At 39.5% G+C, this 57,671-nt stretch carries 40 protein-coding genes, 9 tRNA genes and 1 pseudogene (1 of these 50 running past the window's edge); 39 read left to right on the top strand and 11 right to left on the bottom strand.

The window, feature by feature from the left end:
• The 14 genes from tolA to H5089_RS17920 form a co-directional block, all read left to right on the top strand.
• Positions 1-494: cell envelope integrity protein TolA (gene tolA / locus H5089_RS17855; protein WP_182682631.1), on the top strand; the 494-nt coding region annotated here is incomplete at its 5' end.
• Positions 495-503: 9 nt separating this feature from the next.
• A complete protein-coding gene (tolB, locus tag H5089_RS17860) occupies positions 504-1,862 on the top strand; it encodes a Tol-Pal system beta propeller repeat protein TolB (protein WP_138488837.1) in 1,359 nt (452 codons plus the stop codon).
• A gap of 34 nt (positions 1,863-1,896) precedes the next feature.
• Positions 1,897-2,439, top strand: a complete 543-nt coding sequence (pal, locus tag H5089_RS17865; protein WP_002960636.1) for a peptidoglycan-associated lipoprotein Pal — start codon at positions 1,897-1,899, stop codon at positions 2,437-2,439.
• 13 nt (positions 2,440-2,452) lie between these two features.
• Entirely contained in the window at positions 2,453-3,202 is a 750-nt protein-coding gene (ybgF, locus tag H5089_RS17870) for a tol-pal system protein YbgF (RefSeq protein WP_182712781.1), read from the top strand.
• Positions 3,203-3,428: 226 nt separating this feature from the next.
• Positions 3,429-3,504 (top strand) — tRNA-Lys (locus tag H5089_RS17875).
• A gap of 70 nt (positions 3,505-3,574) precedes the next feature.
• Positions 3,575-3,650, top strand: a tRNA-Lys gene (locus tag H5089_RS17880).
• 84 nt (positions 3,651-3,734) lie between these two features.
• Positions 3,735-3,810: transfer RNA gene (locus tag H5089_RS17885), tRNA-Lys, on the top strand.
• A gap of 85 nt (positions 3,811-3,895) precedes the next feature.
• Positions 3,896-3,971: transfer RNA gene (locus tag H5089_RS17890), tRNA-Lys, on the top strand.
• An 83-nt stretch (positions 3,972-4,054) separates the two neighbouring features.
• Positions 4,055-4,130: transfer RNA gene (locus H5089_RS17895), tRNA-Lys, on the top strand.
• Positions 4,131-4,154: 24 nt separating this feature from the next.
• Positions 4,155-4,230 (top strand) — tRNA-Lys (locus H5089_RS17900).
• A gap of 83 nt (positions 4,231-4,313) precedes the next feature.
• Positions 4,314-4,389: transfer RNA gene (locus tag H5089_RS17905), tRNA-Lys, on the top strand.
• Positions 4,390-4,452: 63 nt separating this feature from the next.
• Positions 4,453-4,528: transfer RNA gene (locus tag H5089_RS17910), tRNA-Lys, on the top strand.
• A 141-nt stretch (positions 4,529-4,669) separates the two neighbouring features.
• Entirely contained in the window at positions 4,670-5,710 is a 1,041-nt protein-coding gene (gene nadA / locus H5089_RS17915) for a quinolinate synthase NadA (protein ID WP_002962419.1), read from the top strand.
• A gap of 176 nt (positions 5,711-5,886) precedes the next feature.
• Positions 5,887-5,976 (top strand) — tRNA-Ser (locus H5089_RS17920).
• A 70-nt stretch (positions 5,977-6,046) separates the two neighbouring features.
• On the opposite strand, the gene H5089_RS17925 is transcribed toward H5089_RS17920, so the two are convergent.
• On the bottom strand, positions 6,047-8,725 hold the full coding sequence (locus H5089_RS17925) for a CHASE domain-containing protein (protein ID WP_182712782.1): 2,679 nt from the start codon (positions 8,723-8,725) through the stop codon (positions 6,047-6,049).
• Positions 8,726-9,349: 624 nt separating this feature from the next.
• On the opposite strand from H5089_RS17925, the gene H5089_RS17930 reads away from it, so the two are divergent.
• Both H5089_RS17930 and H5089_RS17935 read left to right on the top strand, forming a co-directional pair.
• A complete protein-coding gene (locus H5089_RS17930) occupies positions 9,350-10,675 on the top strand; it encodes an OprD family outer membrane porin (RefSeq protein WP_182712783.1) in 1,326 nt (441 codons plus the stop codon).
• A gap of 106 nt (positions 10,676-10,781) precedes the next feature.
• A complete protein-coding gene (locus H5089_RS17935) occupies positions 10,782-11,651 on the top strand; it encodes an alpha/beta fold hydrolase (RefSeq protein WP_182712784.1) in 870 nt (289 codons plus the stop codon).
• A 66-nt stretch (positions 11,652-11,717) separates the two neighbouring features.
• Here the strand turns inward: H5089_RS17935 and H5089_RS17940 are convergent, their stop codons facing one another.
• On the bottom strand, positions 11,718-12,107 hold the full coding sequence (locus H5089_RS17940) for a DUF2750 domain-containing protein (RefSeq protein ID WP_165723926.1): 390 nt from the start codon (positions 12,105-12,107) through the stop codon (positions 11,718-11,720).
• A gap of 224 nt (positions 12,108-12,331) precedes the next feature.
• On the opposite strand from H5089_RS17940, the gene H5089_RS17945 reads away from it, so the two are divergent.
• From H5089_RS17945 to H5089_RS17990, 10 genes are all read left to right on the top strand, one after another.
• Positions 12,332-13,375 (top strand): alkene reductase, encoded by a 1,044-nt coding sequence (locus tag H5089_RS17945; protein ID WP_182712785.1) that lies wholly within the window; start codon positions 12,332-12,334, stop codon positions 13,373-13,375.
• Positions 13,376-13,569: 194 nt separating this feature from the next.
• Positions 13,570-15,855: a TonB-dependent receptor domain-containing protein gene (locus tag H5089_RS17950; protein ID WP_182712786.1), complete on the top strand. Its 2,286-nt coding sequence runs from the start codon at positions 13,570-13,572 to the stop codon at positions 15,853-15,855.
• Between the two features lie 124 nt (positions 15,856-15,979).
• A complete protein-coding gene (locus tag H5089_RS17955; protein ID WP_182712787.1) occupies positions 15,980-17,107 on the top strand; it encodes an alkaline phosphatase family protein in 1,128 nt (375 codons plus the stop codon).
• A complete protein-coding gene (locus H5089_RS17960) occupies positions 17,104-18,165 on the top strand; it encodes an alkaline phosphatase D family protein (RefSeq protein ID WP_182712788.1) in 1,062 nt (353 codons plus the stop codon). The genes H5089_RS17955 and H5089_RS17960 overlap by 4 nt, the downstream gene beginning before the upstream one ends.
• A gap of 151 nt (positions 18,166-18,316) precedes the next feature.
• Entirely contained in the window at positions 18,317-21,616 is a 3,300-nt protein-coding gene (recC, locus tag H5089_RS17965; RefSeq protein ID WP_182712789.1) for an exodeoxyribonuclease V subunit gamma, read from the top strand.
• Entirely contained in the window at positions 21,603-25,181 is a 3,579-nt protein-coding gene (gene recB / locus H5089_RS17970; protein WP_182712790.1) for an exodeoxyribonuclease V subunit beta, read from the top strand. Before recC ends, recB begins: the two co-directional genes overlap by 14 nt.
• The gene (recD, locus tag H5089_RS17975; protein ID WP_182712791.1) at positions 25,178-27,226 is read left to right on the top strand and encodes an exodeoxyribonuclease V subunit alpha; all 2,049 of its coding nucleotides are present in this window, start codon (positions 25,178-25,180) and stop codon (positions 27,224-27,226) included. The genes recB and recD overlap by 4 nt, the downstream gene beginning before the upstream one ends.
• A gap of 479 nt (positions 27,227-27,705) precedes the next feature.
• Positions 27,706-29,031: a PAS domain-containing methyl-accepting chemotaxis protein gene (locus H5089_RS20450; protein WP_182694117.1), complete on the top strand. Its 1,326-nt coding sequence runs from the start codon at positions 27,706-27,708 to the stop codon at positions 29,029-29,031.
• Positions 29,032-29,315: 284 nt separating this feature from the next.
• On the top strand, positions 29,316-30,386 hold the full coding sequence (locus H5089_RS17985) for a hypothetical protein (protein WP_182712792.1): 1,071 nt from the start codon (positions 29,316-29,318) through the stop codon (positions 30,384-30,386).
• 264 nt (positions 30,387-30,650) lie between these two features.
• Positions 30,651-31,712, top strand: coding sequence for a hypothetical protein (locus tag H5089_RS17990; protein ID WP_182712793.1), 1,062 nt, complete (start codon positions 30,651-30,653; stop codon positions 31,710-31,712).
• An 82-nt stretch (positions 31,713-31,794) separates the two neighbouring features.
• Here the strand turns inward: H5089_RS17990 and ttcA (H5089_RS17995) are convergent.
• A pseudogene (ttcA, locus tag H5089_RS17995) lies at positions 31,795-32,571 on the bottom strand (tRNA 2-thiocytidine(32) synthetase TtcA); the annotation flags it as partial.
• A 180-nt stretch (positions 32,572-32,751) separates the two neighbouring features.
• The gene (locus H5089_RS18000) at positions 32,752-33,069 is read right to left on the bottom strand and encodes a helix-turn-helix domain-containing protein (RefSeq protein ID WP_138739893.1); all 318 of its coding nucleotides are present in this window, start codon (positions 33,067-33,069) and stop codon (positions 32,752-32,754) included.
• Between the two features lie 89 nt (positions 33,070-33,158).
• Between H5089_RS18000 and H5089_RS18005 the strand changes: the two genes are divergently transcribed.
• The 4 genes from H5089_RS18005 (at position 33,159) to ttcA (H5089_RS18020) (ending at position 37,671) form a co-directional block, all read left to right on the top strand.
• Positions 33,159-33,422 (top strand): transposase, encoded by a 264-nt coding sequence (locus H5089_RS18005; RefSeq protein WP_182712794.1) that lies wholly within the window; start codon positions 33,159-33,161, stop codon positions 33,420-33,422.
• 75 nt (positions 33,423-33,497) lie between these two features.
• On the top strand, positions 33,498-35,459 hold the full coding sequence (locus H5089_RS18010) for an AAA family ATPase (RefSeq protein ID WP_182712795.1): 1,962 nt from the start codon (positions 33,498-33,500) through the stop codon (positions 35,457-35,459).
• Positions 35,452-36,630, top strand: a complete 1,179-nt coding sequence (locus tag H5089_RS18015) for an HNH endonuclease (protein WP_182712796.1) — start codon at positions 35,452-35,454, stop codon at positions 36,628-36,630. The genes H5089_RS18010 and H5089_RS18015 overlap by 8 nt, the downstream gene beginning before the upstream one ends.
• Before the next feature lie 147 nt (positions 36,631-36,777).
• Positions 36,778-37,671 carry a tRNA 2-thiocytidine(32) synthetase TtcA gene (gene ttcA / locus H5089_RS18020; protein WP_182712797.1) on the top strand — a complete coding sequence of 298 codons (894 nt, stop codon included), beginning with the start codon at positions 36,778-36,780 and terminating at the stop codon, positions 37,669-37,671.
• A gap of 160 nt (positions 37,672-37,831) precedes the next feature.
• Here the strand turns inward: ttcA (H5089_RS18020) and H5089_RS18025 are convergent, their stop codons facing one another.
• The 5 genes from H5089_RS18025 to H5089_RS18045 all read right to left on the bottom strand — a co-directional run bounded on the left by H5089_RS18025 (position 37,832) and on the right by H5089_RS18045 (position 41,504).
• Positions 37,832-38,152, bottom strand: coding sequence for an HNH endonuclease family protein (locus H5089_RS18025; RefSeq protein ID WP_182712819.1), 321 nt, complete (start codon positions 38,150-38,152; stop codon positions 37,832-37,834).
• A gap of 61 nt (positions 38,153-38,213) precedes the next feature.
• The gene (locus tag H5089_RS20500) at positions 38,214-38,402 is read right to left on the bottom strand and encodes a YHYH domain-containing protein (protein WP_182712798.1); all 189 of its coding nucleotides are present in this window, start codon (positions 38,400-38,402) and stop codon (positions 38,214-38,216) included.
• A 78-nt stretch (positions 38,403-38,480) separates the two neighbouring features.
• Positions 38,481-39,737 carry a Y-family DNA polymerase gene (locus tag H5089_RS18035; protein ID WP_182712799.1) on the bottom strand — a complete coding sequence of 419 codons (1,257 nt, stop codon included), beginning with the start codon at positions 39,735-39,737 and terminating at the stop codon, positions 38,481-38,483.
• On the bottom strand, positions 39,722-40,138 hold the full coding sequence (locus tag H5089_RS18040; RefSeq protein WP_182712800.1) for a LexA family transcriptional regulator: 417 nt from the start codon (positions 40,136-40,138) through the stop codon (positions 39,722-39,724). The genes H5089_RS18035 and H5089_RS18040 overlap by 16 nt, the downstream gene beginning before the upstream one ends.
• A gap of 472 nt (positions 40,139-40,610) precedes the next feature.
• Complete coding sequence (locus tag H5089_RS18045; RefSeq protein WP_182712801.1) at positions 40,611-41,504, bottom strand: LysR family transcriptional regulator; 894 nt, start codon at positions 41,502-41,504, stop codon at positions 40,611-40,613.
• A 125-nt stretch (positions 41,505-41,629) separates the two neighbouring features.
• On the opposite strand from H5089_RS18045, the gene H5089_RS18050 reads away from it, so the two are divergent.
• The 3 genes from H5089_RS18050 (at position 41,630) to H5089_RS18060 (ending at position 45,170) form a co-directional block, all read left to right on the top strand.
• Positions 41,630-42,832 (top strand): NADH:flavin oxidoreductase/NADH oxidase family protein, encoded by a 1,203-nt coding sequence (locus tag H5089_RS18050; RefSeq protein ID WP_182712802.1) that lies wholly within the window; start codon positions 41,630-41,632, stop codon positions 42,830-42,832.
• Positions 42,833-43,601: 769 nt separating this feature from the next.
• Positions 43,602-43,988 (top strand): antitoxin Xre/MbcA/ParS toxin-binding domain-containing protein, encoded by a 387-nt coding sequence (locus H5089_RS18055; RefSeq protein ID WP_182712803.1) that lies wholly within the window; start codon positions 43,602-43,604, stop codon positions 43,986-43,988.
• 390 nt (positions 43,989-44,378) lie between these two features.
• Complete coding sequence (locus tag H5089_RS18060; protein ID WP_182712804.1) at positions 44,379-45,170, top strand: Cthe_2314 family HEPN domain-containing protein; 792 nt, start codon at positions 44,379-44,381, stop codon at positions 45,168-45,170.
• A gap of 32 nt (positions 45,171-45,202) precedes the next feature.
• On the opposite strand, the gene H5089_RS18065 is transcribed toward H5089_RS18060, so the two are convergent.
• Complete coding sequence (locus H5089_RS18065) at positions 45,203-46,465, bottom strand: IS110 family transposase (RefSeq protein ID WP_182712805.1); 1,263 nt, start codon at positions 46,463-46,465, stop codon at positions 45,203-45,205.
• Between the two features lie 452 nt (positions 46,466-46,917).
• Here H5089_RS18065 and H5089_RS18070 point away from each other — a divergent pair, with 452 nt between their 5' ends.
• The 5 genes from H5089_RS18070 (at position 46,918) to H5089_RS18090 (ending at position 54,618) form a co-directional block, all read left to right on the top strand.
• A complete protein-coding gene (locus H5089_RS18070; RefSeq protein WP_182712806.1) occupies positions 46,918-48,456 on the top strand; it encodes a transposase in 1,539 nt (512 codons plus the stop codon).
• A 226-nt stretch (positions 48,457-48,682) separates the two neighbouring features.
• Positions 48,683-49,219 (top strand): hypothetical protein, encoded by a 537-nt coding sequence (locus H5089_RS18075; RefSeq protein WP_182712807.1) that lies wholly within the window; start codon positions 48,683-48,685, stop codon positions 49,217-49,219.
• Positions 49,220-49,746: 527 nt separating this feature from the next.
• Positions 49,747-50,241 (top strand): RHS repeat domain-containing protein, encoded by a 495-nt coding sequence (locus tag H5089_RS18080; RefSeq protein ID WP_182712808.1) that lies wholly within the window; start codon positions 49,747-49,749, stop codon positions 50,239-50,241.
• Positions 50,242-50,257: 16 nt separating this feature from the next.
• The gene (locus H5089_RS18085) at positions 50,258-54,340 is read left to right on the top strand and encodes an RHS repeat-associated core domain-containing protein (protein ID WP_220486997.1); all 4,083 of its coding nucleotides are present in this window, start codon (positions 50,258-50,260) and stop codon (positions 54,338-54,340) included.
• 2 nt (positions 54,341-54,342) lie between these two features.
• Positions 54,343-54,618, top strand: coding sequence for a hypothetical protein (locus H5089_RS18090; RefSeq protein WP_182712810.1), 276 nt, complete (start codon positions 54,343-54,345; stop codon positions 54,616-54,618).
• Positions 54,619-54,685: 67 nt separating this feature from the next.
• Here H5089_RS18090 and H5089_RS18095 read toward each other — a convergent pair whose 3' ends face one another.
• On the bottom strand, positions 54,686-55,066 hold the full coding sequence (locus H5089_RS18095; RefSeq protein WP_220486998.1) for a helix-turn-helix domain-containing protein: 381 nt from the start codon (positions 55,064-55,066) through the stop codon (positions 54,686-54,688).
• 99 nt (positions 55,067-55,165) lie between these two features.
• On the opposite strand from H5089_RS18095, the gene H5089_RS18100 reads away from it, so the two are divergent.
• Positions 55,166-57,671, top strand: the 5' portion of a protein-coding gene (locus H5089_RS18100) for a DNA primase (RefSeq protein ID WP_220486999.1). The gene runs 248 nt beyond the window's last position; 2,506 of the gene's 2,754 nt are visible here — the first part of the coding sequence; the start codon lies at positions 55,166-55,168; its stop codon lies beyond the right edge, outside the window.

Consider the following 57,671-nt stretch of genomic DNA (forward strand, 5'->3'; position numbering starts at 1 on the left):
AAGCTGAAAACGCAGCAAAAGCAGCAGCTGACAAACGCAAAGCTGAAGAAGAAGCGCTTAAAAAAGCAGAAGCTGAGCGCAAAAAGCGTGAAGAGGAAGCAAAAGAGCGTGCTGCTGAGGCCGAACGTAAACGCCAGCAAGCAATGCAAGAGCAAATGTTACAAGAGCAACTTGCCAAAGAGCAGGCTGCCCGTAGTAAAATACGTCAGCAACAAGTGGTGAGCGAAGTTGATAAGTACCGTGCATTAATTATGGCGCGTATTCAGCAAAACTTACTGATTGATGAAAAAATGAAAAACCAACAGTGCCGAGTTAATATTCGTTTGGGCTTTAATGGTTTAGTAACGCAAGTTAAATCATTAGGTGGCGACAAGTTAGTATGTGAAGCTGCATTAAGAGCAGTGCGCATGGCTGACACATTACCGGTATCTAAAGATAAAGACGTATTCGAAAAACTTAAGAATATTAATTTAACAATCAAGCCAGAATTTTAAAGGAATGATATGTTCAACAAAATAAAAATAGCCTGTTTAGTTTTACTGTTTGGGTTTACGGGTGTTGCTAATGCAGCGCTTGAAATTGTAATAACAGAAGGTGTAGACGGTGCAAGGCCTATTGCCATTGTACCTTTTAAATACCAAGGTGTTGGTCCAATTCCTGAAAAGCTAAGTGGTGTTATTGCTGCCGATTTAATGCGCAGTGGTAAGTTTAAACCTGTTGATGTGGCGCAAATGCCGCAACAGCCAAGTAAAGATGGCGAAATTGATTATGCGTCTTGGGTTAATAAAGGTGTTGAAGCTGTTCTTGTTGGTGAGGTTGAACAACAAACTGATGGGCGTTATTTAGTTCGTTATGAGTTAGTTGATGTGATTCGCGGCCAAATTACCGGTGGCAATACGCAAATGATGAGTAACGGTAAGTTAGTTAAAAGCCAAGATCATATTTTAGAAGCGCGTGAAAGTGTTATTGGCGAGAGTGGTTTTCGTCGTTATTCACACCGCATTAGTGATGTTATTTATGAAAAGCTAACGGGTGAAAAGGGCGCGTTTTTAACTAAAATTGCATATGTAATAGTACGTGATAACGAGCCTAAACCTTATCAGCTAGTCGTTGCTGATTACGATGGTTTTAACGAACAGGTATTACTTCGTTCAAAAGAACCATTAATGTCGCCAGCATGGTCACCAAATGGTACTAAACTAGCGTATGTAACGTTTGAAAACCGTCAAAGCCAAATTTACATTCAAGATATATACACAGGTAAGCGTGAAATAATAGCAAGCTACCGTGGTATTAATGGTGCACCGCAGTTTTCGCCAGATGGTAAAAAGCTATTATTAGTGCTTTCTAAGGATAAGACGGGTGCGACAGAAGTTTACATGCTTGACCTTGCTACACGTAAGGAAACACGCTTAACAAATCATCGTAGCATAGATACTGAGCCATCTTGGTACCCTAATGGCCAAGATATTGTGTTTACATCTGAAAGGGGTGGTAATGCTCAGATTTATAAGTTAAATTTAAAAACAGGTAGGTCACAACGACTCACCTTTGATGGTGATATGAACCTTGCTGGTTCTATAACACCAGATGGAAAAGAATTAGTGATGGTTAACCGTACCAATGGGCAGTACCATCTTGCTAAGAAAGAGCTGGCTACAGGTGCGTTTCAAGTATTAACGAGAACACGCCTAGATGAATCACCGAGCATAGCGCCAAATGGTTCGATGATTATATATAGCACGCTTCATAATAATAAACAGGTACTTGCGCTAGTATCGATGGACGGCCGCTTTAAAGCACGGTTACCTGTGCTAGACGGACAAGTAAAGGCACCAGCTTGGTCGCCATACTTACAGTAATATTACTGGTTTACTCAAAATAGGAATCTACTCAATGCAACTTAACAAAATACTTAAAGGCCTGCTAATTGCTGTGCCAGTAATGACATTAGCAGCTTGTAGCTCATCTTCTGATATTGATGAAGGTGCTGCAAACCAATCAAATCAAGGCGTTGTTGAGCAATCAACTAACACTGATACAGTTGAAGTAGCTACAATCTCTCCTGAGCAACAAGCAGAAGAGCAACTTCGTCAAAAGTACGAAGCACTTCGTCAAGAGCAAGTAATTTACTTTGACTTTGATAAAGCGACTGTTGAAGGTAAGTACGCAGATTTACTTCGTGCACATGCTGAGTTTTTAGTTCAAAACCCATCAGTTAAAGTTCTAATTGAAGGCCACGCAGATGAGCGCGGTACTCCAGAGTACAATATTGCACTAGGTGAGCACCGTGGCCAAGCAGTTGAAAAATACCTATTAAGCTTAGGTGTTTCAGCTAGCCAAATGTCAGTGGTAAGCTACGGTGAAGAGAAGCCAATGGTTAAATCTCGCACTGAATCAGCTTTCGCTAAAAACCGCCGTGCGGTACTAGTTTACTAAGATAAGAGATATTATGAAGCCGAAAATTATTTTGGCAGCCATGATATTGAGCGGGAGCACCCAGTTAATGGCTGCTCCCGCTCCTGTTTCAGAAGCTGCAAGTTCACAATCAAGTATTGAGAAGCGATTAGCGTCGCTTGAGGATATGATGCAGTCGCGTAACTTTTTACAAGTAGAGTTACAGCAACAACTTAACTTGTTACAAGACGAAGTAAGTCAAATTCGCGGTGTAACTGAAGAGCAAAGCTACAAACTTGAAAAAGTACTGCAGCGTCAGCGTGAGTTGTATCAAGAGATTGAAAACCGCGTGAGCCAGGCTTATACACAGCCAACAGCAGCTCCAGTAGTCGATCAGGCGCAGCCAAACGATGCACAGAGCTACAGCAGTGACTTATCTGAAAATGAAGCGTACGAGCGTGCTGTTGCGTTAATAATGAAAGATAAACGTTATGATCAAGCGATTCCTGAATTTCAAACGTTTTTAACTACCTATCCAAACTCTGTATATGCGTCTAACGCGCATTATTGGTTAGGGCAGTTGCTTACTATTAAAAATGATGGCGTAAAAGCGGTGGAGCATTTTAAAGTGGTTGTTAACGAATTTCCAAATTCTAATAAACGCCCTGATGCAATGCTAAAGTTAGGCACACTTTTACAAGATCAAGGTTCAGCGGCGCAAGCACAAAAAATATTGAGCGATCTTATCAATCAATACCCAAGTACTACCGCTGCAAAACTAGCAACTGATCGTTTGGGAAACTAAAGTTCACCAGCGATTAAATTTCTAGTTAAGGCGAGCAAACTACATGGAAACTCTCGAAGAATCTTGGATTTGCATGTAGTTTGAGCACAAACGGTTTAATTTTGTGCATCTAGACATAAAAACTTAAAAAAAGAGACAATTTCGGTTGCACTCATTTTATAAATAAGTATTATAAGCGCCCGCAGCAAACGAATGGTTACCCCACTCGAAATGCGACAAAAAGAGCGGGTTATTAGCTCAGTTGGTAGAGCAGTTGACTTTTAATCAATTGGTCGATGGTTCAAATCCATCATAACCCACCATTCTTTGAATGGTCTTTTATCGGCGGATTTACGTACAATACTAAGTTGTTATAAAACGCAACGTCAGAGCGGGTCATTAGCTCAGTTGGTAGAGCAGTTGACTTTTAATCAATTGGTCGATGGTTCAAATCCATCATGACCCACCATTCTTTATTCCTTGTGAATACGGTTTGGCATCAATCGGCGGATTTACGTAAGCTTTAACTTAGTAATAAGTTAGCAACTGGAATGGGTTATTAGCTCAGTTGGTAGAGCAGTTGACTTTTAATCAATTGGTCGATGGTTCAAATCCATCATAACCCACCATTCTTTATTCCTTGTGAATAATGACTGGTTCCAATCGGCGGATTTACGCAAAGTAGTAAGTTGCATTTAAACGTAACAATAGAGCGGGTCATTAGCTCAGTTGGTAGAGCAGTTGACTTTTAATCAATTGGTCGATGGTTCAAATCCATCATGACCCACCATTCTTTATTCCTTGTGAATACGGTTTGGAATCAATCGGCGGATTTACGTAAGCTTCATTCATAATTGAATAAGTGCATAGAGCGGGTTATTAGCTCAGTTGGTAGAGCAGTTGACTTTTAATCAATTGGTCGATGGTTCAAATCCATCATAACCCACCATTCTATGAAAAGTTATATAAGAGCGGGTCATTAGCTCAGTTGGTAGAGCAGTTGACTTTTAATCAATTGGTCGATGGTTCAAATCCATCATGACCCACCATTCTTTATTCCTTGTGAATAGGGTTTGGCATTAGTCGGCGGATATACGTAAGCTTCATTCTTAATTGAATAATTGCATAGAGCGGGTTATTAGCTCAGTTGGTAGAGCAGTTGACTTTTAATCAATTGGTCGATGGTTCAAATCCATCATAACCCACCATTCTATGACAGTTTAATCGGCGGATTTACGCAAGCTTTTTACAAAGCAGATTTATATTAGAGCGGGTCATTAGCTCAGTTGGTAGAGCAGTTGACTTTTAATCAATTGGTCGATGGTTCAAATCCATCATGACCCACCACTCTCTAATACTTTCCTTTATATTCTTTTTTAATTTCCCACTTTATTTTTTATAAACAGCCTTACTAGTTCGCTGTTATTTGCTTTCATATTCTCGTATAATTCGCCCTAATTAATGCACTGTAGATAAGTGGTCGAGAACATGAGTCTAGCTCAAACTATTATGCCTGAAGGTTATATTTTTCCCCCTAAGCCAGCACCGTTAACACAAGACGAGCAAGGCGAATATAAAGCGCGTATAAAACAATTACTAAAAGATAAAAATGCAGTACTTGTTGCCCATTATTATACCGATCCTGAAATTCAAGCACTTGCTGAAGAAACCGGCGGCTGCGTTGCCGACTCGCTAGAAATGGCGCGTTTTGGCGCACGTCACGATGCAGATATGATTATTGTTGCGGGCGTAAAATTTATGGGCGAAACAGCCAAAATTTTAACGCCAAATAAAACGGTTGTTATGCCAACGCTTGAAGCAACATGTTCGTTAGATATTGGCTGCCCGATAGACGAGTTCTCTGCGTTTTGCGATCAGCACCCTGATCGTAAAGTAGTTGTATATGCAAACACCTCTACGGCTGTTAAAGCACGTGCAGATTGGATTGTAACTTCATCCTGTGCACTTGAAATAGTAGAGCACCTCGATGAGCAAGGCGAAAAAATCATTTGGGGCCCAGATAAGCACCTTGGTAGTTATATTCAAAAAAATACCGGTGCTGATATGCTTATGTGGAATGGCGCATGTATTGTACATGACGAGTTTAAAACAAAAGCACTTAAAGACATGAAAGCGCTACACCCAGATGCAGGCGTATTAGTTCATCCTGAGTCACCAGCAGAAATAGTTGCTCTTGCCGATTCGGTTGGATCTACGAGCCAATTAATCAAAGCAGCGCAAACAATGGACAACAAAAAGTTTATTGTAGCAACCGATCGCGGCATCTTTTATAAAATGCAGCAACTATGTCCAGATAAAGAGTTTTTTGCGGCTCCTACGGCAGGTGAGGGCGCTTCATGTAAAAGTTGCGCACACTGCCCTTGGATGGCAATGAATGGCTTAAAAGCGATTGAGGAAGCCCTCATAAGCCCTAAAGGTAAAGAAGTATTCGTTGATATGGATTTACGCGAAGGCGCACTTAAATCCTTAAATCGCATGCTTGAGTTTACTGCGAGCATGGCTAAGTAACTTTTAAAGTATAAATTAAAAACGGTTAAGTCTTAGATTTAGCCGTTTTTTTGTGCCTATAGGTAAGTGTTGCTTGATTAGTAAGCATTTGAAGGCCCAAATTTAAAAATGCCTTGCACCTTAAGGGTCTATTTCATACTATAGCGCGCTGTTGCATTACACAATTGCAGCACCGTGGAGGGATGGCTGAGTGGCTGAAGGCGCACGCCTGGAAAGTGTGTTTAGGTTTATCCCTAACGAGGGTTCGAATCCCTCTCCCTCCACCATTATTCTTAGAGCCCAGTTATTAATATCGAAAGGTAACAATAACTGGGTTTTTTAATGCCTTCAGAATGACTAATTATTTACTAAGCAAAGTGTCGATAACATGCCGACAAGTTCATGTTTCTCGATTGGTTTTGAAACGTAACCATCAAATAACCGCCTGTATATTTCTTTTTGTTCTGTAAAAACATTAGCAGTTAATGCAATAACAATTTGTTCGCTATTAAGCGTCTTAATTATTTTACATGCCTGAAGACCATCCATTTTTGGCATTTGAATGTCCATAAAAATAATGTCTGGTTTGTGTAACTCGTATAATGAAATCGCTTCTAAACCATTGTTGGCAATAATAATGGTGGCTTTAGTTGGTTCAAGCATCGCAGCTGCAACAAGCTGATTTATTTTATTATCTTCAGCTAATAAAATAATTTTTCCAGATAGGTCAGGAAGCTCAATATTTTTAGTTATTAATGTGCTGTCATCCACCTGCGCTTGTTTTAATGGTAAGTACACATAAAACTGACTCCCTGAACCTAACTGGCTTGTTACTTTAATTTCGCCATTCATCAGGCCTATTAATGATTTAGTGATGGGTAAGCCAAGGCCCGTACCACCATATTCACGCGTGGTTGATTGCTCCGCTTGTTCAAAGCGCTCAAACAATCGATCAATTGCTTGCTCAGAGATTCCAATTCCGGTGTCTGATATACAACAACATATTTTTTTTTCGTCGGTTAGCCTAAACGTTACTGTAACGCCACCTTGAGATGTAAACTTAATCGCGTTAGATATTAAGTTTAAAAATACCTGTCTGAGTCTAACTGGGTCGCCCACCCAATGCTTGTGCTCAATATCAATCACAAATTTAAGGTAAATGTTTTTATCTGTTGCTTGCACACCTAAGTCTGACTCTAAGTGATGAATAAGTTCAAAAAAGTCAAAAGGCTTATTCTCTAATGAGAGCTTGCCGGCCTCTATTTTAGAAAAATCAAGAATATCGTTAATAATGGTGGTGAGTGCTCGAGTTGAATATAGTGATTTTTTTAAATACTCTTTTGATTTTTCATTAAGCGGTTGTTCTTGTAATAGTTGTAATGTGCCAAGTATACCGTTCATTGGGGTTCGTATTTCGTGGCTCATATTTGCTAAAAATTCAGACTTTGCTTGCGATGCTTGCTCAGCAAGTTCTTTTGAGTGACCAAGGGCTTGCTCGTGGTCAATTTGTTCTGTTAAATCGTAAGCAATACCTAAGTAGCCAACGGTGTCTCCTTCGTTATTTAACAACGAAGTGACACTTAAATTAACTTGTATTTGCTCGCCTGTAGAAGAAATGTATGTCCATTGATTAATATCTGGCTCTGTTGCTGTTGCTTTTAAGATAAATACTTCAAAACCAGGGGCGACAGGTTTATTTAATTCAGCACTAAGTAGTTTAGCCTTTTTTATAATTTCTTCTTTTAAATGAAATATGCCAGGGTTTTTAATGCCAATAACATCTTGCGCTTTGTAGCCTAATAACTTTTCTGAGGCGGGATTAAATAGAGTGATTAAGCCGTTTGTGTCGGTCGCAATAATTGAATAACTAGCACTGTTTAAAATACTTTGTTGGAGCATGCTCATATCGGCTATTTCTTGCGTACGTTGTTTAACTTCGCTTTCTAGTTTTAAATTTGCTTGCTGCAATGCGAGTTTATTTTTTTTAGCCTGAAGTGTTTTTCTCTTAATTCTTTGGTTTCTTCTAAAAATAAACAATTGCATTAAAAAAACTACAAACATACAGCCAATAGTGGCGAAAGAGCCATTAACAATGGCTTGATACCGACTAGGGAGATGAAGGTTATAAATAAAGGCGTCTGAGGCATCAATGGTAATTTTCCACGTTCTACCCATTAATTTTATAATTTTAGTTAATTGATAATCGTTAGTTTTGCTTTTTATGCCATAACTAAAAAAATCAGTCTCAGTATTGTTATTTATATCACTTATCGTTAGTTGATTTTCATCAAGGTGTGAAAGTGAGTCTAAAATTTTATCAATTAACAACGGCGAATATGCCCAACCTAAAAGCTCATTAAGGCGCTGTTTTTTATTATCAGAAATAGTAATGGTTTTATATATTGGCACTAATATTAAAAAGCCTTGTTGCGAGAGTTTATTCGCTTGTACTAAAGTCAGTGGCGCCGTTAATTGGGTTGTATTATTTATGGCAGCATTTAGTGCTGCCTGTTTACGCATGCTCTCAGATCCAATATCTAATCCAATTGCTTGTAAGTTTTTTTGCTCAGGAAAAATATATTGAATTATAAAATGCTCATCACTAGTCGCTACGAGTGTATTCAAATTAAATGTCTGATCGGGTCTATCGTTTTTTGCATCATTCAAAAATTTATTTAATTGCTCAACGCTAACTTTTTTTATATAACCAATACCATTAGCTCCAGGGAATTCTTTAGCGTAGTTACGGCTCCCAGAGTAGTTAGTTATGGCTTGATAGTTTAAGTTATTTGCACCTATCCCATGTACAAAGCCCTTTAAACCAAATAGCCCATATTGATACAAATCGAGCCTACTGTTAATACCTGTAGAAAGCGATGATAGGCGGTTATCAAGCGCATTGTTTATTTTATTTTTTATGGCTTCTTGGTGTTTAATATGAGCAAAGTAGGTAAGTATAATGCCCGCAACTAATAAAATGACGTGAGGAAGCAGTGAGATTAATAACCCTTTATTAACCGGTCGTGCTTGAATCATTAATTAATCCTTTTTCATGAGTCGCAGTAAGTGTGTTTCTATTTTAATAACGTGATAAATATAGCACCTATTATTCAAGACACAACTTTGTTATTAATTGGAATGTATATATTTTATAGAGGTTTAGAGTAGGGGGAGTCTAAAAAGTTGATTTTAAGCCTCAAGATAAAACTAAAGTGCATATAAATATAATAATTTATAAATTCTGCATCACTTTATAGATACCAACAAAAGTAGTAGCAAAAGGCGCTGGTGTTTGTGCTTATTGATTTTTATAAGAAATTAGCTGCTCATAACTTTACTTAGGTAAGTTTAAATCAAGTAAAATTCAATTAATATTATGAGGCTTTTTTAAATAAAATTAGCGACTTAGATACGAGTGAGCAAGAGGTAATCTTTACCAATTTTTACAATTCATCCGAAATAAAACAAACTCTTACTATTTTATAATATGAAAATTAAAACATTATAAATTTATATTGTTCTATATTTACTAGCATGAAAGAAATGTAATAACTTGAAATGTAATTACCTTATGACGTGTTTGCCGTGTAGGTCAAAAAGCATACACATCCCTATGTGCTGCACAGTAAAAACTTAAAAAACAAGATAACGGAGATAACTATGGCTCACCGAGTATCTAAATTACTTGCGGCAACAGGCGCAGTATTAACATGCATTTCTATTCCTTCGTATGCCGCTGTTAATGGGCTGACAGAACAAGATGAATTTAATTTAAAACTTAGATCAATTTATTTCGACCGTGACTACGATAACGACGCAAGTGACGATTCAACTTTTGCTCAAGGTATAGAGCTCAATTACACATCGGGTTATATAAACGATTTATTGAGTGTGGGTGTATCGACTTACACAGTAATGAATATTAACTCTACAGGTTCAGCCGCAGGTAATATTTTACCAGCAGGTAATGAGAGTGGTGGAGTAGGCGATAGCTTTTCTAAATTTGGTCAATATTTTTTAGATTTTAAATTGGGCAAAAACGGTCACGTTAAAGTAGGTGGGCAAAAAACCAAAAGCATGCTTTTAAAAAGCTCAGGCAGCCGTGCTATTCCTAATACTTTTAGAGGCGTTTTTGGCGATTACAAAATTGGCAACACTAAATTATATGGTTACGTATACGATAAATGGAGCCGTCGACATGATGAAAGATGGGAAGACTTTTCTACCGACCAATCGGCACCTGGCGCCATTAGCGTAATTTGGGGCGTAGGTGCTACGCATAAAAAAGACGACATAACATTAGAGGCTGAATATTTAAATTCCCACAATTATCTAAATAAAATGGGATTAAAAATCAGTTACGACATTAAACTTGAGCAAAGTAAGTTAACCCTTTCAACTGGCATATTTACCTCACAAGATGATGGCGATTTATTTGTGACAGGCGCAGAGGGCGGTGATTTAGATGATGAGGATGCACCTGATGCTTTAACAGGTTTAACTAAAAGTGAAAACGATGGATTTGCCTATTACTTGGATGCTGATTGGAAAAAAGATATTTGGAGTGTAGGTGCGGCATTTACTAAGGTAAGTGATGCTTGGATTGAAGATAACTTTAGTGGCGATCATGGTACAAACCCATTTCCAACTCGCTCATTGATTGGTGCCGATTTAACAAATCAAAACGAGGCAACGTGGCAGGCACGTTTTGGCATTGATTTAAAAGCAGTATCGCCAGGTTTAACAACAAAGTTTTACTACACAAGCGGTAGCGATGCTGAAAACTCTGCGCTGGGTAAGTTAGCTGGCACAGCTGACGAAAAATATTGGGCTGTAGATACGCGCTATAAAGTTGAGAAAATAAAAGGCTTAAGTTTGCGCTGGTTATTTGTAGATTATACAACCGAAAAATCAGGCAGCGTTGATGGTGTTAAAGGCGACAGAGCCGACCACCGAGTTTATGTAGATTACACTATTAAATTTTGACATGACTTTTAATAAGCCAATGCAAATTTATACATTGGTTTTATTTCCTTTATTAATTATCACTATGATAAAACTAACAAATAGATAATAAAAATAAAGCTAATATATGTTTTCTCTTCAACAGTGGCAATCGCAGGGCCAATTCACTCATATTTCTGGCCATCAAATATTTACAAAAATAGCTGGTGATATAACTAAGCCTGCGCTGCTTTTAATACATGGCTTTCCAAGTGCTAGCTGGGATTGGGAAGGTATGTGGCAAACCCTTAGTGAACATTATTTTGTAATTACGCTCGATATGCTAGGTTTTGGTTTGTCAGATAAACCAATAAACGCTACTTATAAAATTACCGAACAAGCCGACTTATATACCCAATTTTTAAAAACGTTAAATATTAATGATGTACATATTTTAGCTCATGACTATGGCGATACAGTGGCTCAAGAGTTATTAGCAAGGCAAGTGGTTAGCCAAAGTGACTTTAAAATAAACAGCGTGTGTTTTTTAAATGGTGGGTTATTTCCTGAGGTGCATAAACCATTATTTATACAAAAGCTTTTACTTTCAAAGCTAGGTTGGATAGTGCCAAAATTAATGAATAAACAAAAATTTGCCAATAATTTAGTTACTATTTTTAGTAAAAGTACACCGCCCTCAAAACAAGTGGTAGACACACTTTGGGAGTTGCTAATTTATAAAGATGGTTTAGCCGTTATGCCTAAACTCATTAGCTATATAAAGCAGAGGCAGCAAAACCGAGAACGCTGGGTTGGTGCCATCATAAATAGCAATATACCACTTACGTTTATAGCAGGCGCAGAAGATCCTATCTCTGGTAAGCACATGATTGAACATTATAAAAAGCTTATTCCCAATGCGCGCTTACAAGAGTTTGTAGAGCTTGGGCATTATCCGCAAGTAGAAAATCCAGATGCTATTACGCAGGCTTATTTGGATTTTAGAAATTGCCAATAAAAACGCGGCACTAAATTAAGTGCCGCGTTTATAAATTAATAACTCTGAGTATTTAGGCTTTGAACCTTAATATTTTTTCTTCGGTGCTTTTAATTGTTTTTCAAACTCGTCTGAAAACAATATCGTGCCGTCGTCTTCCTCTGTAGGGAAGGCTGCAATAAGTAGGTCATCTTCTTCAAGGCCTGGTGTCCAGCGACTAAACCAGTCAGCAAGTGGAATTGCTTTAGCGCTGCAGCCAGCCCATTCGCCAGTTGCCCATGCCTCTGCAAATTCGCGAGTTGGCCAAACTGGTACGCAGTCGTCATCTTCGTTGGCAAGCATAACGCAGCCATCATTGTCGTTTAAAATCCATACTTGTTTAAATTGTTGTACGGTTTCGAACATATAGGCTAGGCGTTTTTTTGCCCCAAGCCCTAAAATTACAGCTTGTTCTTCGCTTAAATTTGGCGTTGTCATAATTAGCTCACTCTTAATTACTATATCTAAATTATATGCACACAAGTATATCGAGTTATATGACAGAGTGTTGAAAAGTTGCTATTTAATTTCAGCAATGCAGATCTAATTTGTATATTGAACAGTATAAGTCACAACTAATTTGAGCGATCATTCAAAATAAGCTTGAATGTTTGTAAAAAGGCCACATTGTAGTAAGCATATACTTAATGAAGGATTGAAAAATGACTACTGATCTACTTGCTCCGTTTAAACTAAATAATACGATTGAGCTTAAAAACCGCGTACTTATGGCACCATTAACGCGTTGTATGGCTGACGATAACTTAGTGCCAACACAAGATATGGTTGAATATTATGCTCGCCGTGCCGAAACCGGTTTAATTATTAGCGAAGCAACTATTATTCGTCCAGATGCGCAAGGTTACCCAAATACACCGGGTTTATTTACCAGTGAGCAAATTCAAGGTTGGAAAAAAGTAACAGACGCAGTGCACGCTAATGGCGGCAAAATGTTTGCACAGCTTTGGCATGTTGGCCGTGTTGCACATCCTCACTTTTTTGATGGCGATGTACTGGCACCATCGGCAATTGGCGTTGAAGGCTCTGTGCCTCGTATGCGTGAGCTTACATATATCACACCAAAAGCAGCGACTATAGATGACATTAAGGGCCTAGTAGCTGATTACGCAAAAGCGGCAGAAAATGCGATTGAAGCGGGTTTTGACGGGGTAGAAATTCACGGTGCTAACGGGTATTTGATTGACCAGTTTTTACATTACGCTGCAAATACACGCAGCGACGAATACGGTCAAACGCCTGAAAATATGTCGCGTTTTGCACTAGAAGTAACCGATGCAGTTATCGCCGCTGTAGGTAATGAGCGTACTGCTTTACGTGTTACACCGGGTGCTTATTTTAATATGAGCGAAGATAGCCGTGATAAAGCGGTATTTGATTACTTATTACCAGAGCTTGAGAAGAGAGATTTAGCATACTTACACGGCGGTATTTTTGACGACAGTACAGCGTTTGAGTCGCTTGAAGGTAAAACGACGTCTGAATTTTTACGTGCAGGCTACAAAGGTACATTAGTAGGCGTAGGCAGCTATACTTTTGAGTCAGCAAAAGAGGCAATTAACGATGCTAAGTTTGATTTAATCGCTATTGGTCGCCCACTTATCGCAAACCCAGATTACATTAGCAAAATTGCAAACGGTGAAGAGTTAGTACCTTACAGCGATGAAATGCTAGCTGAATTGAAGTAACAGCTAAATATTATATTTAGTTATTAAGGCACCCAAAGTTAAACCTTTGAGTGTCTTTTTTTGTACATATTCTCGCCATAAATCTTCCATATTTGTTTAACCTTTATGTAAATAAAGTTCATCCTCGTTGTCATATTTAAAATTCATACTGTGCTCGTTTTCATATTTCATAATTAAAATCAAACGGGACAACAATGTACGCTTTAAAAAACAAATCACTTTTGAGCATTGCTATTGCCATGGCTGTATCAACATCCGCTTACGCAAACGATAACGATAACGATAACGAAATTGAAGAAATTACAGTAACGGCAAAACCAACAAGTTACGCAAACAATGTTATTGAGCCTGCAATGCTTGAGCAACAAAGTTCGGTATCGAGCATATTATCGGTTATTGATAACTTACCGGGTATTAGTATTAACGAAGGTGATGCATTTGGTGGCGATGATTGGTCAACGACTATTACAATGCGTGGTTTTAGTATTGACTCAAACCAACAACAATTAGGTATGACTGTTGATGGTATTCCCAATGGTGGTTCTAATTATGGTGGCGGTGCTAAAGCTAATCGTTACTTGGAGAGCGAAAATTTAGCAACGGTAGAGGTTGGTCAAGGGACGTCTGACATTAAATCGGCTTCACTTGAAGCGCTTGGCGGTACATTTAATTTTGTAAGTAAAGCACCAAGTTTAGATAAAAGCACCACTTTTGCTTATACCTCAGGCAGTCACGATGCCACACGCTATTACGTTAAGCACGAAACAGGTACGATTTTTGATAATACACAAGCGTATGTAAGTTACTCGCAAACCGATACAAGCCGTTGGATTGGTTCAGGTAGTAATGGCGGGAAAGATAACCAACACGCTGAGCTTAAATTTGTAACTACGCTTACGGATTTAACCATTATTGGTCGTTTATCTTATGATGATGTAAGCGAGACAAACTACAATAGTGTAAGTATTGAGCAGTTTGAGCAAACACCAGATTGGGATCAGCTGACATGGAATTGGACTGGTGTCCCACATTTTGACCAAATGTTCGCAGAAGGCTGGGGTACGCTTCGCGAAAACACTCTAGCGTATTTAAAATTGGAATATGCACTTTCTCCAACATCACTTATTACCGTTAGCCCGTATTATCATAAAAATTCAGGGCGTGGGGATTGGATCCCACCGTATTTAACGACCCCTGTTGATGAAAATGGTAATCCAACAACTGAGGGCGGAACAAATGCTGGCTCTTACGGATTTGCTGATAGTGAAGGGAATCCGCTTGCACCAAACGAAGAATGTACGGCAAGTTTAAGCTGGCCATGGGAATCGGGTCCTGGTTTAAACCCAGCGTGTTACGACGATACAGCAACACATGTTATGTCGTATCGCCATACGCATTACAAAAAAGACCGCCTCGGTTTAACGGCAAACTACCAAGCCTCTTTTGGTATGCATGATATAGAAGCAGGTTTATGGTATGAACAAAGTGACCGTGAAGAATCTCGTGATTGGCACAAGGTAATTGATGCGCGTATTTATCATCACTTTGATAGCACTCCATACTGGACACAATACAAAAACACTTTTGAAACTGACACTCTAAAATGGTATGCGCAAGATTCAATGGCGCTTGGTGATTTTACACTTAACTTAGGTGTTAAAAAGTACCTTGTTGATATTGAAAAGTATGATCATTATCAAAATGCAACCACAGCAAAAATAAATAGTGATTCAGACATATTGTTCAGTGGCGGTATTTTGTATCAGTTAAATGACTCTACAGAGTTATTTACCAGTTACAGCGAAAATTTTGCGGCTATTAAAGACGGTGTACTAGAACGTGATAGCTCGGATTTATCAGCCATCGAGCCTGAAACCGCTGAAAATATTGACCTTGGTGTGCGCTATCAAAATAATGCATTAAAACTAACAGCAACAGCGTATTCAATAGAGTTTGATAACCGTATTACCTTTATTGCACCTGGTAGCGATACAGGCGGTATTGATTACACAATAGGCACTAATGGCTCTTACTTAAATGTAGGTGGTATTGAGTCTAAAGGTTTAGAGCTTTCTGCAAGTTATATGCTTAATTCAGAGTGGAATATATATAGCTCGTATACAAATAACGACTCGGAGTACAAGGGCGACGCGCCAGGCTTTGAAGCAGGTGACAAAGTAATTGACTCAGTCGATGACTTATTCGTGCTATCGACAGACTACTACAGTGGGGATTTTCGTTTTGGGTTGTCGGCTAAATACACCGGCGAACGTGGTGAGGTTGACGGCTACACTGTGCTGGATTTAAATGCAGGTTACTCAGCAGAAGTAAATGCAAGCCCATTTAAAGCACTAGATATTGCATTTGTAGTTTATAACGTGACAGATAAAAGCTATCTAGCTGGCGGTACAGGCAATGGTACCACTTACTTTATAGGTGCTCCGCGTACAGCGGCAGTCACTTTAAGTGCTACTTTTTAGTACTCAAAATACGCAACTTATTATTCAATTATGTTAGTAAACCTCTTAACCAGAGTTCAGGTTAAATAGTAAATATTTTAAAGCCCATCACTGATGGGCTTTTTTTAAAAGGTACACACATATTATGAACTCAGTAATAAAAGTAGTGGTATTTAGCTTAACTGTATTATTAAGCAATGCGGTTAATGCGGCGCAAAATGTAGTGCTGATAACGCTTGATGGAGTACGCTGGCAAGAAATATTTAATGGGGCTGATAATAGCTTAATTAATAATACTGACTTTGTTAAAAAGCCTGAGCAATTAAAGACTCAATTTTGGGCAAAAACAGCGAATGAGCGCCAGCAATTATTAATGCCTTTTTTAACTCAAGTAGTGGCTAAAAAAGGGATTATAATTGGCGATAGAGCTAACGGCTCTACTATGTCGGTAAGTAACCCGTGGTATTTTTCATATCCTGGTTATAACGAAATACTCACCGGTGAAGTAGATGAAAACATAAATAGTAACAACAAATTGCTCAACCCAAATAAAACTATTTTAGAGCGTTTAGATAAGTTACCTGAGTTTAAAGGTAGCACAGCCTTATTTGGTAGTTGGGATGTATTTCCATACATTGTAAATACTAAGCGCAGTAACGTGTATGTAAATGCAGGTTTTATGTCAATTGAAGAGAATTTATTCACTGATGCGCCACTGTTAAATGCGCTACAGAATGAAATCCCCAGTCCTTGGTATAACGTACGACTAGACAGTTTTACATATCGCTTTGCTAAAGCGTATATGTTGGCTAAAAAGCCTAAGTTGTTAGTGATAAGTTTAGGCGAAACCGATGACTTTGCGCATGATGGTCATTACGACCAATACCTTAAATCGGCAAGGCAAAGTGACGCGTTTATAAAAGACTTATGGGCAACCATTCAAACTACAGTGGGTTATAAAAATAACACCACACTAATTATTACCACTGATCACGGGCGTGGCAATAATGCCAACGATTGGCAACATCACAGCTCTAAACGTGCACTTGCTGAGCTAGAGTTAGGTGCAAACACTTACCCAGAAGGAATTGTCGGCTCCGAACATATTTGGCTTGCTGCCATTGGTCCTGCAATAAAAGGCAGTGGCTTAATTAAAACTAAAAATGAGCTTAAACAAGCGCAAATAGCAGCGACCGTTTTAAAGGCTCTTGGGCAGAACCCAAATGAAATAAATTCAAATATGGCACCTGCTATTAGCGAGATTTTAAAATGAAGAACCTATTTAAACCATTGACCCTATCAGCCTTGGCGTTGAGTTTGGTTATTAGCGCGAATGTTACTGCCGCGCCATCTAAAATCCTGTTTGGTTCGTGTGGGCATCAAGATAAAAACATTCCCATATTTAATGCAATTAATAAAGAGCAGGGCGATTTATTTATATTTTTAGGTGACAATATTTACGGTGATACTAACGATATGGATGTACTTGCCAATAAGTATCAACGTTTAGGGGCAAAGTCTGGTTTTAAAACGTTAAAAGCGCAAACGCCTATTATTGCTATGTGGGATGACCACGATTTTGGTCAAAACGATGCAGGTAAAGAGTATCCGCATAAAGAGCAATCACGCCAAATTATGCTTAATTTTTGGGATGAACCTGCAAACTCAGCCCGTCGCACTCGCCCTGATGGAATTTATACCTCATACATGTATGGTGAAAATGAGCAAACCATACAAGTAATAATGCCTGATTTACGTTGGAACCGTGATGCGCTAAACCATGTAGGTGAGCTTGAATACTACACTAAGCGTAAGTTAAATAACCAAGGCCCGTATAGTCCTAGTGAAGTGAAGGGCGCATCAATGATAGGTGAAGCCCAGTGGCAATGGCTTGAACAAGAGCTTAAAAAGCCCGCTGCAATAAAATTGATTGCCTCAAGCTTACAGCTTTTACCCGATTTTACAGGTTGGGAGTCATGGGCAAACTTTCCTGAAGATAGAAACCGTTTATTTGCATTGATTAAAAAGCACAAGGTAAATGGGGTAGTGATTATAAGCGGTGACACACACTGGGGCGAAATATCAAAGTTTCAGCAAAACCTTGATTACCCATTAATTGAGATGACTAGCTCTGGCTTAACTGAAAAGTGGAAAGACGTAAGCCCTAACAAACACCGAGTAGGGGACTTTACTCATAACGTAAATTATGGTGATTTAAGCGTAGACTGGCAACAAACAGATCCCGCTATTTCACTTAAATTAAAAGGCATTGATGGCGAAGTAATAATGCAAAGTGACTTTAGTTTATCAAGTATTAGCCCTTATAAATAAACTCACTACTACGCACAGTATATAAAATAGATGCTGTGCGTTTAAATTACTTGCTAACTCTCTGATTTATTAATACCAATTACCTGTTTGCGCTACCCCTAATATTGAAAATATCTTACACTGGTTTTATCTCAAGCAAGGCCAGTGTTATATGCTAAATATTATTCAATCAAACCGGATGGAAGCCCTGCAAGCGCAGTTCCACCAGCTGTTAAAAATAAACCCATTGCAAAGCCCGTTCGACAAAGAAGTGGTGCTAGTGCAATCGCCGGGTATGTCGCAGTGGTTAAAAATAGGTTTGAGCGAAAACTTAGGGGTTGCAGCGCAGGTAGATTTTCCGCTGCCGTCGAGCTTTATTTGGCAGTTGTATCAGCAATTACTGCCAAATGTCCCTAAAGAGTCGGCATTTAATAAGCCCAACCTTGCTTGGAAACTGTTTGCAATTTTACCAACCTGCATTGATGAACCGCTTTATTTGCCGCTAAAAACCTATTTAGAGGGCGATATTGACGGGCAAAAAACCTTTGCGCTATGCGAAAAAATAGCCGATGTGTACGACCAATATTTAATGTACCGACCGCACTGGATAGCCACATGGGATAGCGGCAAAGATGAGCTTGATGACGTAGATGTAGCCATTGCCCCATGGCAACCTGATTTATGGCGACGCATTGTAAAGCTAAGCCAAGAACTTGGGCAAAGCCAATTTCATCGCGCTAATATGCAAGGGCAGTTACTTAAAGCACTTGAGACTATGGATAATAGCTTACTGCCACAACGCATTAGTTTATTTGGTATATCGGCGATTGCCAGCTCCCAGCTTGAGGTGTTTGAAGCACTGAGTAAAAAAACAGAGGTTATATTATTCTTTTTTAACCCAAGTGAGCACTACTGGGGCGATATCATAGATGAAAAAACAGCAGCTAAAATAAGCGCTAAATACGCCAAAATGCCGCTGGTGGAAGCGCAACAAAAAAAACAAACCAATCCAGATGAAGAATACTACTTTATTGGTAATCCGTTGTTATCGTCGTGGGGTAAATTAGGCCGCGACTATTTTGAACAACTTGTACAGTTAGATGCCCGTTGGATTGATGGTTTTATTGATGTGTTTGACGACACCTTACTAGGGCAAGTACAAAGCGAGATTTATCAGCTTGCGTTTAAAGGCGAATCGCTGAGTGATAACAAAGAGTGGTTTATAAACAACGAAGGTAAGTTACCAATCAGCGCAACCGACACCAGTATTACGCTCAGCGATTGCCATACACCGCTCAGAGAAGTTGAGCGCTTGCACGACTACTTACTTAACTTATTTAATCAAAACCCAACGCTTACCCCCAAAGACATAATTGTCATGATGCCCGATGTAGGCACTTACAGCCCTTATATTGAAGCTGTATTTGGCGGGGCGCAAGGCAGCCGTTTTATTCCGTACGCATTGGCCGATTTAGCCATAGAGCAAGAAAAGCCCGTCCTTAGTTCATTTGCGAGTTTAGCTAACTTACCGTTTTCGCGCTTTGGTGTGTCGGATATTCTCGATTTATTACAAGTGACGCAAATAGCCGAAAAGTTTGGGCTTGAAGCGCACGAATACGAGCAAATTCAATATTGGCTTGAACGTGTAGGGGTAAAATGGGGTATAAACGCAGCGCATAAAAGCAGCTTTGATTTACCCGCTATCGATTTAAATACCTGGCAACATGGGCTCAACCGTTTACTGCTTGGTATAGCCATGCGCGACGAACAATGCCCGTTTAACGGTATTTACAGCGCTGATGAAGTAGAAGGCATGGCGCTTGATACGCTCAACAAGCTCGTGCATTTTATTGATGTACTGCAAAGCTTTAAAGAGCAGCTAACGCCCGATGATACGCTCACTAATAAAGCGCATATTTTAAGCGAGCTATTAAACGCCATATACGAAAGTGAAAGCGACGACAGCTGGGATTTATTAGTACTTCAAAACGTGCTCGAAGAGTTACAAAAACACCACGACAACGGCGATTACAGTAAAGCAGTTTCGCAGCGTATTGTTAGTTACTTAGTTAAACAAGGCATTCAAGAAAAAGGCGTAGGGCAGCGGTTTTTGGTTGGGCAAGTAAACTTTTGTACGCTTATGCCCATGCGCGCCGTACCATTTAAAGTGGTATGCATGCTGGGCTTAAACGATGCTGACTACCCGCGTAACGTACAGCCTATTGGTTTTGACTTAGTGCCTTATTCTAAAAAGCAAAAAGGTGACCGATCACGTAAATTAGATGACCGCTACTTATTTTTAGAAGCGCTACTGAGTGCCCGCGACAACTTATACATGAGTTACATTGGTCGCTCGTGTTTTGATAACCAACCGCGCATGCCATCAACCCTTGTAAGCGAGCTGTTGGAATATATTGGGCGTAGTTTTGTATTAAGCGAAAAGAGTGAAAAAACGCTGCCCGCATGTCTAATTAATCAGCAGCATTTACAGCCCTTTAATAGCCATTACTATTTAGCCGATGAGCAAGCAAATACTGTGCTGAGCAACCACAGTTACAATCCAATTTGGCTGCCAAGTGAGTCAATTAAACCAGAGCCAGTTATTGCGCTTGATGTGACTGTGCCAGATCAGCTAGATCTTGATGTGTTTATTAGAAGTGTGTGCAGCGCACAAGAGAGCTTTTATCAACAAACATTGGGCTTACGCCTGCTACAATTTAACGAAGTAGCAAAAGACGAAGAACCCTTTAGCCTAGATGCGCTGCGCCGTTATTTTTACCTTGATGAAATACTCGAAGCAAACATAAACGAGCAACCCCTAAGTACCGAGCAAATACTGCAGCGGGGTGAGTTACCTCAAGCCAATGTAGGCAGTCTCATATTTGAGAGTATGGAGCACCGAGTTGACGCGCTTGCAGGGCAAGTAAAAGAGCACATTAAAGGCGGGAAAAGTGAGCCAATAGAAGTTTTGCTTACCATTGAAGGCACTAAAGTAGAGGGCTGGCTCAATCATGTGTATTTGCAAAAACAAGTGTTTTACCGCAGTGCGAGTATTAAAGCGAAAGATTTAATTAAAGGCTTTATTTATCACCTCGCAGCGCAAAGTATGGATCAACAAGTAGAAACATTGTTACTTGGGCTTGATAAGCAAATTACCTTTGCGCCAATTAATAAAGCTGATGCCGATGCATTGTTACTTGATTGGTTTGAGTTATACAAAGCGCTGCGCGCGGAGCCTGTGCCGTTCTTTCCGGTAAGTGGTTATGAATACGTTAAAAGCGGCGGCGATATAACAAAAGCAATGAGCAAATTTAGCCCGCAATACATAGGGCGAGGCGAGGGCGAAAATCCGTATATTCGCTTAACGGTGCAATCGCTAAATGACTGCCAAGAAGAATTTATAAAATGGAGTGATAAATTGCTCACGCCTTTATTTGAACACGCAAAGGAGAGTGACCATGCAAGCACTTAATCCTCTTACTATGCCGCTCATTGGTCAAAGTTTAATAGAAGCCAGTGCGGGTACCGGCAAAACCTATACGATTACGGGGCTGTATTTACGTTACTTACTAGGTATGCAAATAGAAGGTGAGTTAAGTACGCCGCTCAGTGTTGAGCAAATTTTGGTTGTAACCTTTACCGACGCCGCCACCCAAGAAATTAAAGACCGCGTACGCAGCCGAATTATTGCTGCGCGCGACGCATTGCTTGGGCAAGACCCAAACGACGAACTCATTGAAGGCGTAATTGCCAAAATTGATGATAAGCACCGCGCGTTTGATTTGCTCGATGCAGCTGCTAAATCAATGGACGAAGCCGCTATTTTTACTATTCATGGCTTTTGTCAGCGGATGCTAAAACAACATGCGTTTGAGTCGGGAGTGGCGTTTAATCTCGAATTTATTTTAGATGAGCGCGACATATTACTTGAAACTATTAAAGATTTTTGGCGTGCGTTTGTATACCCACTTAATAAAGAACGCACCGATGCTATTTTAGATGTATTTGCCGCACCAGAGTCTTTATTCGCTCAAGTGGCGAGTATTTTAAACAAAGCTAATGCGCACATTACGCCACAAATAAATTTAGACGATGTGTGGAAAGCCCGTGACGAGTACATAACCCGTGTGCCTGCATTTAAAAAAGCGGTGTTAGAGCAAGAGTTTATCGGTGCTATTAAAAGCTCGGGTTTAAGCGGGTCTAAAACGCCAGCACGAAAAGGCAGCCTTGGTGCGCTTGAAGCATTTTGTTTAGGCGGCGATTTGTTTTTTGAATTTGGCACTAGCAAGTATTCGTTTGAAGTGTGGAGTACAGAAAACTTAAGCGATGTGAGCAATTATAAAAAAAATCAGCCATTATTTGTGCATCCATTACTGAGTCAGTTTGACGAGCTTGCCGGCCTTAACAACACCATAAACCAAGGGCTAAAAATAGCGGTTGTACAACATGCAGCACGCTGGGTAAAAGCCGCAATAGTTAAGCGTAAACAAGAGCAAAGCGTTATCACCCCAGATGACTTATTGACCAATTTACATAGTGCGCTTAATAACGAGCAAGGCGACGTACTAGCGCAAAAAATTGCGCAGTTGTTCCCGGTTGCCATGATTGATGAATTCCAAGATACCGATCCGATTCAGTACGGTATTTTTAGTAAAATTTATGGGCAACAAAATACCACGCTTGCCATGATAGGCGACCCTAAACAAGCTATTTATGGCTTTAGGGGCGCAGATATTTTTACCTATATTGGCGCAAAAGAAGCTGTACAGACTGATCAGCAATTTACGCTGGGTACTAACTTTCGCTCAAGCACCGATATAGTCAATAGCGTTAATAGTTTATTTGGCAAACATGCTAACAGCTTTATTTATAACGACGCTATACCCTTTATCGCAGTAGCTGCTAAAGGTAAAAAAGCGGAAGACTCTTTTTTAATTGATGGCAAACCCGCGACCGCATTCGAATTTAATGTATTTGTGGATGAAGCCGCCGATGAAAAAAACAAACCAACCAACAAAGGTGTAGGGCAAGCACATTTAGCCACTCACTTTGCTAATAAAATAGTGACCCTGCTTGAAAAAGCAAAACAAGGGGATGCGTGTATTGGCAGTACCCCTGTCAGCGCTGCCGATATTTGTATATTAGTGCGCGACCGTGTTGAAGCGCAAATAATGAAAAAAGCGCTAGGTGATGCCAAAATTTCCAGCGTGTATTTATCGCGCGAGAGCGTTTTTAGCCAAGAGCTTAGCCATCACCTACTTAACTTTTTAACAGCGCTGCATGGACAATATGATGAGTCATTGCTGCGCGGTGTTTTAGCTGGTCCGCTATTTTGTTTAAGTTATAACGAAATACATGCACTCGCTGATGATGAAAATAAATGGCAAGACTACTTAAACTTTTTTGCACAACTTAGCCACATTTGGAACAAGCAAGGCGCTATGGCAATGCTTGAGCGCTTAATGAGCCATAACCAACTTAGCGCTAAATGGCAAGGGTTAGGATATAACGTTGAGGGTTGGCTGACGGACTTTAGGCACTTGGGCGAAATACTTCAGCAAAAACAAATAGAGCTTGAAGGCACGCTGCGTTTACTGCGATGGTTTGCACAAAAGGTAAGCCAACAAGACGGTGAAACAGTACAGGTACGCCTAGAAAGTGACGCCAACTTAGTTAAAATTGTCACTATGCATGCCTCAAAAGGGCTTGAATACCCTTTGGTATTTATGCCGTTTGCCAGTGGCTATCGCGAAACAAAAGAAGCGCTTTATCATAATAATGGCAAGCTAGTTTACGATTTAAGTAAAGACGAAGATGCCCTTCAAAAAGCAGAACAAGAACGCCTAGCTGAAGATTTACGCCTGCTTTATGTAGCACTTACTCGCGCCGTACATTTTTGTGCGCTTGGTGTTTATAACATAGGGCAAGGACAAAGTAGCCGCTTGGCTATGCAAAGTAGTGCACTTGGGCATGTTTTATTTGCAGGGCTTGAACTTGCCAGTAGCCAAACATGGCGCACGCATTTAAGTGAGTTTTGCGACGCTAACATCGCGATGAGCTATCAGCAATTTACCTCACAAACATTATTAGAGCAGGGAACACTTTGTTTTAATAACAGTGAAAGTGCGCAGCAAACGTTAAGTGTTAATAAAGTAACAGCAAATATTGAACGTAACTGGCGAGCAACCAGCTTTAGTGCGTTGAGCTTTAAAAAGCACAGCGACCAATTAGCCCCAGGGCGAAGTGATGAAGATCACGAAAAAGACGAGTTTGCAGTGCAAGAGGACGAACTACCATCACCTTATAGTTTTCCTAAAGGGGCAAAGCCTGGTAGCTGTTTACACGAAATATTTGAACAAATAGATTTTACTAGCCCAATAGTTCACCCAACTAATACCGAGCAAAACTTATCTGAAGTAGTTAAGCGCAGCCTTGAAAAGTACCACATAGGTGATCTATGGCGAGAAGTGGCTGAAAAGTGGGTACTTGATGTTCTTGCGTGCCCCCTAGATAACAGTTCTTTAGAAAAAAGCCTTCTTTCATTGGGTGTGCTTACACCCAAAGATTGCCTAGTCGAAATGGAATTTAATTTACCTCTTGAGAGCTTAAGTGCACCAAAGCTAAACGAAATGCTGGTTAAACATTTTGGTTTTACACAAAGTAAGCTTGAATTTTCGCACGTAAAGGGCTTGTTAAAAGGCTTTGTCGATTTAATATTTTGCTACCAAGGCAAATATTATATTTTAGATTATAAGTCTAATTATTTAGGTAGCACGCCAGCTGATTACGAGAGCGACATGCTTGAGCAAGCGATGAGCAGTCATCAGTATCATTTACAGTATTTAATTTACACCGTAGCACTGCATCGTTTATTAAAACAACGTATAGCTGATTACTCAATAGAAACTCATTTAGGCGGCGTGTATTACACATTTTTACGAGGAATGCCGGCAGGGCAAGGTGTGTACTTTAAAAAGCTAACTGAAGAACAAGTGATTATTTTAGATGGCTTATTTAGCCAAGGAGCCATGCTATGAGCGATTTAAATGAGCAACCTGGCTTGTTTGACGATATAGACGAGACACTTGATAATGATGCAGCAGAGCCTCTTACTTCAAAAAATGTAGCACAAGATGCCTCATTAGAGGACATTGTGTTAAATAATACGATTATCGAAGTCCCGTTACTTGAATATTTATTAGCGCAAAATAGACTACGTGTAGTTGATGTTAAACTCGCAGAATTACTGTGTGCTAATGACATTGAGCAACCTCATAATGAACTGTTTTATATTATTTTATTGCTGTGCTTATCGCAGCAAAGCCAGCATAGCTGCCTAACCTTAAATGAGGTTGACTGGAGCAATCCTTTTAACTTGCGCAACAGTGACTTTAATAAACTAGATGGCAATGTACCCAGTACACTAAGCCCGTTTAGTGATGACTTTAATGTACATACAGCGCTCAGTTATTTACAAAACCATGAAAGCGTGGGCGAGAGTAAACCACTGCAACTGTTTAAAGAGCGACTTTATTTTGCGCGCCTTGCCGGTTATGAGCAAACACTCGCAGATAGACTATTAAGCATGAGCGAGCGAAAGCTCAATATTAATAATGAAATATTGGCAGAACTTTTAAATACCTATTTTCCTGCTGATTCTTCAATTGAAACTGATTGGCAAAAAGTGGCGTGTGCGATTGCTGCCACCAAAGGCTTTAGCGTGATCACGGGTGGTCCAGGTACCGGTAAAACTACCACAGTGACTAAGTTGTTGGCTATTTTGCAGTCACTTTATAAAACCGCGCCGCTTAGCATTAAGCTGGTGGCACCGACAGGTAAAGCCGCTGCACGTTTAAGTGAGTCTATTTTAGGCGCTAAAAATAAGCTCACAACGATTCCTGATGATATAAAAACGCTGATACCGCAAAACGCTCAAACTATTCATCGCTTATTAGGCGTAAAACCGTTTACGAATAAATTCAGACATAACAAAAGCAATCCACTGCATTTAGATGTGCTGATTATTGACGAAGCCAGTATGGTCGATTTATCGCTGATGGCTAAATTAATAGAAGCACTGCCTGCGCATGCGAGATTAATACTCCTAGGTGACAAAGACCAGCTGGCCTCGGTAGATACTGGCAGCGTAATGAGCGATTTATGCCAAGGTTTAACACTTGGGCAAACGCCACGCTACTCGCAAGCACGTTGTGATGAGCTAAATAGCTTATGTTTTAATAATGAGCCTAAGCTCGTAGCGCAAAGCGTGAGTGAATTTAAACTCGCAGATTGCGTTGCCTTTTTACAGCACAGTTATCGATTTGATGCACAAAGCGGCATTGGTCAACTCGCACTTGCGGTAAACACAAATAACACCGGTATTTTAAATTACGTTGAGCAAGAAAGTACCGAAGGGCGTTTTAACGATGTAATTTTAGATTACGACTTTGTAGCGAAACCAATTGAAAAGCTTGTTAAAAGTGCAGCAAGTCATTATGCAAAATACCTTAACTTAATTGCCCAAGGTGCAGATGTTGCACAGGTGCATGCTGCTTTTGCTAGTTATCAGCTTTTAGCTGCGGTACGAGAGGGCGATTACGGCGTGCATAGCTTAAATCAGCGAATAGAGCGCGTATTGCAACAGCAAGGTTTAATAACAGTTAGCCCTAATACTCATCATTATACAGGCATGCCCATTATGGTGAGCCAAAACGATTACCAGCTTAAGTTATTTAACGGCGATATTGGTATTTTAATGCCCGATGAAAGCAATCAGCTCAAAGCCATATTTATTGACGAGCAAGGTAATCAACGAGCATTTTCGCCAGCACGACTCCCTGCACACGATAAAGTATACGTAATGACTATTCATAAATCACAAGGTTCAGAGTTTAGTTACACCGCTATGGTACTGCCACCGCTAAAACAAGCGCGCATGGGTATTAACAGGCAATTAGTGTATACGGGAATAACCCGCGCTAAAAATAAGTTTGAGCTGGTGGCTGACAAAAAAGTACTGCAACTAGCAATGAATAAAAGCGTATCAAGAGCATCTGGTTTATATGAAAGGTTACAATTTTAAGCTTAATTTGAATTTTTTATTAATAATTTAGCTTCAAACTGCTTGTTATTTATCGCGTTATTATAAATGTCTTCTATACTAAAGTTAATTTTATATTGAATGTATTCGGGCGTGTTGATCTTTGGTGGGTGAATTTGCAGTAGTGTGTTTGGTTTTTAGGCAAGGCAGAGCCTATGTAGTGTGGTATTTCCCATAAATAGGCGATAACGTAGTATAAATACCAAACATACGCTGCCCTTTGGGTTCTTTCTAGGGACGATTAACTCTTTGTTGCCTACATGGATGTAGGTAAGGGGCGTGAGCAGGACGCGGAAGCTTTGCTCGGTTTTTACTTATTCTTACATGGATGTAAGCCATTAGAATAACGCAGGAGCAGTTATCGAGCCCACTAGGTTACAAACCTCGCGCCGTGATTTAATCGCCCCTAGATTGAACAAATTTCAATCCACAAAGGTCAACACGCCCAATTAAGGATATTAATGTTTTTTTCTAAAAATAAGCAAAATGAAATAGCCTCTTTAAAAGCAGAACTCTATCCGTTACAACAAGTGTGGGAAGGGCTTTACCGAGAGATGTTAGTTGTTAATATTCTTTATGATGGGCGTATTTCGCACGCCAATGATAGGTTTTTAGAAAACTTAGGCTACAACGAAGACGATCTTACTAATAACTCTTTTGATGATTTTATTACTGAGTCATCTCGTCAATCTTCAGAATTTAAAAGCCTACAGCAAGCTATAAAAAAAGAAGGACATTGGGGCGGTGCATTACAAATTGCGCGCGGTGATGGTAAAGCTGAATGGTTACGTTTAATAGTACATCCTGTAAAAGGGGAGCAAGATCAGTTGCTCTATTTTTCTATATTCGGGAGTGTGCTTACAAAAACAATTACGGCTTCCCGCGAGCAAAGCGACACTATCAAAGCGATATATCGCTCTATGGCAGTAATTGAATTTGATTTAGAAGGCCATGTTTTAAAAGCAAATGAGCAGTTTTTATCAGCAATGGGTTATCAAGAAAGTGAATTAATAGGAAAACACCATCGCACATTTTGTGAAGCTTCAGAGTATAATTCCCAAGAGTATCAACAGTTTTGGGCTAAATTAAGAGAAGGACAGTTTATAGCGGAGCGCTTTAAGCGTGTTGATAAATACGGCAATGTTGTATGGTTAGAAGCGTCATATAACCCAATCTCAAATGACGCGAATGAGCTTTATAAAGTAATGAAGTTTGCAACAGTTATTACAGAGCAAGTAAATCAAGAAATTGCGATATCTCAGGCTGCCGAAATTGCTTATAGTACCTCAACCCAAACTGATAAAAAAGCAGAGCAAGGCGCGAGCGTTATACAAGATACGGTTACAGTAATGACCGAGCTTGCTATTAACATGGAGCAAGCTGCAAGTGAAATTTCAGCGCTTGATCAGCAGTCGCAACAAATATCGAGTATTGTACAAAGTATTAGTAGTATTGCAGAGCAAACCAATTTGTTAGCATTAAATGCCGCAATTGAAGCGGCTAGAGCTGGCGAGCAAGGTCGAGGCTTTGCTGTGGTTGCAGACGAGGTTCGACTGCTTGCATCGCGTACATCAAAAGCAACAGAAGAAATAGTAGAAGTAGTACAGCGTAACCAATCACAGACACAAAATACGGTGGCTGTAATAGAAAAAGGTAAAGAAAAAGCAGAGCAAGGTTTAGCACTATCTAAAGAGTCGGGTGATGTGATGCAGGAAATTCAGCAAGGCGCACAAGAAGTTGTAAATGCGATTGGGCAATTTACCAGTGAACTTAAAGCTAACGGCTAGATTAGTTACGTCCTTATTCTAAAGCGGGCACCTTTACCGGTACCCGCTCAACCTACCCCCTCAATATTACTCTCGAAACACCCCTGATAATTTTAAATTTAACAACTATTCTTTATTAACCCATTAAATAATAGGTAATAAGTTTCTTCACCCCTATAAATGATAATAAGTTGTTGCATTTTTGTTCTTTGTTCCTAATACTGGTGAACGCCAAGGCTGACAAGCCCTAGTATGAATACCTTAAATGATAATAAAATATTACGTACATAACATTAAGGAATTGTATGAACAACACTAAGCGCACACACACATTAATTAAACCAAGTCACCTAATTGGTGCTGGGCTTGCTATGCTAATGAGCTTTTCTGCTGCGAGTAAAGACTACAAAATTATATTAATTCACGGGTTACAAACTTCGCAAATAACCAATAAGTCGGGTAGTGATGTAATTAATGACGGTGAAACATATTGGCAATCGTACTGGAATAATCGTGCAGATGAGCGAATTGATTGGCCTGCTTATGAGCGAATTGAAGGTAAAATTGCTACCGATTGGGTGTGGCCAAAGTTAAAGCAAATTTCACGCTCTAATTTATGCAGTGATGGCTGTGTATTTGTAACACATTCAACAGGCGACTTAGTTGCACGCCATATTATTGATAACCAAGAAAACTGGTTAGAAAACGAAGGCTTACAGCCGCTTAATATTGTTGCGACGTTTGATTTAGCAGGCGCGGGTGGTGGAAGTGAGCTTGCAGATGTAGCAGTTAGTGCTTTAACTGGCGCATCATGGAACTTTGCGGTCGATGCAGCACTCAAATGGTGGCTAGGGAGCGATGTAACCGAAGCTGTTGGTGTATTACACGATTTAAAAGTGAATAATGCCCGTAAAATATCGCCATTTCCTGATGCACGTACACCTAGATTACGCTTTGTGGCAGATGGTAATGCGTATTTAGGTTTAACAGGTGGATTTTTAAAAGGTAATGATGATTCGGTTGTAGCATCGCACTCTTCATGTGGTGCAAGTTCGGCTGGCTCGTTTGGAAGTTGTAGCAGCAGTATTGATACAGATGGCCATTTAAAATCGCAAGGTGATGCTGTTAGTAGCTTTATGCCAAATCATTATCCAATGATGATGAGTGACAGTTATAGCCATAACGAAATACATAACGCGCAGCGTAAAGGTAATGTCACAATAGCCATGAATAACGTAAATGTTGAAGGTAATAACGTAGGGTTCAATACGTTTGATAAAACTACAGGTAGTTGGTTTTGGAAAAAACAATATCGTTATATTAGGGATTCAAATAATTTAAGTGCATCAGCACTTATTTATAATGTGATTCCATAACATAGAAGGCGTGTAGTTATACCAATCTGCATAAATCTTTGATCAATTTAACGAATTAAGTTCCACTATAACGTCGTTAAAAATTTTTTATTTACGACTGCATGGATGCAGGAGGTAGAGCAATGCAGGGAGCAATTGCCGAGAACAACTAGATACAAAAATTTTTGCCTAGTTCTAGCGTAATTTTCTTAACGTTAAATAGACCCATATATAAGCAGATTGGTATTAAAAACTATACGCCTTATAAAAGATTGAAATATAAAAATGAAAAAATTTTATGTCGTTGCTTTAATTATTAGCACTATTTTATTCTCGCTATGGTTTACTGGTAAAAATGATGCTCAAAAAGTTGCTGAGCCAATAAAACCACAGATTAAACACAGCGCGAACGCACCTGACTTATCGCCTGTAAAAGTGATCCCTATAGATGTGCCTAAAGCTAAAAAACCACAATCAAAAAAGCAAATCGCGTTTAATGAAGACCTAACAAAAGCAGCGCAGCAAGTGGTGATGCAATACGAAAGTGCACTTAAGTTTCCTCCTTATTCTCAACCTTTAAGTCCTTTAGATGAAGATCGATTAAAGCCAAATCAGTTTTATCCTGTGTCGAGCCCCATAGGTGAAAGCGGCGATGCTTTAACGGTAAGCCTCAAACAATATCGTTTTGTATATCCAGAAGAAATAACAATAAAGGTAAGCGCTCAAGGGCTTGGTAAAGTGGTCATTGAACTTGCAAATACTGATACAAAGGAAGTATTAAATACCCATACGGGCAATGCGCGTGAAGGTGAGGCAATTATTACATTTAAAGAAGATGAAGATTACCCTCGTAGTTTGCAAGTGTATGTGCAGGGCGATGTTGACGGCAAAAAAGTACCCGTAGTTGCGCAAATTCAATATATGCCGCCAAGTGCTACTTTGACAGGTTTTGAAATAGCTTATGCTCAAAATGAAAACATGATTATGCCAGCTAATTTAACGGTGATAAAAAGTGGTTTGTATCGTGTTAGGGCGAATTTATATAGTGGTGATACACCACTTGCTCATTTGGTATCTAAGGAACGCTTAACACAAGGGAGCCAAACCGTAGACTTAAAAGCTCATTGGTCAGTATTACCTAAGGGCGTTACCGATATGCGCTTAAGTGACTTTGTAATAGAAAGAATGTCGCCAAGCCCAGGTGAGCGTAACAGCTTTGGGAATAGTGAAATAAGCCATTTTGATATAAACGATTTCTCGTACGACAGTTTACAGCAGTTGCCGTATCAGACTAATGCACAAGAAAAGTTAAGTTTAGAGTTTTTACAAGGCCTAGCTGAGAGTTAAAAAGACAACGTAAGGCTGAATTGGTAAATTTAAGGGGGTTGTACATAAATACAACCCCCTTAAATTTGTTAGCCTAGATATGTTAGCTTAAATTTATAGTAACTACACTTGGCGCTTCTTGTTCATCAAGCTCATTAGTAACAGGCACTTTAGGAATGTCTGGCTTATCAAGAGCTATATCGCCACCATCAATGACTTCACCGGTTTGTAAGTTTTTAAAATCAAACAAATCAGCATCAGCTAAGTGTGAAGGCACGACGTTTTGCATTGCTGTAAAAATACTCTCAATACGGCCTGGGTGCTCAGCATCCCATTTAGCGAGCATTGCTTTTGTATGTTTACGCTGTAGGTTTTCCTGCGAACCACATAGGTTACACGGAATAATTGGATAACCTTGTGCAAATGCGTATTGGCTTATATCGCTTTCTTTGGAGTATGCAAGTGGGCGAATAACCATATGCTCGCCGTTATCACTCATTAATTTAGCCGGCATACTTTTTAGTTTTCCACCGTAAAACATATTTAAAAACAACGTTTCAATCATGTCGTCACGATGGTGGCCAAGGGCTATTTTAGTTGCGCCTAACTCATTTGCTGTGCGGTATAAAATACCACGACGCAGTCGTGAGCAAAGTGAACAGGTTGTTTTACCTTCAGGAATAATGTCAGTAACAATGCTGTAGGTATCTTCTTCTACAATTTTGTATTCTACATTTAATTTATCAAGATACTGGGGTAAAACGTGCTCAGGAAACCCTGGTTGTTTTTGATCTAGGTTTACAACAACGAGATCAAACTTTATAGGTGCTACACGTTTTAAATGTTGAAGCATTTCAAGCATTGTGTAGCTGTCTTTGCCTTATATTGAATAATAACATGCAGAAAATATTTTTTTATATTATTTACAACAGGTTAAAGGTTTTAAACTTAACAAAAAATAAGGTAACTGTTAACTATGGAAGAAGAATGAAAGATTTGATGTATTTTCAGGCTTATGATGTTTTACAAAACGTGCTATTAGAAATATTCGGGGAGGGTGTTATTTTGCTTTAAACTTTTCTTTAATTTGATTTAATAACTCTTCCTTCTCGGAGTTATTTAAGTTAGCTATCTGAATTACCAATTCGGCTGTTATGTCGTCTTCACAAAAGAAATAGTTTAGTGGAACTCCTAGTTCTAAAGATATTCTCTTCAGCGTTTTAATGTCAGGTGTGTGTCTACCTTTCTCATAGTGATTCATGCGACTGCTCGCAGAGCTAGAATCAAGACCAATAAGAATCCCCAAATCCTTTTGAGATAAGTTAGCTTTTTTTCTGGCTTTAGCAAGCTGAGTTGGTATGGGGTTAATATATTCCAATGAATTATCATAAAAAACGACTTTATACTTAGATTCTCTAAGTTTTAGTCTATCATGTATACTTAGGAATCCTAAGCGCGTGGGTACTTATGACAAATACTTCTAGAGTGAATATTAAATTACATGAACTTATTGAGACCGGTGCACCAATTATTGAAGTGGCTAGTGAAATTGGAGTTTCTACTAAGCAGTTAAAGGCTTGGATTGCACAGGTTCACAAAGAAAGTTTTGACACTAACAAAAATAAATTTATTTTGATGAAGGTTGAGGAGCACCTTCAACATACATCGAGAGAAAGGGAAGTATTATTAAAAGCTGCGAAAATATTTGCTCGAGAGATGAAAGATACATAATACAAAGACATATTTATTATTGTTCTACTGTCTAGCTCACTGTATATTCAATGAAAAAATTAACCCATGCATAGTATGAAATTAGCTTGCCTTTATATTAGTGAACATCATCAGCTTAAAAACCTTTTTATACCGCTGATGTCTGAATTTATTTTCGATTTTAACGATAGTGTATTAAAGATAAGTAAAAATGAGTTTTACGTACCTGACTATTATAAAGGGCTAAATTTACAAGCTGTCATAGGTAACAATGGCTCCGGAAAAACCTCTATATTAGATTTTATCGAAAGTATTCATAGCTACAGTGAAAGCTCTGGTTTTTATTTATTTTTTGACTCGACTTTAAATTTATTTTCTAAAGTCGAGTTAAATATCGGTAGGTTAGATGTGAGGTTTTGTGAGCAACTTAAAGAATATTCAGTACGAAATTTTTTGCCGAGAGGTATGCACACAGTTGTTAAAGTTAATAATCTGTCGAAATTTAGCTCAAATAAAAAACCTAAAATGAAAAATGTTGTCGATCTAACATCTGAAAGGCTTAGTAGTAGTAAAGTAAATAGAACCAAGCAATTACGTAATTTGTTCACATATTTAGGCCGTAAAAACAAAGCTAATGAAAGTCAGGTTTATTATACTTTTAAGTTCAGAGGATGGACTCCAGCTCTGAAGAATTGGTTGAAGCAATCCTTTCTTTTCGATATTACGAAAAAAGGTTTTTTTCATGATAATAGAGAGCTTTTTCTTAGATTCCCTGAAAAATATAAACTCTCTGTTTCAGAAGTAGATGAGCTTTTCTCTTCTCTAGGCTCTATTAGAGAGCCTAGCGATATTCCTGGTCCCCTGCAAGGTTTGACTGATGAATTAAGCGATCTTTTCTTAAATAATTTTTCATCGTATGTTTATGATGGGGAAGCATTGGCTGTCTTAGTCCCTCCTGACTCTAAACTAGATGACACAACTTCTGCGGCAATATTAGCTAAGGGAATTTTGAATATCTTCAGGTATAATATTCAAAAGATTGATATTGAGCAAAGTTTATCTGCTGATCTTTGTATGGCTTTAGTTAATAAGCTTTTTTTCGAAACTCATTCGCTTAAAATTAACAACGTTAGTTCACGCCTGAATATACGGAGGTGTATTACAGAAACAATAGAAAAAGCCATAACTATTAATACTTCAATAGATAAAAAAAACTATCACTCTATCGTCAATTTATGCACAACGTTTGAAGAGGCTGTAGAAAAGGACTTAGATATTTTACTTGAGGTTGTTAGAAACATCAGTTGCGTAGATTTATCGGTTGTATTTGAGAATGATATTCATGATATTGTGGCTTATAGATCTGATCTTGATGAACCTTTCCGAGATTTAAAATTTAGTCTTTATGAATATTTTCCTACAGGTAGTCTCATTCACTTTCCAAATTATTCAGGATTAGAACAAGTGAAAGTAAAAGAGCCTCTTGATATTCTTTATGTTTCAGAACAAATTGATAAACTCCCAGATTACCTCCAAAAAAATATTGATCATGGTTGGCAAGGCTTGAGCAGTGGAGAGTTTGCTAAGACAAGTTTATTTTCATCTATTTTTAGTTGTTTGATAGCAGATGAGCCACCTGAATTTAAGTTATTTTTAATTGATGAAGCTGATCTATATTTACACCCAGAATGGCAACGGAAATTTATTTTTGAACTAATAGAATTAATAAAAAGTATCGGTTACGAGTCAAAGACACAATTTATTATAACTACGCATTCTCCACTTATAATTGGCGATTTTTTACCTGAAGATATCTTAGCTTTAAAAGTTGTAGCTGGAAAAACAGTTATTAGTAATTCACTAGGGTTTGGAACTAAGTTATCAGACTTTTACTTGGAAGGTATGCACCTTGATTCTACGTACGGGGAGCACTCAAGATCAAAGCTTCAAGCGCTTATAGATGCAAAGCTCACAGGCATACCGTTAACAAGAGAACAATTGAATCTAGCTTATAAAATATGTAATAAATCACTTCAGGAATCTTTGTTAGATGATTAAGTTTAAATACTCTTTTCCTGAAGGCTTTAGCAATAAATTAAAAAACTCTAATTTTTTAAAAAATGCTTTATTACATCAAAAAGCCGTATATGCAGAGATGATGAATCAGTGTCAGATTAGTTCAAATTTTTACAGTGCTTTATTCAGCGAATCATTTCTTTTAAGCTTAATATTTTGTTCTCCAAAAAATTTAAGCCGAAAAATAAATGAGGTTTATGAAAATTATCCTCTTCTTGCAGATAGATTTAATCCATACTTTAACTTTAGAAGTTATGATTTAAATTTTGACGTCTCTTTGATTAAATCAAAAACTATTACAGATAGAAACTCTGTTTTTGCATTAAAAGCTAAATTTATCATTGAATTGGGAAAAATTCGCAACGAAAAATCATCTATATTATCTAATTACTTTTATGCAGAACTTATAAATGCAACAACCTCAATAAAAATCTACCATGTATGTTGTAGAATAAGAAATATACACTTAGGCATTTCAGCTACACCAAAAGTTGTTCGAAACAAATACCCGTTGTGGTTTCATAAACTAGAAAAAATATTTAATTATGAAGCTCTGAGAGCTGAATTAGGGCAAGAAATAATTGAATCAAGCTCTTTGGAGATTTGCCCTTATTGTAATAAAAGAGATATCGAAACCACTTTAGGTAGAAATGTTATAGCTAGAGCCGATTTAGACCATTTTTACCCTAAAAGTAAATACCCTTTTTTAGCAACCACACTATACAATTTAATTCCTGCGTGTAACTTTTGTAATCAGAAGTTTAAAAAGTCTATAGACACTTATTTGAAAAACATGCATCCACTTATTGCCGGAACTAGGGGCTATAGGGTATTTAGTTTTGCACCTTTATTAGATAAGCCGCCTTTGATTAATTTAAGTGGTTGCGCTAAGTTCAATAATAACATTATATTATTTGAGCTTGAGGCGGAGTATCAGAAAGGTTCTATAAAGCGAGAATATATTTCAATGAATGATAAATTTGAACTACTTAAAGGTATATATGGCCCCAATTTCGAGCAGTTCATAAATACTAAAGAAAATATTGTTACTATGTTTGATATCGGAGGCAAAAGAAATACACATAATACTAGCTTATACAAGTTTAGGTTAGATACATTTAGTCATTTAACTAATAAAAACTATAGGTACTAGTTCAAGAACCACATCTATTAACAAGCCCAAATTCACTCTATTTTGTATCTATAGAATATTTCATCTACGCACTAAATGCCTTATAATCCGCGCCAAACTTCTACTTATGTATAACTGCCAGTCACACTGGCCGTGCGGGCAAGACCAATGAACTTACAAGATACCAGAAAAGATACGCTTGAACTAAATAAACTTCAAAAAAGACTCAGAAGAAATGTTGGCAATGCTATAACTGAGTATAATATGGTTGAAGATGGGGATGTTGTGATGGCTTGCATAAGTGGAGGGAAAGACTCATTTGCTATGCTTGACATCTTATTGCAGCTTCAGAAGTCAGCCCCAATAAAGTTCGATGTCATCGCGGTTAACTTAGATCAGAAACAACCTGGTTTTCCTGAACATATTTTGCCAGAGTACTTTGAGACATTAGAAATTCCTTATTATATAGTGGACAAAGATACATATTCAGTTGTTCGAGAAAAAGTTCCGGAAGGTAAAACTACCTGTGGCCTTTGCTCTCGTCTTCGTCGTGGTACTTTATACTCATTTGCAGAAAAAATTGGTGCGACTAAGCTAGCACTTGGTCATCACATGGATGATATTGTAGAAACTATGTTCTTAAATATGTTTCATGGTTCTCGATTGAAAGCGATGCCTCCAAAACTACGTTCAGATGACGGCCGCAATGTCGTTATTCGTCCTTTATCTTACTGTCGAGAGAAAGATCTCATTACCTACGCTGAACACAAAGCCTACCCTATAATTCCTTGTAATTTATGCGGCTCACAAGAAAACCTGCAACGGCAGTCGATTAAAGGGATGTTAATCGATTGGGATAAAGAGTCACCAGGCCGTGTTGAAAGTATATTTAAATCTATTCAAAACATTAGCCCAAGCCAGTTAGCTGACAAAGATTTATTCGATTTTATTAATTTGCCATTAGCAAGAGATGGTGAGCGTGACGCTTACGAGTTTAGTGAAGCAACAGTATCATCTTCGAATATAGATGAATCATTATATATAGACGTTACTAATATATAGTTGTAATGGTCAACTAAGTTTGAATTGGCGACTAATTAGAGATGTCTACGTTAGGCGCATATGTTTTTAAGTTGCAACCATTTGAACTAATTAGATTGTTTATAAACGTTTTTTCGTTAAAACTTTCTTTGAGCTCATATTTATCTTTTATGTATTTCCATTAATTTAGGTACTCGCAATGAAAGTGCTTATTTCGGGGCATCCACTTATCTGGCGGCTGAGCGCCTTTAGATCGGTTGGCGTTGTCTTCCACAGCTAAAAGGTTTTCAAAGTCGTTGGCAAACGATCTTCTTTGCTCTTTAGTCCAATGTTTACCCCCCATTTCATGGGCATGGGATAAAGGTACAATATGGTCAATGTCGATATCTGAGGCTTTATAAAACGTTTGAGCAGTGTATGGGTCTATCCATTCACCCCAAGAAACGTTGCAGGGCTTATTTCGTTTAAATTTAATTGGTGACTTTGAATCTCTAATAAGTATTTCAGCCCTTGCATCCTGGCAGTCATTATCGGCATCAACCCAGTGTGGCCAATCTTTTCTATTATAAGTAAGCGAGCCAACCGCGAAGTCTTATATTTGGCGTACTGGATGTTGGCTTGCTTTTACTGCTATGGCAGTGATATTCGTTTCGCTTTTTATCGCTATGGCAACCCTCTGAATTCGTTCGACCACTGTGAGCTGAGGCACTAATGGAGGCCATCAAAGTTAGTATTAATATTAGCGCTTTCATTTAAATCCCTTATACCTGACTTTTTTAACTAATAACGTACTGTCTAAAACTAGGGTTGATAAATAGACAATAACCGATTTAATTGCATTTTATAATAGGGATGTCTGACCATCGTGTTGTGTAGTGGGGTGATAAGAAAGCACGCTTCATATTCCACGTTTGTGTAAGCTTTTCACTGCCGAGTGATAAAGTGACCACGCCATAGCGTTTATTTATAGCATCTAAGCACTCCATCATCCTTGGTTTATCTTCACTGACAGAAAACATGTCATCCTGTTGGAATAACTCACTCTCTAATTCTATTGCACCAATGCCGCAGCGATAAAAGCGCGTATTTATTTTAAAAATATCATTTATGACGTCAGAGACGGCTTTAGCCATAACGGTGGTATCCGATGTTGGTATAGGAAAGTCGTAAAGAAGTGATTTTTTATAATAAAATTCTTCGTGAGATGAGCTGGCAGCAAATATAACGATACGTTTTGCTAAAGTGTGCTGCTTCCTCAGTTTACGGCCAACAATGGCAGCATGTGTAACGAGAGCTGATTTTGGTGTTATATCACAGACCCTTTCACCAAAGCTTCTTGTAGAGTATATCTCTTTTTTATTTTGCTTTACTTCATCCCAACTTAAACACGTAATACCGTTTAATTCGCTGACTGTTCGCTCAACGACAACGCTAAACATTCTTCTCATGGCTTTAGGGTTTTGGCAAGCGAGCTCCCATGCTGTGTTAATCCCCATGAACTTAAATTTTTTTCCTAAACGGGAGCCGATGCCCCATACATCAGTGACATCCATTCGCGTCAATATTGCTTGGCGAGAGTGCTCATCGTTAATAACTGCAACACCGTTATAGCCGGACAGCTTTTTAGCTGCATGGTTGGCGGCTTTAGCTAGCGTAGGTGTCGTACCAAATCCAACACCAACGGGTAGACCGGTTTCACGCCAAACGGCACGGCGTATTGTTTGCCCAAAGTCGGCCCAATCATCAATGATTTTAGTGAAGCCAGTAAAACGAAGGAAAGACTCATCGATACTATAAACATAGTGGTCATCACAAAAGCGGTTTATCACCGTCATCATTCGCTCGCTCAAATCAGCATACAGCTCATAGTTTGATGAGCGAACAACCACATTATGTTGTTCTAGGTAGTTTTTAACTTTGAAGTAAGGCTGGAATTTAGGAATGTTAAGTTTTCTGGCAATAGGGCATATGGCGCAAATACACCCATCGTTATTTGTTAGAACCACAACTGGTTTAAAGCGAATAGAGGGGTCAAAGACCTTTTCTGCACTCGCATAAAAAGCAACAGCATCTACGAGGGCAAACATCGACTCAGCTCGGCTTTATTCTTATGAAGACGAATGCTCGAAGTAACAACACCTTCTAATTTAAAATCATCATCTTCAGAGATATAAACAGACTGATAGTTTTTAGATGCAGAAATGAGTAAACGGTTTGTTTTATCTATTATTTTACACACAAAAGTCCCGTTATAACTCGCAACAATCACATCGCCAGTACTCACATTTTCAGATCTATCTACAACGAGTAAGTCACCATCGAAAATCCCTACATCTTGCATTGATTCACCCGATGCTAAACCGATAAATGTCGCATTAGGGTGCCTTATTATGAGTTCATCGAGTGAAATCCCAAGCTCTGTATATTCTGCTGCAGGAGACTCAAATCCTGTAATACCGGCCTCTATAAAAATTGGAATAACAAACATATGCACCTCTATACTGTTTATATGTACTGTATAATTCAGGTTGCAGAACTTACCAAGAAATTTAAATGTTAAATGAGAGCTTAACTAAACTAATATCGTTCTTACTTCAGCAAAACAATGAATTATCGAGATTTCATTTTTAATGAGGTGTTACCGTTCCATGAAAATTATTATGTGGAATACTCTTAATTAAAGACTGGCGTAAAAGCCTATTTAGTTATTAACATAAAGGCGGTTTTTTGAGTAAGCTATAAGTAAGCCGAAGAGGGGTAAACTCGTTTTTGGACAAAAGCTCGTCAGAGTAAATAACCTAGAACCCCGCTTTCAGATAACTTCTCGTATCTCAAAACGTCAAAGACCACCGTTGTCAGCGGTGGTCGGTTTGCGCGGAACTGGACAGTTTCGAGCATGGTCGATTTTGGGAGTGAATTATTTTTTGCTGCAATACTGTATATTAATCCACGAAACACCATCACGAAACGATTTGTGCCACTTTCTTCCTGAGCAGTTCCCGAAAAGCAATAACAGCGGGGCTAACCTGCTCTCTGCTTGGACAGATTAGATTTAACTCAACAGGTGGTGATTCAAAGCCTGGTAAAAGCCGTACAAGTTGCCCACTCCGAAGTTCTGAATGGACATCTATCTGGGAGCGATACGCTATCCCTTTACCACTAACAGCCCATTTACGAACAATGTCAGTATCATTGCTGACTCGATTGCTATCCACTTTGACTTTGTATGAGCCAGAATGACCAGCGTATTCCCAACTGTTCAATAAGCGACCAGCTCGACGGTGCAATAAGCAATTATGCTCCTTTAAGCTGTTAGGATGCGTTAGCTCACCATGTTTAGATATATAGGATGGAGAGGCGCAGGTGATCCTGCTCATGGTGGCGATATGAAATGAAACCATCGATGAGTCTTCTAGCTTCCCATAACGAAGTGCCATATCAACTTGGTCGAGAAAAAAATCTGAAATTGAATCGCCAACCGTAAGGTCAATCGACAATAAAGGGTGTTCATCCAGTAACTCTTCTACCCAGTGTAAAAGAGTATTGCGCCCTAAGTCAGATGAAACGGACAACCTTAGCTTACCACTCACCTTACCTTGTGTCTGATGTGCAGCTATACGACCTTGCTCCAAACTGGCTAATGCCTGGCGACAATGAAACAGAAATTGTTCGCCTTGAGGTGTGATCCTTAATTGCCTTGTGGTTCTGATAAGTAGCTGTATATCCAACTTTTTTTCCAGTCTTTTAAGCGCAGAGCTGACTGCCGCAGGAGTGACACTCAGTTGTTTTGCGGTTTCCGTTATGCTGCCTGTGTCCACTATTCGTATGAATAGATTGAGATCTGATGTATTCATTATTAAATAATATTTAAAAGTGTTTGAACTATTGCTATCTTTTTAGTTTAGTAAAAATCGGGGACAATGTCTCTACCGTTATTAATTAACACCGTACATAAGTATTGGTGCCCCGAGAGGTAGATATGACCCAGCCATTACACACCGCGAACTTACTTGATCCTTCTTTAGAGCTCCCTTGTGGCGCAGTCATCAAAAACCGTCTAATAAAGTCAGCAATGTCTGACTCACTCGCTGACGGTGAAGGGAACCCTACTGAAGCTCAGTCTCGACTCTATGAACGATGGGCAGAGGGTGGTATTGGGTTATCCGTCATTGGTGAAGTGCAGGTAGATCCCAGGTTCCCTGAAAAACCAGGAAACCTGGTATTAACTAATCAATCCAACCTAAAAGATTTACAAATGTTAACCTCCCGCGCATCGATTAATGATGCCCACATATGGCCTCAGTTAGGTCATGCAGGAGGACTGGCTTACAAACTACTTAGCCAGCCCAAAGGTCCATCACCTCTTAAGATAAGTGAATTTGAATGTGCAGGTATGTCAGAGAAAGAAGTATCTTTATTGCCAGATGTGTATGCCAGAGCTGCGAAGATAGCTAAAAAAACAGGGTTCACAGGTGTTCAGATACATGCAGGTCATGGTTTTCTGCTTAGCCAATTTCTGTCTCCGCTATTCAATCACCGCAAAGACCAATATGGCGGTTCAATACAAGCACGTAGCAGAATCGTTATAGAGATAATAGAGAAAGTCCGAGATGCGGTGGGGGGGACTTTTCCTATTGGCATCAAGATGAACTCTTCTGATCAACTAGAAGGAGGATTATCTCAAGACGACGCTCTAGAAGTTATTCGCATCCTTAATAAAACGTCTATCGACTTGATTGAGATAAGCGGCGGTTCTTATTTTCCTGGAGCAAAATCCAGCTCTGACAGTGCTTCAAGCGGCCCGTACTTCATTGACTTTGCAATAAAGGCTAAAAGCTTAACAAGTATTCCTTTAGTAGTGACTGGCGGTTTTAAAAAACGGGAGCAGGTAATAGATGCCTTATCTATAAATGCAGCGGACTCCATTGGTCTTGGACGAGCATTGATACTCAGACCCGATTTGCCAAATGAATGGATAGATGGAGAAGGTGTTACTCCTCGCTTTCCAAAGTTTAAGTCACCACCTCAGGGGGGAATTACAGCCTGGTACACAATGCTTCTCACGGCGATAGCTAATGACAACGAAAGAGAGTTCAACTTAGAACTATTACCAGCGATTCAGGCCTATGAAAATCGTGACAAAGCGCGTGTTATGAGATGGCAGGCTAAGTATCAATTATAACCCAACACCTACACACCAAAAAACGCATCGTTATGCGTTTTTTGGGATCGCAATATCTGAAGTGCAATTTGCGTATCTATGGGAGACTCCGAGCACAGCCCCTCAATCGCCACCCATGAGGAAAAGTACTTCGATGTCACTGGCTCGATCTGCCACCGAGTAATCAAACTAACGCAGAAAGGGGCAGAAACGAGTTACGCTTGAATGACCGCTCATGGCACATAGCAGCCAATTAAACTTGGCAGTATTTTTATGTGGTTGGCTTCATAAAGCCTGTATTTGGTAACTTTATGCCATTATAAGCTTCAATATTATGCCAACTTACACTTCAATTGCTACGCTGTAGCCCAGTAAAAAGGTATGTTCTTATGCCAGTTTATGCTTCAAACAACACCACAACTTGTGACTTTTAACTGCCGAAAAGGCAGAGGCTGATTAGAGAGACCGCAACAAGCGCTGGGGTCTCTCTAATCGTTATAACCGTAGTTAAGATGAGTAATATCGTCCTTTTAGCTTATACCAGCAACTGTATTTATAAAGTAAATGAAGTACTTTATACTAAGTTTTAGTTAGTGTATTCAGCGATGTATGCCATCGCTCAATATTTCTAAAGTAACGAATAGGATTGGAGATATTTACATTTTACTAATCTATTAAATAGCGAAATTAGAAAGGTCGAGGAACATGCCTCGTATTACTTAATTAGAACGATTGAGGACAGTTAGAGAACTTTACAAGTATAACTTTAGCAACTAGTGAGAAAGTGGCTATGGATGATCATGCGGGCAATATATCGGAAAAAGATAAACTTGAGTTAACTCGAATCGCATACAAAGTGTTTTTAAACATAATGGATGCGTGGAGCATTAATACTAAGCAACAGCGAGTGCTTTTAGGGAGTCCTGAAATTAGTGAATTCGAATTATGGCAACAGGGTAATACTAAAGACATGAATCATGATGTAATCATGCGGATTTCTTACATAGTTGGGATTTACAAAGGGTTGGGCCTAATATTCAACGACCGTGTACAAGCTGATAAGTGGGTAAATAAACCCAACCAAGAGTTCAATGATAGGTCAGCTATAACCTTTATGTTAGAAGGTAATATAGAACAACTAAAGCGGGTTAGGGAGTTTGTTGATAATTCATATTGATGACTACTAGCGATAAAAGGTGATTAGTATTACTAATCCAATGGTGAATAATAGTTTTCATGCAGCCTGACTTACTAATGACAATCGTTAAAATTAATCTACGTGATTAAAATACTGATCTTTCAAATATTTCCATATAACCGTTAGTCGGCTTCGAGCGATAAGCGGTCATTAAGGTGAGTTGTCATTAACTTAGTAAGAATAAGAGGACACTTCCCTCTTTTCTACATGTTTATATAGGCTATAGAAAGTATAATGTTTATAGCTGGCAATAGTTTACGCTATTTGCTATTAATATAAGTTCATAAAATAAGGACGTTTTCGCGCTAAAATAGGGAAAGTGTCCTCTGATAAAGTTGTTAGCTATTTTAGTGTTCATCAGGGAGTGTAATGAATAACGATTATTATTGGTGGGGCTTAGAAGAGTCAACATTTAAAGGTGTACTATACGATTCAATAAATATGTATTTTCTTCATGAGCACCCATACAAAGATTGGAATGAGTTTGCGGAAGCAGATCCTCACATGGCATATGCTCACCTTACTTATGTTAGATTTGAAGCTCTTGAACAACAATTTGTTGATTTAAGAGTTATTCCACAAATGCTTGGTGTCGAAAATATTCCTTTAAAATCCTCAGTGAAAGATATAAACAGATATGACTGGTTAAAATCTATTGTGGATTTATCCCTGTTTAGATTTACAAGCCTAAGAGATATTGCATTTCATTTTGTAAATGAAGTTTTAGAACTTAACCTGCCAGATCACAAACTGAACATAAAACAACTTAAAAAAGTGCTCAAAGAAAATCACGCAGAAATTCTAGAGTATTTAAAAGTACTAGATCAAACAGGAATGCCGCTCCGGGAAGATCGAAATGAACGTGCACATAAGGGATTTTGTAATTTGTACACAGATGATGATCAAATGTTTAAAAACATGGCGTGGTCGGAGTCACCCAACTCAACAATAAGTGGTTATGATTTAGTCGCAACTTATGAAAATTCAAGAGAAAAAATATATAGTGTTGTGGTTAAAGAAGTTCAAGATGCTAATAGTGCTTGCATCAAACTAGTTGATGAACTTTATAGATATTACCGAGACAGGCATGACGCTCTATCCGTAAATTCTAGAAGTGGTGTTTCGCATCATTTTCATGATTACCATAGAGAAGATAGCTAACAACACGCCCTGAGGTGGACGACTAGTAAAATTTAGCTATTAACTGCAAACTTTAAAAGTGGTGAGCCTCTGCGTTTTAAGGCCGCTAAATACGTCGATTCATCGTAGGGTGTATTCGTTTTCCAACACCTAAATACAATCCTTATCCATTTAAATGCCAGTGATCTAATTATGCTGTTATGCGGCTTACCCTTGGCTTTTTGTTGCTCATAATACGCTTTAGCCCAAAACGAATAACGAATAGAAAAGCCTGCCCATTCTACAGATGTTTGCCTTAAAAAAGTGGGGCAACTATAACGCCAATGAGTCCACATTTTTTGGCCACTGCGCTCAATAACAGGCGCTATACCCGCGTACTTTTGAAGTTCTGCAGCATCATTATAACGCGCACGATTACTCCCAAAAGCAACAAGTAAACGTGGGGCGAGTTGTGGACCTGCACCGGGTAAGCTATCAAATATCTTTTTATCTTGCTGGGCTTTATAAGCCGATTTTATTGCTTTATCGAGCTTTTCAATACCTTTTAATAACACTTTAAATTGCGTAATAAGCACTTCAACGAGCATTTGATTAGGCACAATGACGCCTTCATCCAGAGTTAATGGCATTGAATTTTTAATACTGTCTAATCGTGCATTATTGACCGTGGAATAGTGTGAGTTATGACTCTCAAAAAAGTCGAGTAAAGTCTGTTTTCTTGCTTTTTTAACCGCAGTGAGTGACGGCCACTTCTGAATGAAGTCGCAGAATATATACGTGTCCTTTTCTTTAAACCATTCAAGTGCCTGCGGGTAATAATTTTTTAATGTCGCTGTTATTTTATTGGATAAATCGACACTGTCTTGCACTAAACTTCGGCGATATTCAACAAGCTGAGACAGCGTTCGCATAGCTGCTGACTCAGGCTCAATGACAGACAGCTTATCCATGTGTAACGTGAGAATTTCAACTTGTACAAAGGCATCTGATGGGTCATCTTTTGCGCCACTGGGCGTAAAAGCCTGGCGGTATTTAGCAACAGCACAAGGATTCACGGTAAATAAAGTAAGGTGGTCGTATTTAGCTAATGCATAAATAAGCGGGCCTTTTTTAAGCTCACAAACAATTGCTATTTTCTGCTCTGGATAACGCTGTTTAATATCCATAGCCCATTCATGCAACGCTTCAGGTGTGTGTTTAATAACGGTGTAATGATATTTATTAGTGCCTGTTGGGTGTTCACAAATATCATGTTTTTTATCGGCCCAATCCATGCCAATGAGTACAGCAAAATTATCAACGTTATATGCTTTCATTTTATAGCGCCTACGGTTAAAGTTAAGGACGGAATGTGCTTAAATCTCGTTTCTCGCAGGTCTTATAGATAGTCTTGGTCGGCAATCCCTGAGTATGCGTTTTGAAATCGAGGTGCTCTGTTGGCTCGAACGTCTTGTTAAAAACATTGGATGTTTGTCATTCAATATTCGTAACCAACAGAAGCATATTCCACTTAATATAATAGTCAGTTACTTTTAAATTAAGTGGCTTGGTCGAACTATAAGAACATTAAACGGAAAAAATACAGTTGGCTGTTTTCACTCCGTTCAACATTTTAGCCAAATATATTTTCCCGCTTATGTAAGCGTTGAGGCTGTAGAATTACTCTTTTTAGGAACGTATTCTACTATTTTAAATTGATTGTTTTTCAACCTTGAATCCATCCGTTCGCTGTGATCTAATAGATATTATTCACCCACGGTAAACTGTTATGGCTAACTACAAGCCTGACTTATCCTGTCAAAATAAATTCATTCCTATCAATTTCGCTGAGCAAATTTTGCCTGGCACCTTTGAATATGCCCTTTGTTATATCGTCGAAAATAAACTCGACTTGTCGGGCTTTGACGCGTGGTATAACAACGATAAAACGGGTGCCGCGGCGTATCCGCCTTCGGTAATGCTAAAGATTATTTTATTGGGTTATGCACATGGATTAATTAGTAGCCGCCGAATTGCGAAGGCGTGTGAGAATAATATTTTGTTTATGAGTGTGTCGGGGGATATTCAGCCGCATTACACATCAATAGCGGGTTTTGTGGCCAAAATGCATGAACAGATTGAACCACTATTTACGCAAGTATTGATGATATGCGATGAAGAAGGTTTGATAGGCCGCAATATGTTTGCCATTGATGGCTGTAAGTTAAAGTCGAATGCGAGTAAAGAATGGAGCGGCACATTCGATGAGCTAGGGCGTAAAAAAGCAAAACTAGAACGTGCGAGTAAACGTATTATTGAGCGTCACCAAGCGCAAGATGGGCTGGGCGAGGAGTTAATAACACAGGATTTAAAACAAAAAGAAAAGCTGGATAAAAGTGCAGATAAAATCACCGCGTTTTTAGCCACTCACAAAGAAAAAACAGGCAGTAAAGGCAAGCCAGTTAAAAGTAATATCACCGACCCCGACAGCGCGAAAATGACCACCTCAAAAGGCACAATCCAAGGCTACAACGGCATCGCGATTAATGACGATAAACACCAAGTTATCTTGCAAGCTCAAGCGTGGGGCTCAGTGGGTGAGCAACAAACCCTGCAGCCAGCGGTTAAACAATTAAAGCAGCAGCTCGATAAATTGAATACCGACAAATCAACAGACGAACACACGATTAAGTTCACCGCAGACAGTGGGTTTAACAGCGAAGCAAACCTTGACTACATGGCGAAAAGTGGGTTCGATACCTACATTGCGGATAATCAGTTTAGAAAACGAAATCCGCTGTTTAAAGACAGCGAAACATACGAAACAGCGCAAGAAAAACGTCGGCTCAAACGCAGTAAAGGCAAGCCACGATTATTTACCTCAGACGATTTTCATTATGATGAAACAACTCAAACCTGCCGCTGCCCCGCAGGTAGCGATATGTGGCGAAGTGGAATTAATGTAAAAAGTCACAATCAACAATACACGCGATTCTGTGGTTACTTAAAAGACTGTAAAACGTGCCCGCTACAACAGCAATGCATGCGAAAGCCACCCATAGAACGAGGCCGGCAAGTGCAGTTTATAAATAATGAATCACGCAAAAAGCTAAGCTATATCGACAAAATGAAAGTAAAAATAGACAGCCCCATAGGTCGACGACAATACAGTAAGCGATTAGGCTGCATAGAGCCAGTGTTCGGGAACATTACAGTGAACAAAGGCATGAATAAATTGACCTTACGGGGTCAAACGAAAGTGAACGCCCAATGGCAACTGTATTGCCTAATTCATAATATAGAAAAGCTGAGAAACACGATGCATTAAGAAAGGGAAGCCCTTATTACCTCAAATAAGCCACTCAAACACCTGCCATCTCTTCCAAAACGCCCATTAAAACAACACCAAGTCCTCTTTTTATATTTTTACGTGAAAGTCAGTTGACGATTGAATCAAAATAGGAACTCGGCTATGGTTAATGCATCAATAAAAATAAATTTAAAACGAGTTAATCTACAGGCTCGTTAGAATTACAATCAACCATGGATGAACTATGAAAAAATTACTATTAATTGTCGCATTAGCTACCTCAAACGTTTTCGCTGAAGAAACAAAAATTGTAGATCCTTTCGATTTATCTGCTTCAGCAACGAAAGTAAAAGAATTAGGTTTAATAACTAAACCTGAAGTTGATGCTTTAGAAGAAAAAGCTAAGTCACTTTTTAATGCTGGTGACTGTAAAGGTGCTATTCCTGTTTTAATTGACTATTCAAAAAAATCTAACTGGCTTGCCAATATGATTCAAGCTTCATTAGATCCTTATTATGGAGCCAGTTATGATGACAGAAAAGGATATTCATACGCGAAACTAAAACCATTAATACCTTTAGAGACAATGGCAAATGATTACAAAAAGAAAAGAAACATAGCTTTCGCAATGCAAGGAGAGTGTTTAGTTAAAGTAGGCGATGAGAAAGGCGCAATACCTGTACTTTTAAAAGCATTGGACTTAATTGATATAGATAATGATGTATGGTGGGAAAGGACACGAAACAATCTTTTAAAAGTAATAAAAGTTGAAGTAAAGTAATTCTAACAAGTGACTAAGGTTATGAGTGTTCGTAAATGGCACACAACTAAACTTGGCAGTATTTTTATGAGACTAGCTTTATAATGCTTATATTTGGTAACTTTATGCCATTATAAGCTTCAATATTATGCCAAGTTATACTTCACTTGCGGCGCTGTGGGTCAATAAAAGCAAGAGAGGTTATGTCAACTTATACTTCAAACAACAAAACGCTGGGGTCTTTTACTCTAAAATTTAATTATACCTTAACCTCATTCACTTTTCTTCGGCTAGCATAAAAACCATTAAAAACTACTTTAGTGGGGGAACTTTCTAATAATTATCAGGTACCTACTAACTTTTTAATTTTAGCATCCGCAATAAAATTCTCTGGTTAACAAAGTTTCTTACATGCTTTGAAAGTGTTAATAATTAATTACTTTTTCGTATTCTAAACTTTACTTTATCCGGTACAATAATTCAGTTAATTTAAATAAAAGTAGATGGAATTACTTTTTTTCACTACTTTCAAATGATTAGGTGAATATATGCTAAAAATACAAGGATGTTCAGCGGCGCTGCTATTTGTTGCGCTCGGAACAATTACTATAAATGATGCATTAGCTTCAACAGTTAGTTTTGAATACGATGCGAGGGGGCGCTTAAAAGTAGTAAAAGAAAGCGATACCAAACTCGTTACCTATAGTTATGACGATGCGGGTAACAGAACGTCTTCCGCAAATGCAAATACGCCTCCACCTCCGCCCCCAGAACCTGTGATTACTTCGTCATCAATTCCTAGTTCAGTGTCATCTGGTTCATTATTTACTGTATCGTGGACTTCGCAGAATACTTCTTATTGCAAAGTTACGGTTTCTGGGGATACGAGTTATTTTCCAACCCAACCAATTTCGGGGTCAGTAAGCTTAAGAATTTACGAAAACACCCCAATTAATATTACTTGTTATAGCTCTAGTGACTCTGCGAGTGTGACTAAAATAGTCAGGATTACAACTTCTGGTGGCCCAGGTGGCTTAAATTAGATCAAGGATGAGAAAAATGAAAATAAAAACGATTCTGGGTCTTGCATTATTAAGTGTAAGCCAGCCAAGTTTAGTCAATGCCGAAGAAACTATTCCAACAATTAAGCCACCAGTATCGATTACGGATATAAACTCGGTAAACTTAAATACAGGTTTATATCAAGTAAAACTGCCTGTTTTGAGCATTCCTGCTGCGCCTAATTTGACGTTTGAAAGCATGCCAAAGCTTGAGTCTAAAATAAATGTTATTCATTGGGTTTCTGAATTACCGAATGGGGGAAGAACCTCCGCTTCTCTATCTTATGGCGGTAGTCAATCTGATAACTTCACTTGCCAATCAGAGTGTGTTCCCGTTGTTAATAATGGCTCAGCATTAATTGGTGGGATTTATAGTACTCAGAAGTCTAGTACGTTCACATATATACAAGGCAAAAGTGGTGTAAAAATTCAATACACATCCAATTTGTCTTATGTTAATAGCCCTTCATCGTCAACTAAATCGGTTGACGGTACTTGGTATGCAACAAAAGTTTTTTATCCCGATGGCGAGGTACACACCTATGATTATGAAAAGTTCACAGATCCAAATATAAACCCTTATATAACTTTTCATCGATTATTGAGTATTGATTCAAATTTAGGTTACCAGCTTAAGTTTACTTATACGTCCAACTCACGAGATTATTTCGGTCAAGTAAATAACCCTTGGTATCAACTCACGTCTGCAAAAATTGTTAAGACAAGTTCGCCTTCTGTCGCAATTGCTCAGCATACATTCACAGAATCTACAGTCACAGATGCGAATGGTCGAACCTGGAATTACGGTAGCTATAGTAATGTTTTTGGTGGTACAGAAGAAGTGAGAGAGTTTGCCTTAAAATTACCAACAGATTCGCATAATTCAGTTAGTGTTTCGACTACGACTCAGCCTTATGGCAGCGGCACACAAAATTACTTTGTTTCTAAAGTCATTAAAGATGGTCAAACTTATAACTATGCTTATACACCTCCAACAGGAGGCGGTGTAAGGCCTGATAAAGAGTTTTCTAAAGTGGTTATAACGGGCCCAGAAAGCTATTCAAGAACAATTAACTTATCTATGTCTGGCAAACCGACTGATAGAAGAATGATGATTACCAGTGAGGTTAACGCACTGAATCAAACAACGCAGTATGGGTATGATGTAAATTATCGATTGAGTCGTGTTATTTACCCTGAAGGGAATAGCGAACGCTACACTTATGATGTGATAGGTAATATCACTGAAAAAAGAATGGAAGCAAAATCAAGTTCATCTGAATCAGATATTGTAACGACTGCCACATATAATGCTGGTGATTGTGATATTACAGAGTACACAGATTTACGATGCTTTAGACCTACCTCAATTACAGATCCGAATGGCAATACCACTAATTATACATTCGCAAGTCATGGTGGAATGCTCACTAAACTTGAGCCAGCGGATAAAAACAATAACCGCCGTTTGACTACTAATACGTGGCAAGAAATTAACGGTTTTACACGATTAAAGAGTACCAGTGTTTGTACTCAAAGTAATTGTTCTTTAGCAGATAAACAAGTTACAAGCTACACATACTGGGGGAATACAAACCTACCTAAAACAGTGACTAAAACCAATGGTGTAGGGGTATTAAAACAAGTAACAACCTATACCTATGACAATGCTGGTAGAGTAACGGTTGAAGATGGACCACTGGCAGGTACTGATGATGCAATTTATTATCGATATGACAATGCAGGTAGAAAAACTTGGGAAATTGGTGCAAAAAATCAGCGAGGGTATCGTGTCGCGCAGCGTTTCACGTATCGTAACGAAGATGACCAAGTTCGCATTGTTGAAACAGGTACGCTGACATCGCCTACAAGCACTTCGTTGAGTGTTTACAATACCGAAACAACTGCTTATAACACGAGAAATTTAGCGACTAAAAAAGAAATTAGCTCGCCATCAAAAAAAGAAGCCGTTACACAGTTTACTTACGACACACGAAATAGATTAATGTGTACAGCTATTCGCATGAACGCCTCTACATTCAATAGCCTCCCAAGCTCTGCTTGTTCACTTGCATCAGAAGGTGTCGATGGTCCAGACCGTATTACACGTAACTATTACGACAGGCTCTCTCGTTCAACAAAAGTCATCTCAGGGTATAACACACCAGATGCGGGTATCGATATTGAGATTGCGTATACAGCAAATGGTGAAATCTACACACGTAAAGATGGTGAAGGAAATGTCACTTATTATACGTATGATGGTTTTGACCGGTTAGAGCGTACGACATTTGAAGATAATACCTATGAGCAAAATAGCTATGATGCAAATAGTAATTTAAAAACATGGCGCAAACGGGACGGTAAAATACTTACACACTATTACGATGCGATAAATAAGAAAACGAAAACAACCGTGCCAGGTGAATCTACACTGTATTTTAACCATGATGGCATAGGGCGTGATAAAAGCGTAACTCGCGGTTCTAGTGTTGTCAGTTATGCCTATGACGAATTAAGTCGCCTGAAAAGTACAACCACTAATAATCGTACTTTAAGTTACCTTTATGACTTAGGCGATAGACGAACTCGGTTAACTCACCCCGGTGGTTTTTATGTCACTTATGCATTTGATGCTACAGGTGCCCTGACTTCAATAAAAGAAAATGGCAGTAACCTGCTTGCAAGTTACACTTATAACCCAAAAGGGCAATTGACGAGTATTTCTAGAGGAAATGGAAAATCTAGCTCTGTGGTTTACGACACAAAAGGACGCGTAAGCCAATTTAATCATACGGGTATCAATAACGCTAATTTCGTTTATAACTACGCAAATCAACTGAAATCGAAAACTGTTAGTAATAATAATTACCAGATTCAAATTCCAACTATTGGTGAGCAAGATTACTCCACGAATGATTTAAACCAATACACGAGTGTTGGTGGTAAAAGTTTAACCTATGATAATAACGGCAACTTAAAAAGTTATGATGGTTGGAGCTATAACTATAATGCGCATAACCGATTAACGTCTGCGTCTAAATCAGGTACCAGCTTAGCACTTGGCTATGATGCAACGGGGCGATTAAATTACTCAACACTCAATGGCACTAAAACAACCTTTTTATACGATGCAAACGAACTGGTTGCGGAATACAACAGCAGCGGTAGTCTATTACGTCGTTATGTTCATGGTATAGGCGAAGATGACCCGCTGGTGTGGTACGAAGGCAGTGGCACAGGCAACAAGCGCTATTTACACGCAGATGAGCGCGGCTCAATTATTAGTGAAACGAATGGCTCAGGTTCAATAATAGCAACACATAAATATGGCCCATTCGGTGAGCCGATTAATACCAGCTCATCGCGTTTCCGTTACACTGGGCAAATCTTAATCCCAGGTACTAAGCTTTATCACTACAAAGCACGGGTTTACAATCCGAAGCTGGGAAGGTTCTTGCAGACCGATCCGGTAGGGTATGAGGATCAAATGAACTTATACGCCTACGTTGGTAACGACCCAATCAACATGACTGATCCGACTGGTGAGTTTGGTATTCAGCTTGCTGCGTTTGCAATAGGAGCTGTTATAGGAGGAGCCGCAGAGTTAATAACAAATGATAACGCCTCTTTTTCTTCTGTTGCTCGTGCGGCAGGAATCGGCGGAGCTGTAGGATTAGCATCATCCTTAGGTGGTGGTGTAGTTTCTTCAGCAATTCTTGGGGGAGCAGCTAACGCCGGTGGCGAAATGGCCAACCAGATAGCTACAGGTGATTTCGATGGAGCAAAAGTTGCAACAGCTGGAGTCACAGGGTTAGTCGGTGGGGCGCTGGGTAAGCAAGTCGCCAATGGTGTTAAAAATGCGTTAACTAAAGGCCTACCAAATAATAGCGTAACAAATGCATCACATAATATGACGCAATCTTCTTCTCAGCGCATACTTGCGGACTCTCAATCTTTAACCAATGCAGCTAGTAAGTCTACTGCGGCAGAAATGCAGGTAGGGGCTGGGTATAGTGCAGGCTCTGCGGCTGGGATGGCCGCGGCTGATAAAGTGTGTGAAAAGTCTTCAGGGTGTTAGTTATGACGTCTCTTAAATTTACAGACGCAAAAAATGAAAAGGCACGAAAGCTAAGAGTTTTGGCTCATGCAATGAATGTTTTTATTGTTACTTTCACTTTTACTTTATTGCTTAACTATGTTGGTTCTGAGATGGGAGTTGATGTGAACAAACCCCTTAAGGAATATGATGGCTATACGGTAAGCATTGGATTAGCAATCATGTTGTTTGGTTTCATAGCCCTCTATGCTATTTCTTTTAAAATTCTAGGTTGGATATTTAGCCGGTTTAGAATTTAATAAATATATAAAAAACAAATACAGCTCCCCCAAAGCCCTGCACGCGTGCGGGGCTTTTTTTAGCAGCCTATGTCCTTAGTGGCCGAAGAAACGCTTGTTTCGCGTTGTGTTTTAAGATCAGGCTATCAAGCAGCTCTCGGGCAATATGTACTTCGTTATCATCAAAATCATTCAGGGCTTCAAATTGTCGTTTAAGCTCATCCCTTGGGTTGCGCTCGTCTTTATCAAAAACAAGCAGATCTGCACTCACAGCCAGCGCAATAGCCAGCTTACGCAACACATCCAAAGTGGGCTGCGTATTGCCGCTCTCATAGCGCCTAATTTGACTAACATGGACTTGAATAGCGTCAGCCAACACCTGCTGGGTCATGCCACGTTCTTTGCGTAACGATTCAAGGCGTTCAGGAAAAGCCATTTCCAATAACTCACAATTAACTGTCTGAACCATTACTATAACCCCGTGTGCAAACCTGCTTGATTAAAGATAGCATATATGCCTTTATAAAAAAGTAAATATGCTTCTTGACAGGTTTTTGGAGAATAGGTGATGGCACGGCTTAAAGATGAACTGATCGAACGCATTAAAAGCGAAGTAAGCTTATTTCGTTTGGTTGAGTCTCAAGGTCATAAACTGGTCAGTCACGGCAAAGACAAAGCGATTAAATGTCCGTTCCATGACGATAAAACCGCGAGCTTAGTCATTAGCGATAACAATCTATTTAATTGCTTGGGCTGCGGTGAAGCAGGCTCAGTGATTGATTGGGTGATGAAAACTCAAGGGGTGAGCTTCCGCTTTGCCTGTGAACTGCTGCAAAAAGACATCGGCGTGATAGCGGACAGCGGCACCCACACCGTCAGACAAAACACCGCCACCAAACTCACTTCCCCCTTAGCCGCCAACAGCGATAACCAAACGGCGCTGAAACAGGTGATTGATTACTACCATGAGACCTTAAAGCAAGAAGCGGAAGTGCAAGCATACCTTGCCAGTCGAGGCCTTGATTGTCCTAAGCTCATTAACGCATTTAAGTTAGGTTACGCTAATCGTACGCTGGGTTACCGCTTGCCTGAAAAGAACCGCAAAGCCGGGGCTGAGCTTAGAGGCCAACTGCAAGACATCGGCATACTGCGCCAAAGTGGCCATGAGCATTTTAACGGCTCGTTGGTGGTGCCTGTCATCAATCATCAAGGCCAAATTCTTGAGGTGTATGGTCGTAAAATCCACGGCTCCCGCCTTCGAAAAGGCACGGCTCAGCATCTGTACTTGCCCGGTGAGCATCGGGGGGTGTTTAACGAAGCCGAGCTTGTTACCCAAAGCCAGTTACCGACGCCCAACAAAGTTGTCATTCTCTGTGAGGCACTGATAGACGCCTTAACTTTCTACCGTTACGGCTTTACCAATGTCACTTCGAGCTACGGCACCAACGGCTTTACCGATGGGCATTTAGCGCTGTTTAACCAACTGGGTATTACCACCATCTTAGTCGCTTATGATAACGACGAGGCAGGCAATAAGGCCGCCGACGCCTTAGCCAAAATGCTTATTCCCCAAGGCTTTGAGTTATACCGGGTGCATGTGCCAAAAGGCATGGATGTGAATCAATATGCCTGTCAGGTAACGCCTGCGGCAAAAAGTTTAAGCCTTATCTTGCGCCAAGCCCGCTGGATGTCGATTGACGGGCAAACGAACGGCCGAATACAGGTAAAACCTTCCCCCTTAGCCGCTGAGTTGAGTGAGCCAGTGGCAGAGGATGAGTTGAATAACGCTGAACCCTCTACCTTCAAAGAACCCGCCCCTGAGTCGCTTACGCCTGCAAACAGGCAAGAGACGGAGGTTGTAGATACACCTGAACCAACAATTACCCCAGCGGAAGTGACCCAAGTGATGCCCGTGCCGGACAGTCCTGCCTTGTCCATTAACGCTCAGGTGACCGAGCAGGAAGTCAATCTAAGCCTCGGCGACAGGCATTACCGCATTCGTGGTCTTGAGCGCAATGTGGGATTAGAGCAGCTCAAAGTAAACCTGTTGGTCAAACAAAATGATGAAGCCGTTAACGCTGGCAGCTTCCATATCGATACCTTCGATTTATACGCCAGTAAAGCACGGTTCCACTTCATCAAACAGGCAGGCCTAGAGCTGGGCGTGAACGCCAATCTTATTAAAGCAGAGCTGGGCAAGGTACTGGTTGCCCTAGAGCAAATACAGGCTAAACAACTGCAAGAGGTGTTGGAAACTGACAGCGCCGAGTCGGTCATGAGCGACGAAGACAGGATGAAGGCCATCGCCTTCTTAAAGCAGCCCAATCTCCTTAGCTGCATCGTGGAGGACTTCGAGGCCTGCGGTATCATCGGCGAGCGAGTCAATACCTTAACGGGGTATCTGGCCGGGGTCTCCCGTAAGTTGCCGAAACCCCTAGCGGTGATGGTACAAAGTACCTCAGCGGCGGGTAAATCCTCGCTTATGGATGCGGTGCTGAACTTCATGCCCAAGGAAGAACGGGTGCAATACTCGGCGATGACAGGCCAGTCGCTGTACTATATGGGCGAGACCAACTTAAAACATAAAATCCTAGCCGTATCGGAAGAAGAAGGCGCAGACAACGCCGCTTATGCGTTAAAGCTGCTGCAAAGTGAAGGAGAAGTCACCATCGCCAGTACGGGTAAAAACCCCGCGACAGGCAATCTGGAGACTCAAGAGTACCGGGTGGAAGGCCCTGTGATGCTCTTGATGACCACAACGGCTATCGACATCGATGAAGAGCTGATGAACCGCTGTTTAGTGCTCAGCGTCAATGAAAGCCGGGAGCAAACCCAAGCTATCCATGCCATCCAGCGTCAAAAGCGCACCTTAAGCGGCCTTGTGGCCAGCGTTGAAAAGCAGCATACAATCACCTTACACCAACACGCCCAACGCCTGTTAAAGCCCCTTGCGGTGGTGAACCCCTATGCAGAGCAACTCAGCTTCCTAGACAATCAAACCCGCACCCGACGTGACCACGAAAAGTATCTCACGCTGATTGACAGCATTGCCTTGTTGCATCAACACCAACGCC

It is taken from the genome of Pseudoalteromonas sp. SR45-1 (genome assembly GCF_014163655.1).
GTDB lineage: Bacteria > Pseudomonadota > Gammaproteobacteria > Enterobacterales > Alteromonadaceae > Pseudoalteromonas > Pseudoalteromonas distincta.

Excerpts from the sequence above, each read along its gene's own strand:
- H5089_RS17945 (WP_182712785.1), top strand. The coding sequence starts at position 12,332 with ATGACTACTGATCTACTTGCTCCGTTTAAACTAAATAATACGATTGAG.
- recC (WP_182712789.1), top strand. The coding sequence starts at position 18,317 with ATGCTAAATATTATTCAATCAAACCGGATGGAAGCCCTGCAAGCGCAG.
- H5089_RS17960 (WP_182712788.1), top strand. The coding sequence starts at position 17,104 with ATGAAGAACCTATTTAAACCATTGACCCTATCAGCCTTGGCGTTGAGT.
- H5089_RS17930 (WP_182712783.1), top strand. The coding sequence starts at position 9,350 with ATGGCTCACCGAGTATCTAAATTACTTGCGGCAACAGGCGCAGTATTA.
- pal (WP_002960636.1), top strand. The coding sequence starts at position 1,897 with ATGCAACTTAACAAAATACTTAAAGGCCTGCTAATTGCTGTGCCAGTA.
- H5089_RS17985 (WP_182712792.1), top strand. The coding sequence starts at position 29,316 with ATGAACAACACTAAGCGCACACACACATTAATTAAACCAAGTCACCTA.
- H5089_RS18060 (WP_182712804.1), top strand. The coding sequence starts at position 44,379 with ATGAATAACGATTATTATTGGTGGGGCTTAGAAGAGTCAACATTTAAA.
- H5089_RS17940 (WP_165723926.1), bottom strand. The coding sequence starts at position 12,107 with ATGACAACGCCAAATTTAAGCGAAGAACAAGCTGTAATTTTAGGGCTT.
- H5089_RS18010 (WP_182712795.1), top strand. The coding sequence starts at position 33,498 with ATGAAATTAGCTTGCCTTTATATTAGTGAACATCATCAGCTTAAAAAC.
- H5089_RS17950 (WP_182712786.1), top strand. The coding sequence starts at position 13,570 with ATGTACGCTTTAAAAAACAAATCACTTTTGAGCATTGCTATTGCCATG.
- H5089_RS17925 (WP_182712782.1), bottom strand. The coding sequence starts at position 8,725 with ATGATTCAAGCACGACCGGTTAATAAAGGGTTATTAATCTCACTGCTT.
- nadA (WP_002962419.1), top strand. The coding sequence starts at position 4,670 with ATGAGTCTAGCTCAAACTATTATGCCTGAAGGTTATATTTTTCCCCCT.
- H5089_RS18035 (WP_182712799.1), bottom strand. The coding sequence starts at position 39,737 with ATGTTTGCCCTCGTAGATGCTGTTGCTTTTTATGCGAGTGCAGAAAAG.
- H5089_RS18095 (WP_220486998.1), bottom strand. The coding sequence starts at position 55,066 with ATGGTTCAGACAGTTAATTGTGAGTTATTGGAAATGGCTTTTCCTGAA.
- H5089_RS18055 (WP_182712803.1), top strand. The coding sequence starts at position 43,602 with ATGGATGATCATGCGGGCAATATATCGGAAAAAGATAAACTTGAGTTA.
- H5089_RS18040 (WP_182712800.1), bottom strand. The coding sequence starts at position 40,138 with ATGTTTGTTATTCCAATTTTTATAGAGGCCGGTATTACAGGATTTGAG.
- H5089_RS18080 (WP_182712808.1), top strand. The coding sequence starts at position 49,747 with ATGCTAAAAATACAAGGATGTTCAGCGGCGCTGCTATTTGTTGCGCTC.
- recD (WP_182712791.1), top strand. The coding sequence starts at position 25,178 with ATGAGCGATTTAAATGAGCAACCTGGCTTGTTTGACGATATAGACGAG.
- H5089_RS17935 (WP_182712784.1), top strand. The coding sequence starts at position 10,782 with ATGTTTTCTCTTCAACAGTGGCAATCGCAGGGCCAATTCACTCATATT.
- H5089_RS18015 (WP_182712796.1), top strand. The coding sequence starts at position 35,452 with ATGATTAAGTTTAAATACTCTTTTCCTGAAGGCTTTAGCAATAAATTA.
- H5089_RS18045 (WP_182712801.1), bottom strand. The coding sequence starts at position 41,504 with ATGAATACATCAGATCTCAATCTATTCATACGAATAGTGGACACAGGC.
- H5089_RS20500 (WP_182712798.1), bottom strand. The coding sequence starts at position 38,402 with ATGAAAGCGCTAATATTAATACTAACTTTGATGGCCTCCATTAGTGCC.
- H5089_RS18065 (WP_182712805.1), bottom strand. The coding sequence starts at position 46,465 with ATGAAAGCATATAACGTTGATAATTTTGCTGTACTCATTGGCATGGAT.
- H5089_RS18090 (WP_182712810.1), top strand. The coding sequence starts at position 54,343 with ATGACGTCTCTTAAATTTACAGACGCAAAAAATGAAAAGGCACGAAAG.
- H5089_RS20450 (WP_182694117.1), top strand. The coding sequence starts at position 27,706 with ATGTTTTTTTCTAAAAATAAGCAAAATGAAATAGCCTCTTTAAAAGCA.
- ybgF (WP_182712781.1), top strand. The coding sequence starts at position 2,453 with ATGAAGCCGAAAATTATTTTGGCAGCCATGATATTGAGCGGGAGCACC.
- tolB (WP_138488837.1), top strand. The coding sequence starts at position 504 with ATGTTCAACAAAATAAAAATAGCCTGTTTAGTTTTACTGTTTGGGTTT.
- H5089_RS17955 (WP_182712787.1), top strand. The coding sequence starts at position 15,980 with ATGAACTCAGTAATAAAAGTAGTGGTATTTAGCTTAACTGTATTATTA.
- ttcA (WP_182712797.1), top strand. The coding sequence starts at position 36,778 with ATGAACTTACAAGATACCAGAAAAGATACGCTTGAACTAAATAAACTT.
- H5089_RS18050 (WP_182712802.1), top strand. The coding sequence starts at position 41,630 with ATGACCCAGCCATTACACACCGCGAACTTACTTGATCCTTCTTTAGAG.
- recB (WP_182712790.1), top strand. The coding sequence starts at position 21,603 with ATGCAAGCACTTAATCCTCTTACTATGCCGCTCATTGGTCAAAGTTTA.
- H5089_RS18005 (WP_182712794.1), top strand. The coding sequence starts at position 33,159 with ATGACAAATACTTCTAGAGTGAATATTAAATTACATGAACTTATTGAG.
- H5089_RS18075 (WP_182712807.1), top strand. The coding sequence starts at position 48,683 with ATGAAAAAATTACTATTAATTGTCGCATTAGCTACCTCAAACGTTTTC.
- H5089_RS17990 (WP_182712793.1), top strand. The coding sequence starts at position 30,651 with ATGAAAAAATTTTATGTCGTTGCTTTAATTATTAGCACTATTTTATTC.
- H5089_RS18070 (WP_182712806.1), top strand. The coding sequence starts at position 46,918 with ATGGCTAACTACAAGCCTGACTTATCCTGTCAAAATAAATTCATTCCT.
- H5089_RS18085 (WP_220486997.1), top strand. The coding sequence starts at position 50,258 with ATGAAAATAAAAACGATTCTGGGTCTTGCATTATTAAGTGTAAGCCAG.